This window comes from Ruegeria sp. AE4 (genome assembly GCF_056542185.1).
This window is the reverse complement of the sequence record NZ_JBQFZK010000008.1, coordinates 57,672-112,548: the sequence shown is the minus strand read 5'-3', so window position 1 is coordinate 112,548 and position 54,877 is coordinate 57,672. Positions and strand designations below refer to the sequence as shown.

Genomic DNA, 54,877 nt, shown 5'->3' with positions numbered 1-54,877 from the left:
AGCGGAAGCTCGTAACTGCGATTGACCGCTTCTTTTGCCGCCGCCGCCGTCAGTGCCGATTTCTCGGCTATTTTTTGCGCCGCACCAACGGCTTCCTCGATCAGCTTCTTGGCCGGTACGACCCGGCTGACCAAACCAGCGCGCTCGGCTTCGTCCGCGTCCATAAACCGACCAGTCAGGTTCATGTCCATCGCCTTGGACTTGCCGACAAAGCGCGTCAAACGCTGGGTGCCGCCCAACCCGGCTATGACGCCAAGGTTGATTTCAGGCTGGCCGAATTTTGCAGTGTCCGCAGCAATGATGAAATCGCAAAGCATTGCCAACTCGCATCCCCCACCCAGAGCATAGCCCGCAACCGCGGCGATGATCGGTTTGCGAATCGCCAAAACCCGGTTGTTTGCATCAGCAAAAAGATTGGTGGTGTAGACATCGACAAAGCTCATCTCGGACATTTCCCTGATGTCCGCGCCTGCGGCAAAGGCCTTGTCCGATCCGGTGATGACGATGCAACGCACCTTGTCGTTGCTGTCTGCCTCTTCCAGCGCGGTACACAACTCACCCAGCAACTGGGAGTTCAGCGCATTCAACGCATCCGGTCTGTCGAGTTTGATTAGGGCGACGTGGTCTTCGATTTCGACGATGATCGTCTCAAAAGCCATGAGAAAAAAGCTTCCGGTTGTTCCGTTCAGTTACGAGTCCTTACCACGCGAATTCTCTGGATCAAGCTATCTTTGGCATTGCGCACAGTAGAAGGATGAGCGACCGGACTGGGTGATTCTCTGGATCAGACCAGTGCAACCTTCGGTGCGGCAGGGCTTTCCTTCGCGACCGTAGACATCAAAGCTGTGCTGAAAATATCCAAGTTCTCCATCAGCTTGGCGGAAATCCCGCAGGGATGATCCGCCTGCTTCGATCGCGTCCTGCAACACCCTCCGAATGATGGGAACCAGCGATGCGACACGTGCCGCAGATATTTGCCCTGCTTTGCGACGTGGCGACACCTTGCCGCGATAAAGCGCCTCGCAAACATAGATATTCCCCAATCCGGCAACGATTCCCTGATCCAGCAGAGCTGATTTGACAGGGGTATTCCTGCCTTTAAATGCTTCAATCAGGTGTTGCTCATGGAAATCATTACCCAAGGGCTCTGGTCCCAGAACCGCCAGAAGCTTGTGATCTTCGGCCGTGGCTGTGGGCAGTAGGTCCATCGCCCCGAACCGGCGTGGGTCGTTAAAGGTGATACGCGCCCCGTTGGCCATGTGAATAACAACATGGTCATGTTTCTCAACGGCAGGATGTTCGCGCAGGAAATGACCCAGTGGGTCCCCTGACACCGTCATTCGCCCCGACATCCCCAGATGTATCAACAAGGTCTCGCCACTGCTGAGATCGGCCAGGATGTATTTTGATCGCCGCCTTAACCGATCCACCCGCTGCCCGGTCAGCCGTTCTGCCATGCGTTCGGGAAATGGCCAGCGCAGATCCGGGCGGTTCACATCGGCGCGTTCTATCACTATGCCCTCCATCGCGGGAACAAGACCCCGTCTTACTGTCTCGACCTCGGGCAATTCTGGCATTACAGGGCTCCTATTCCAAAGGGCCGCATTGTACCCCGCTTCCAGAGCCCTATAACAGAAGCGAAATTCGACAAACGGCAAGGCTTATGTCCGACAACAGCGACAACACCACTCATTTCGGGTTCGAAACCGTACGCGAGGCTGACAAGGCCGGGCGCGTGCAGGGCGTGTTCAACTCGGTCGCCTCGAAATATGACGTGATGAACGACGTCATGTCGATGGGTATCCACCGGGTCTGGAAAGACGCGATGATGGACTGGCTGGCACCACGCCCCGGTCAGCGTTTGCTGGATGTTGCAGGCGGAACCGGTGACATTTCCTTTCGCTTTCTGAAACGTGCAGGCTATGGCCATGCCACGGTTCTTGATCTGACAGAACCCATGCTGATCGAAGGCCGGCAACGCGCAGAAGCCGACCAGATGGCCGACAGCCTGAACTGGGTGGTGGGCGATGCCATGGCCCTGCCATTCGAAGACAACACCTTTGACGTCTACACGATTTCTTTCGGCATCCGGAACGTGACCCGCCCGCAAGAGGCCCTGAACGAAGCCTTTCGCGTGCTGAAACCCGGTGGCCGCCTGATGGTACTGGAGTTCAGTCAGCTTCCCAATGACGGGCTGCAGAAGCTCTATGACCTCTACAGCTTCAATGTCATTCCACGCATGGGAAAGCTGATCGCGAATGATTACGACAGCTATCAGTATCTGGTGGAGTCGATCCGCAAGTTCCCCGATCAGGAAACCTTCCTGAACATGGTCCGAACTGCTGGCTTCGAAAACGCGAAATTCCGCAATCTCAGCATGGGTATCGCCGCGCTGCATTCCGGCTGGAAGATCTGACGCATGCGTGGTCCCCACAACATCATCCGCCTGATCCGTACAGGCGCAACGCTTGAGCGCACCGGTGCCATGAACGTGGTCCTCGACGCGTTCGAGGCGCCAAGGGCTATCCGGTTTCTTGCCCACGCTCTAGGCAAACCGTTTTGGTGGCTGGGTTACAAGGGCGACCCGGATATGCCGCCTGCAACACGTGCACTCACCGCTTTGGGCCCGGCCTACATCAAGTTTGGTCAGGTGCTTTCTACGCGCCCGGATGTAGTAGGCAATGAACTGGCTGTGCAACTTCGTGTTTTGCAGGACAAGCTGCCGCCGTTCTCGAAAGCCGTGGCTTTGGCCGAAGTGGAAAAGGAACTGGGGCAGCCTGTTGCCGAGATATTCTGCGATTTCAGTGAACCCATTGCAGCCGCGTCCATTGCTCAGGTCCACAAAGCCAAACTTGTTAGCACGGGCGAGGATGTCGCCGTCAAAGTTCTGCGCCCAGGGATTGAGCGCGCATTTCGCAAGGACGTGGACGCGTTTTACTTCGCCGCTCGCATAGTCGATTTGTTTGCGCCGGGTGCTCGCCGATTGCGTCCGATGGAGGTCATTGAACATTTCGATGGCGTTGTACGGGGTGAACTGGATCTGCGTCTGGAAAGCGCTGCTGCCTCGGAATATGCGGCCAACACAAAAGACGACAAAGGGTTCTGGCTGCCGCCTATATTGTGGTCACTGTCGGCACGGCGCGTGATGACACTCAGCTGGGCCGACGGTGTTCCATTGGGTGAAAATGACGCACTGGACGCCGCTGGCCACGATCGCCGCGATCTGGCTGAACGTGTGCTGCGCCTGTTCCTTCTTCACGCCCTGCGCGACGGCTATTTCCACGCCGATATGCATCAGGGCAACCTCAAGGTCGCCGCCAACGGTGATATCATCGCTTATGATTACGGTATCATGGGCCATATCGACGAATACACGCGCCGGGTCTATGCCGAGATTCTGTTCGGTTTCATCCGCCGCGACTACAAGCGCGTAGCCGAAGTGCATTTCGAAGCTGGTTACGTTCCTGCACACCAGGACGTCGATGAATTCGCCCGCGCCCTGCGTGCGGTTGGTGAGCCCATCTTCGGTATGGATGCCTCGCATATTTCGATGGGCCGTTTGCTAAGCTATCTGTTCGAAGTGACAGAGCGTTTTGGCATGGAAACCCGAACCGAGCTGATCCTTCTACAGCGCACGATGGTCGTGGTTGAAGGCGTTGCCCGGTCACTGGACGACCACATCAATATCTGGGAAGTTGCCCGCCCCGTGGTCGAAGATTACATCAAACAATCCATCGGCCCGCGCGCCGCGCTTCGTGACTTTGCCAAAACCGCTATGGTTCTGGCACGCTTTGGTCCGCGCCTGCCGACATTGGTCGAAAACGCGTTGATTGCACAGACGCACAAAGAAGAACCGGAAAACTCGGGTCTGTTGCCAAAAATCCTACCCGCCGCTCTCGGTGCGGTTGCCGGCGCAGCCATAGTTCTGTTGATCACTACACTCGGCTGATTGTGATCCGCAGGTTCATCTGGCTAAAAATATCCTCGGGGGGAATCGCGCCTTGCGCGATGGGGGGCAGACAGCCCCCCTTTGCCCAGACCCGGATCAGAGCCGCTCGATGGCAATGGCGATCCCCTGACCACCACCAATACACATGGTGATCAACCCTTTTGATCCGCCTGTGCGCTCCAGCTCATAAAGCGTCTTCATGGTAATGATGGCGCCCGTCGCACCGACAGGATGCCCCAGCGCAATCGCACCTCCATTCGGGTTCACCTTCGCTGCATTCAACCCAAGCTCCTGGTTGACGGCCAGCGCCTGCGCGGCAAATGCTTCGTTGCTTTCGATCACATCAAAGTCTTCCACTGACAAACCCGTCCTCCTGAGCAGGTTTTGCACAGCCGGTACCGGGCCAATACCCATGACTTCGGGGCGCACGCCAGCATGTGCATATCCGATCACGCGCGCTTTTGGCTTCAACCCGGCCTTTTCCGCCGCGTCTGCCGTTGCCAGCACCATCGCCGCCGCACCGTCGTTGATGCCCGAGGCATTGCCCGCCGTCACACGCCCATCTTTCTTGAACACTGGTCGCAACCCGGCCAGCGCATCGGCTGTCGTCGCTTTGGGATGCTCATCAACTTTGAAATCCACCATGTCGCGCTTGACCTTCACCTGAACGGGCACGATCTGGCTTTCGAAATATCCGGCTTCAATTGCGGCTGCCGCGCGGGTCTGGCTGGTCAGGGCGAAGTCGTCCATCTGTTCACGGCTGATCTGGTGTTCATCGGCAACGTTCTCGGCCGTCACACCCATGTGCCCTGTGCCAAAGGGGCAGTTCAACGCACCCAGCATCATGTCCAGCGAAGTGACATCACCCATTTTCGCGCCCCAGCGTGCCTGTGGAACAATGTAAGGGCTGCGCGACATGCTTTCTGCGCCACCTGCCACAGCGAAATCGGCATCGCCAAGCATCAAGGACTGCATCGCCGACACGATCGCCTGTGCGCCCGAGCCACACAGACGGTTTACATTCATCGCAGGGGTGCCATTCGGAATCCCAGCCTGCATCGCGGCAACACGCGACAGGTACATGTCCCGAGGCTCGGTATTGATGACGTGGCCAAATACAACATGCCCGATTTGCGCACCTTCTACCCCTGACCGTTCTAAGGCCGCTTCGGTGACCACCGTCGCCAGATCAATGGGTGCGGTTGACGCAAGTGCGCCACCGAAAGTTCCAATCGCGGTGCGCGCACCATCCAGCAATACGATGTCTGTCATGTCTTTCTCCTCTTGGAATCGTCGTCAGTATGCACATGCAGCATGATCCTGTCCTATAGGACGTGCCGTCACGGATGGAATTGACAAGCCGGGTCCCAACACGCATGGATTCCGTCATGACGGAGAATACAGACGATATCCTGAACCTTTTGCCTGCTCGCCTGAAAGAAGCACGCCGGGCCAAAGGACTGTCGCTGGAAGCAGTCGCAAACCTCAGTGGCGTATCCAGGTCCATGGTAAGCCAGATCGAACGCGGTGAAAGCAGCCCGACGATCTCGACCCTCTGGAACCTGACCCGTGCATTACAGGTGGATTTTGCCGGTCTTCTGGAAGGATCAAAAGCCAGTGATCAGATCGAGGTGCTGCGCGCGTCCGAAGTGCCCAGCATCGACAATATGGGGCAGAACTGTCGCATTCGCATCCTGTCCCCACCGGAAGAGGCCGGTGGTCATGAGGTTTATGATATCGAGTTCGACACAGGCGGGGCCTTGAACAGTCAGCCCCATGCGCGCGGCGCGCACGAACAGCTGACAGTGCTGGAAGGCACCGTCAAGGTTACATCGGGCAGTGCCGTGTCGGAACTGAGCCAAGGGGACACCGCCCGCTATGCCGCGGATATCGTGCATTCCATCTCGGCCAAAGAACCAGCGCGGGTGTTCTTGATCGTAAAGAACGCCTGATGTCAGCAAATTTCCGCCTTCACGGAAAATTTTCCTGTATATTGAAATTCCCCTATTTGGGAAATTCATCCGCTATGTTAGATATGCGACTCAGTTGAACGGAGGTCGCCATGGCAGATGCATTCCTGTCCCATATCACGGACACACTCGCACAAATCGAATCCGAGGGGCTGTATAAGCGCGAACGAATGATCACCTCGCCTCAGGGCGGTGAGATTACGGTGGGCGGCAAACGGGTGATCAACCTGTGCGCCAACAACTATCTGGGTCTTGCGGATCACCCCGCGCTGATCGAGGCCGCAACAAATGCGATGGGTCCGAAGGGTTTCGGCATGGCCTCGGTCCGGTTCATTTGTGGGACGCAGGATATTCACCGTGAACTGGAACAGCGGTTGGCCAAGTTCCTGAACAAGGACGATGCGATCCTGTTCGCGGCCTGTTTTGATGCCAATGGCGGGCTGTTCGAACCGTTGCTGGGGCCTGAAGATGCCATCATTTCGGACAGTCTGAACCACGCCTCTATCATTGACGGGGTGCGGCTGTGCAAAGCCAAGCGCTATCGCTATCTGAACAATGACATGAATGACCTTGAAGCGTGGCTGAAGCAGGCGCGCGAGGATGGCGCGCGTCATATCATGATCGCAACCGATGGCGTGTTCTCGATGGATGGCTATTTGGCCAACTTGCCGAAAATTCGCGAACTGGCTGATAAATACGATGCCATCGTCATGGTCGATGATTGCCATGCAACAGGCTTCATGGGGCCGCGCGGCGCCGGAACACCGGATCACTTTGGTGTTGATGTCGACATTCTGACAGGAACTTTGGGCAAGGCACTTGGGGGGGCAATCGGCGGCTACATCGCCGGGCCGCAGCCAGTGATCGACCTGCTGCGGCAGCGGGCGCGGCCCTATCTGTTCTCGAATTCGCTGCCGCCATCCATCGTCGCCGCAGGACTTGAGGCAATCCGCCTGGTCGAAGAAGGCGACATTCTACGCGCGCAGTTATTCGGAAACGCAAAGTACTGGCGTGCCGGTCTGGAAAAGCTTGGCTTTGACCTTTTGCCCGGTGAACATCCGATTATCCCTGTCATGCTGGGCGATGCAACGCTGGCACAAGAGATGGCCGCCAAGCTGTTTGACGAGGGCGTGTATGTCTCGGGCTTCTTCTTTCCTGTTGTTCCCCGCGGACAGGCGCGGATCAGAACGCAGATGAACGCCGCCCTGACACGAGACGAACTGGACCGCGCGCTGGCGGCCTTTGGCAAGGTTGGCAAGGAACTGGGGGTGATCTGATGCGACCCAACACGATGAAAGCGCTGGAAAAGTCGAAACCTGAAGAAGGGTTGTGGATGGTACAGGCCCCGGTCCCTGAAATCGGGCCTGATGAGGTACTGATCAAGATCAACAAGACCGGAATTTGCGGTACCGACATTCACATCTGGAACTGGGATGAGTGGGCCTCTCACACCGTTCCGGTTCCGATGATCACTGGTCATGAGTTCGCCGGAGAAATCGTCGAGATTGGGCGCAACGTCACTGGCCTGGACGTTGGGCAGCGCTGTTCCGGCGAAGGGCATCTGATCGGCACTGAAAGCCGTCAAAGCCGCGCAGGCAAATTTCACCTCGACCCCGGTACGCGCGGGATCGGGGTGAATGAACAGGGCGCGTTTGCGCAATACCTGAAATTGCCTGCCTTCAACGTTGTTCCCCTGCCGGACGATATCCCGGATGAGATCGGGGCAATCCTTGATCCGCTGGGCAATGCTGTACACACCGCGCTCAGCTTTGACCTTCTGGGCGAGGACGTCCTGATCACCGGCGCAGGACCCATCGGCATCATGGCCGCCGCCGTTGCCCGCCATGCAGGCGCCCGCAATGTTGTGATTACAGACATTAACGCCGAACGGTTGAAACTGGCGGAACATGTGGTGCCGTCGGTGCGGACCGTTGATGTTTCCAAACAAGATTTGCACGATGTCATCGCACAGCTTGGAATGAAAGAAGGCTTTGATGTGGGGCTTGAAATGTCCGGCTCACAAGCCGCGCTTGACCAGATGGTCGAGGCGCTTGTGATGGGTGGGAAAATCGCCCTGCTGGGGATACCGCCGGGGAAATCTCCGGTCGACTGGTCGCGTATCGTTTTCAAGGCGATCACAATCAAGGGTGTCTATGGTCGCGAGATGTTCGAGACCTGGTACAAGATGATCGCCATGCTGCAAAACGGTTTGGATGTGTCCCGCGTGATCACGCATCGCTTTGAGGTTGATGATTTTGCGGATGGATTTGCCGCGATGAAATCCGGCCTCTCTGGCAAGGTTGTCCTTGACTGGACCTAACCCGCTGGAAAGTTACGAACTCAACGCCTAGACAGGTGCAAGGATCGCACAAGGGAGGCATGAGATGGGCGCGAACAAAGACGATCGTCTGTTGCAAAGAGGTGTCGAAGACACTCTGGTCACTGATTTCGCCGAGACACATCGCAAAAGCTATGGAGATTTTCTGCAACTCAAAACACTGCTGAACCTGCAAAAGACCTTTCAGGACCCCGCGCAGCCGGACGAGATGCTGTTCATTATCATCCATCAGGTCAGCGAACTGTGGCTGAAACTGATGCACCACCAACTGGTCGAGGTGCGTCGTTTTCTGCAACAGGATGAATTTGGCCCAGCCATGAAAAACCTCGACCGCATCAAGGCCATTCAACGGCAGTTGATTGCGGCCTGGGAAACCCTTCTGACCATGACGCCTGCCGACTATTTAACGTTTCGGCAGGCACTGGGCAGCTCGTCAGGGTTTCAGAGCTACGGGTATCGGCAGATTGAGTTCATTCTTGGCAACAAGGATGCGTCAACACTGAAGGTCCATGCGCATGACCCAGAGGTGATGGAGATGCTGAATGCCGCTCTGACCAAACCGTCGCTTTATGACGAAGTGTTGCACATGCTGGCCCGTCAAGGGTTCGACGTGCCCAAGGATCTGATTGAACGCGATTACGCCCAACCCTATTGCGGCGATTCGCGCGTGGTACAAATCTGGGTGGAGGTATTCCGCAACACTGAAAAATACTGGGATCTTTATGCTTTGGCCGAAAAACTGATGGATGTGGAAAGCCTGTTTCAACGCTGGCGCTTTGATCATGCCACCGCAGTTGAGCGCGTGATCGGGATGCAACCCGGCACTGGTGGCTCAAGCGGCGTGGCCTTTTTGCGAAAGGCGCTAGAGCTGCGGTTTTTCCACGACCTTTACGACGTGCGCACCGAATTGATGTACAGCGGGCAGACCTAAGACATGTTGTATCGAGGATTTTCGCAATCCGAGCTGGAGCGGGAGTACTCCCCCAGCACAATGATCGGCGGCGACCTAAGCCCGTATCTTGCCAGCTATAAGGCGCTAAGCGCTCAGGCGCGGGCCGACTATCCGGTACGGGAAAACCTGGCTTATGGTGACAGCCCCGTACAAGTCCTTGATTTCTTTCCCGCTCGCGATGACAAGGCACCCCTGCACGTCTTCATTCACGGCGGGTACTGGCAGGCGCTCAGCCAGAATGAATCGTCTCTGATGGCACCAGGTCTGGTAGAACACGGGCAAGCTTTTGCGACTGTAAACTACACGCTGGCACCCGATGCCCGGGTTGGCGACATGATCGACGAATGCCGTGACGCGTTGTTGTGGCTGGCGGCCAAGGCGGGGGAGTTGGGGTTCGATCCGTCGCGGATCACCCTGTCAGGTCACAGTGCAGGCGCGCATCTGGCGGCGATGGTGATGGCAACCTCATCAGATGCCCTTGCCAAAGCGGGGCTCCGGGTGCGGGATGTGATTCTGATCAGCGGAATATACGACCTGGAACCGATCAGCCTGATGTCGGTGAACGATCCACTGCAATTGACGCCGGTCGAGGTCAACGATCTGTCACCCATCCGCAATCTGCCCCGGCCCGGTCCTCGATACCATGTTTCGGTAGCCGAACGGGATACAGGTGAGTTCATTCGCCAAAGCCGCGACTATGCTGAAAGGCTGCGAAAGGCCGGACACTCTGTCAGCTTTATGCTCGCGCAAGGAATGCATCATTTCGATATCATCATGCATTCAGATGCGTTTCTGCCCCAGACAAAATAAGCGCTTCGGTAAAAGAAAACAGCGGCCTAAGGGGGCCGCTGTTTTTCGTTTTCATCCTTTGCCGGGCTAGTCCAGCGTGCGGGTGACTTCTTCGCGCTCGAAGATTTCGATCACGTCGCCTGCGCGGATATCGTCGTAGTTTTCGAACGCCATACCGCATTCCTGACCCGACTGAACCTCGGCCACTTCGTCCTTGAAACGCTTCAGCGTCTTCAGCGTGCCTTCGTGAATCACCACGTTGTCGCGCAGCAAGCGGACACCGGCAGAACGACGCGCCACGCCTTCGGTGACCAGACAGCCAGCAACCTTGCCAACGCCAGTAACCTTGAAGACTTCGCGAATCTCGGCGTAGCCAATGAACTTCTCGCGAATTTCGGCGCTCAACAGGCCGGATGCGGCTGCTTTTACGTCGTCTACGAGGTCATAGATCACCGAGTAATAGCGAATCTCGACGCCCTTCTGGTTTGCGGTATTCCGTGCCGAGGCATTTGCCCGAACGTTGAAGCCAAAGATCGGAGCTCCAGACGCTTCGGCCAGACCGACATCCGTTTCGGTAATGGCACCAACACCCGAATGCAGAACGCGCACGCGTACTTCTTCGTTGCCGATCTTCTCCATCGCCTGAACGATGGCTTCCGCCGAACCCTGAACATCTGCTTTCATCAGAATAGGCAGCTCGGTGACGTTTTCGTCTTCCTTGGCCTTCTGCATCAACTGCTCAAGGGTCGTTGCGGCACCGGCGGCGGCGCGTTTGTCCTTAGCGGCCTGTTCACGGTAGGCGGCGATCTCACGGGCCTGTGCTTCGGTTTCGGTCACGTTCAGAACATCGCCTGCTTCAGGCGTACCATTCAGACCAAGAACCTCAACGGGAACCGACGGGCCAGCCTCCTTGACGCGCTCACCCTTGTCGTTGATCAGCGCGCGGACTTTACCATACTGCTCACCCACGACAAAGATATCGCCCTGACGCAATGTACCGTTCTGAACCAGAACCGTTGCGACCGGGCCGCGGCCCACGTCCAGCTGTGCCTCGATCACGGCACCTTGGGCAGCGCGATCAGGGTTGGCTTTCAGTTCCAGAATCTCGGCCTGCAATGCGATGGCTTCCAGCAACTCGTCCAGACCCTGACCGGTGATGGCAGACACTTCTACGTCCTGAACCTCACCCGACATTTTCTCGACGATCACTTCGTGTTGCAGCAGATCGGTGCGCACCTTGTCCGGATTTGCATCATGCTTGTCGATCTTGTTGATCGCAACGATCATCGGCACCTTGGCTGCCTTCGCGTGATTGATCGCCTCAATTGTCTGGGGCATGACCGCGTCATCGGCAGCGACAACCAGAACCACGATATCCGTCACTTGGGCACCACGCGAGCGCATCGAGGTGAAAGCCGCGTGGCCGGGTGTATCCAGGAAGGTCAGCGTCGAGCCACCATCCGTTTTCACCTGATAGGCGCCGATATGCTGGGTAATGCCACCGGCCTCACCAGCCACAACTCGGGCATCACGGATTGCATCCAGCAGCGAAGTTTTCCCGTGGTCGACATGACCCATAATGGTGATGACGGGTGGACGGGGCTTCAGATCGTCCTCGCTGTCTTCGATCTCTTTGATGACGTCTTCGACATCCGAATCAGAGACGCGCGTGACCTTATGGCCGAATTCTTCAATGATAAGCTCGGCAGTATCGGCATCGATGGTCTGGTTCTGCGTGACCATCATACCCATCTGCATCAGCGATTTGACCACGTCAGCCACACGCTCGGCCATACGGTTGGCCAGTTCCGAGACCATGATTGCCTCAGGCAGTTGTACGTCGCGGATCACCTTTTCCCGCTCGACCGAACCGCCCATGGCTTTCTGACGGGCGCGTTCCTGCTTGCGCTTCATCGCTGCCATCGACCGCTGGCGGCTGCCTTCGTCACCGGTGGCCTGACCCAATGTCAGCTTACCCGAACGACGGTTGTCTTCACGACCCTTGCCACGACCGCGCTGTTCGCGTTCGCGATCCTGCTTGCGAGGTGCGGCAGCAGGCGCAGGTTTGCTGGCCGGGCTGCGTGCAGCTTTGGCTTCTTCAGGGGCCGGCGAAGCGGCAGCAGCAACAGCGGCACGCTTGGCTTCTTCTTCAGCCTCCACGCGCTTGCGCTCTTCATCTTCGGCTTTCTGACGCGCGCGCTCTTCGGCTTCACGCTGCTCGCGCTCTTTCGCTTCCTGTTCCGCACGGCGGCGCACGCGCTCTTCTTCGCGTGCCTTTTCAGCGGCTTCGCGTTCAGCGGCCTCTTCGACCTCGCGGGCCTTGGCAGCCTGCAAAGCCTTCATACGGCGCGCCATTTCCGCGTCGGAAATACCTGCGGGACGACGCGACGGATCACCCGAAGGGGCGGCACCGCCACCCGGCTTTGCCGCGCCCGGCTTGGGGACCACCACGCGCTTGCGTTTGGTTTCCACCACGACATTCTTGGTGCGTCCGTGGCTGAAACTCTGTTTCACATTTCCGGGGCGTGCCCCGCCACGAAGACCCAATGTCTTTTTGCCGTCACTATCGCTCATAAAGCTTCTTACCCTTCCGCGCGGCCCTTGCCGCCGTCATCCGTTTCGCGCAAGCCACGCAGGCGCTGCGCTTCCTCTACAACACGTTTGGCGAGTCCGCCAGAGGCCAAGGCCGCATGAATCACCGTTTGGCGCCCAAATGCCTGCCCTAATTCGTCTGCCGTCAGCCAACCGATGTATTTTCCGAAGTGCGGCGTACTGAGCTTCGACTTGCCGCGCCCCGATCCATCAGTGGCCTGAATCAGCACCTGAGCCTCTTCCCGGTCCAGCCACGACTTGACCTTTTCATACCCGGCAACCGCGTCGCCGGACTTGCGCGCCAGACTGAGCAACTCAATCACACGGCGCGCGATCTGCTTTTCAACTTCTGTCGCGAGGTTCTGAGGCACAGTCACCTGTGCCTTGAACCCCCGCGCAAACAGTTTCTTACCAATGGCCTTGTCCAGCGCAGCACGATCCGCCGCCACATAAACGCCCCGTCCCGGCAACTTTGCCGCGACATCCGGAAAGACCTGACCGTCCGGGCCCGTCACAAAGCGGATCAAGCCATATTTAGGCTGAACCTCGCCTGTGGCGATGCACTTGCGTTCGGGTCCGTCAGACCGATCCTTATGGACGCCACCGCGACCCATACGCGCCACCCGAGACCTGAGATCAGGCCTCGACCTCCTCGTCTGCTGCGTCGCCGTCGATGTCTTCTTCCGCCTGCTCCAACTCGGCCGGATCAACCCAACCCAACAGGATACGCGCAGTCATGACCATGTCTTGTGCTTCTTCGAGCGTGACGCCAAAGGGCTCCAGCACGCCATCATCCTTGACGCGTTCACCGTCGACCGTGGTCCAGCCACCGGCCAGTTCCCAGTCTGCACAGGTTGCGAAATCTTCCAGCGTCTTCACATCGTCCTTGGCCAGCGCCTCTACCATCTGGGGGGTCAGGCCTTCGAATTCAATGAGGCTGTCCTCGGCACCCAGTGCGCGCGCCGCATCCAGAGCGGCTTTGGCCTGGGCTTCCAGGAACTCGCGCGCCCGGGTCTGAAGTTCCTGCGCAGTGCCTTCGTCGACGCCGTCAATGACCAGAAGTTCATCAATCTCGACATAGGCAACTTCTTCGAGGTTGGTGAAGCCTTCGGAAACCAGCAATTGCGCAAAGAACTCGTCCAGATCCAGACTGTCCATGAACAGTTTGGTACGAGATTCGAATTCCTTCTGACGACGCGCCGATTCTTCAGCTTCGGTCATGATGTCGATATCCAGCCCGGTCAGCTGGCTTGCCAGACGCACGTTCTGACCGCGACGACCGATTGCAAGAGACAACTGCTCTTCCGGAACGACAACCTCGATCTTGCCTGCTTCTTCGTCCAGAACAACCTTCGAAACCTCGGCAGGTTGCAGCGCGTTCACCAGGAAGGTCGGTTGGTCTTCGTTCCACGGGATGATGTCAATCTTCTCTCCCTGCAGTTCGTTCACAACGGCCTGCACGCGGCTGCCGCGCATACCAACGCAGGCGCCAACAGGGTCGATCGAGCCGTCATACGAGATCACGGCGATTTTGGCGCGTGAACCGGGGTCACGGGCCACGGCCTTGACCTCGATGATACCGTCATAGATTTCCGGCACTTCCATCTTGAACAGCTCGGCCATGAATTCTGGTGCGGTACGCGACAGGAAGATCTGGTGGCCACGCACTTCGCGGCGGACTTCCTTGATATACGCGCGCACACGATCATTCGGACGATAGCTTTCGCGACCGATCTTGTCATTGCGGCGCAGAACAGCCTCGGCACCGCCGAGATCGACGATAACATTGCCGAATTCCTCGCGCTTGACGGCACCGTTGATGATGGTGCCCGCACGATCCTTGAATTCTTCATACTGACGATCCCGCTCGGCTTCGCGGACCTTTTGCAGGATCACTTGCTTGGCCGACTGCGCCGCGATCCGACCCATTTCGACCGGCGGCACTTCTTCAACGAAAACGTCACCGACCTGCGGATCTTCCATGTACTGCTTGGCTTGTTCGACGGTGAACTCGGCCTGATAGTTCTCAAGCTCCTCATCCTCGACCACGGTGCGCACACGGGTGAAGGTCGCCTTGCCGGTCTTGCGGTCGATGGACACGCGGATGTCCATCTCGGCGCCGTAGCGACTCTTGGCGGCGCGGGCGAGCGATTCCTCCATCGCTTCGACAACCAGACCGGGGTCGATCATCTTTTCGCGGGCCACGGCCTCGGCAGTCTGCAGCAGCTCCAGCTGGTTGGCTGAGGTAATTGCCATCAGTTCGTCTCCTCTTCGGACCCTTCGGTCTCAATCTCGTCGAAAGCGTTTTCGTTCAGGGCACCGGCGTCCTTGCGCTGGCGCAGCATTTCCTTGATCAGGTCATCGGTCAGGACCAGCTTGGCATCACTCAGCCAGTCGAATTGCAGGCCGATGGTGATCGTCTCGGACCCTTCGGGGATATTGATCAGAACCTCTTCCCCTTCAATCCCGGCCAGTTCCCCTTTGAACCGGCGGCGGCCATCGATCAGTTCAGAAGTTTCGATCTTGGCCTCATACCCCTCGAAAGTCTCGAAATCCTTGAGGCGGGTCAGGGGGCGGTCGATACCGGGGCTGGACACCTCAAGCGTATAGGCGTCAAGGATCGGGTCCTCGACATCCAGGGTGGCGCTGACCGCATTCGAAATCTCGGCGCAGTCATCCACTTCGATGCCGCCTTCGGGTTTGTCAGCCATGATTTGCAGCGTGGTCTGCTTACCACTCATCAGCCGGACACGGACCAGCTCATACCCCAGATCTTCGATCACCGGGGTGATGATCTCGGCAAGTCGCCGGTCGATGGCAGCTTTGGCTATCAGGTCGTTTGTCATCAGGTTCTCTACCCTGTCAGTCGGGCACAAAAAAACGGGCGCGCGGCCCGTCGAATTTTCCGGTGGAGCCTTGGACCGGAAGTCCAACGCACCGCTGTTGAAACTGCATATACGCAGGATGATCCGAGTCTGCAACCCCCGACAGAAGTGTCACCCGAAATTACACGATCCACCACCGTTCAGCGATACGACCGTCGTCCAGAACCGTGCGTCCGGCAATCTGCCGCGGCAATCCCACCGCCCCAGAGACGGCCAGTGCCATATCGGTCTCGGAAGGATAGTAGCGAAGACCGCGCGTACCGCGGATCTCTGACGAATCGGGGAAGGCGGCGACATCGACATAGCCATCACGCAATGCCTCGGCGCGGACACGGGCATCGGGAATAACGATCACTTCGAATGCATCGACCCAACCGGCCTGACCGTCCTTGTAATGCCCCAAAACACGGCGACCCAGGAAATGCCGCCCGTCTTCGGCGCGTTCGACACGGTAGCAACCCGTGCCATTGGCGTTGTGTAGCGGCGTGACGCCTTCGCCATTGCGGGCAATGATAAAACGACTGTCCGCCAAAAGGAATGGAAGGCCCGGATTTGCCTCGGCCAGTTCCAGCCGCAAACGGTTGGCAGTCAATGCCTCGGTATGCCCGACCTCGGCCAATACGGCCGCAACATCTGCGATGTCCAAAAACGCGCCGTCGTGGAACACCGCATCGTTGCGCAGATCAAAGCTCCAGACCCTCGCATCGGCGTCGGTTTGCCAGCCCGTCGCAAGCTCGCCCCGCAAAGTGCCATCCGGGGCGATCTCGGTCAGCGTGTCGAAAACCGCACCGCGCGCCACCTGCTCAAGACTGTCGTCGCGCGGTACGGCCAATCGCAGCGTGCCGCCTTTCTCAGGTTTGTCCGCCAGGGACGCGCCTGTCGCGGCAAGCAGCGCGGCGGCGGCACCCGAGGCAAACAAGGCACGGCGGTCGATGCGTGTCATGCCAAACCCTCCGCTACGCGATCCATGATCCGGATGAGTTCTGCGCTGATCCCGGGTTCAGAAAGCGCATGACCGGCCTGACGTACCATCTTGATCTCGGCATTCGGCCAGCGTTCGCTCAGCGACCAGGCGGCCTGCGGCGGGCAAATCATGTCGTATCGCCCCTGCACGATGTGACCCGGGATATGAGCAATCCGGTCCATTTGATTTAGGATCTGCCCATCCGTTTCCAGGAACGCCTTATTGTAGAAATAGTGATTCTCGAGCCGGGCAAATGTACGGGCGTATTCGCCGGGGCTTTCGCCCACTGATCCGTTCGTGTGGATCGACGCCAGCGCATTTTCCCAGTGCGACCATGCCCGCGCATACAGGGTCTCGGTCGCGCGGTCCCCCGAGAACAGGCGTTTATTGTAGGCGGTGATGGTGTCCTTCAGCTCCACCTCGGGCAACAGTGAGGTAAATTTCTGCCACTGTTCCGGCCAGAAACGTCCCGCTCCGCCGCCATAAAACCAGTCAAGTTCAGCGTCAGTTGCCAGGAACACACCGCGCAGCACCAATCGGCTGACCCGGTCTGGATGCGACTGCGCGTAGATCAACGCAAGGGTCGCGCCCCAGCTGCCGCCAAAAGCAATCCATTCATCAATCTCGAACAGGTCGCGCAACCGTTCAATATCGGCCACCAAATGCCATGTCGTGTTATTTTCAACCGAAGCCGTGGGGCGAGACCGGCCACACCCACGCTGATCAAATAGAATCACCCTGTAGGCCTGTGGATCAAAATAACGCCGCATTGCGGGGCTGCAGCCACCGCCTGGGCCGCCATGCAGGATCACCACCGGTATGCCTTCGGGGTTGCCGCATTGTTCCACATAGATACGGTGCCCGTCGCCCATATCGACCATACGCTGGTCGAACGGATCGATCGGCGGGTACAGATATTGAACTGCGCGCTTTTGGTCCGGGTACTTGTCCATTATGGCCCTATATAGTCCTTAAGCGTAAAAGAGCATACGGAGACAGGAATGCAAGCGCATCCGAACACGGTGGATCCATCCGAGATCGCAAAATTCGAAGCGATGGCGGCGGAATGGTGGGACCCTCATGGGAAATTCAAACCGTTGCACATGCTGAATCCTTGCCGTTTGGATTATATCACACAGCAGATTGCCGGTGAATTCGACCGCGATCTGAAAGCGCGAAATCCGTTCGAAGGGCTGCGCCTGCTGGATATCGGTTGTGGCGGTGGTCTGCTAAGCGAACCCATGGCACGTCTGGGGGCCGAGGTCGTCGGGGCCGATGCCGCCGGAGGCAACCTGCCTGTTGCGCGTATCCATGCCGAGCAATCCGGTTTGGAGATCGACTATCGCCACACCACAGCCGAAGACATGGCCGCCGCAGGTGAGCAGTTCGACGTGGTCCTGAACATGGAAGTGGTCGAGCATGTGGCCGACCCGGAGGGCTTCCTGACCGCCTCGCAAAAATTGCTCAAGCCGGGCGGGCTGCTGATCTGCTCAACCATCAACCGCAACCCGAAATCCTATGCCATGGCCATTTTCGGGGCCGAGGTCGTCATGCGCTGGCTGCCGCGCGGCACGCATGAGTGGAACAAGTTCATCACCCCTGATGAGTTGTTCGACCTGCTGCGTCAGGCCGGGATGGACCCGGTGGACCGCAAGGGGTTCGTCTTCAACCCGATCCTCTGGAGCTGGTCGATCTCGGACCGGGACTTAAGCGTGAACTATGTGACGGCGAGTGTGAAACCGGGCTGAGGGTTATTCCCCTTCCAGCTGTTTTCTCAGATCGCGCAGCACTGGCAGTGTCGACCGAACACGGTCGTCCCCCAACTCTCCGACCACGCGGTTGATCAACGGAGCAATCGAGGAAATCGCCTGATCCCGCGCGCGTTTACCGGCGGGGCTGATCGCGACCATCTTGCGGCGGGCATCGTCCCAGTCGGGGCGGATGTGGATGTATCCGGCCCATTCCAGCTTGGCCAAGGTGTTGGTCATCGCCCCTCGGGTCACGTGGAACGTGTTGGCCAGCTGCGCCGGGCTACGCTCATCCGCGACAAAAGCCAAGTGGTTCAGAACCGAGAAATGCGAGATTTCCATGCCCTTGGGCAGCACCCGGCTAAGCCGGTTCCGCAATAGCTGATCGGCGGTCAGGATCTCGCTGAACAGCGTGACCGCAAGGGCATTGGTGTCGTCTGTCATTGTTCCGTTCTGTCAGGGTCCGTCGAAGGAACGGCGGTGGTGCAGTGAAGGGACACGTCGCCGTGCCTCAGTCACAGAACTATCATCCAAATCGAAAATGTGAATGCCTGGATCGGTCCCTGCGTCGATCAGCACCTTTCCCCACGGGTCGACGACCATGCTGTGACCGTGAGTATAGCGTGTTTTACCGCCGGTTTTTGGATGTTCCCCTGTTTGGGCCGGGGCCAGCACCCAGCACCCGGTTTCGATTGCACGTGCGCGCAGCAAGGCTTCCCAATGCGCGGCACCTGTGACCGGCGAGAACGCGGCCGGGACGGTCAGAATGCGCGCGCCCGCCTGCGCCAGTGCCGCGTGCAAATATGGAAAGCGGATATCGTAACAGATGGTCAGACCAACCTTGCCGAAATCCGTATCTGCGATAACCGCTTTTTCGCCTGGGCGGTAATTCTTTGATTCGCGGAACGTCTCGGTCTCGGTGACCTGCACATCGAACATATGGATTTTGTCATACCGCGCCACGATCTGACCTTGCGGTCCGATCATAAAGCAACGATTGGCAAAACGACCGTCATTGTCATGAGTCTTGAGCCCCAACGAGCCGATCAGAAGCCATACACCCAGATCAGCAGCCTGTTCGCGCAGGCCCGTCAAAGTGATGTCATCTTCTTCATGTTGTAAAACCGCGCGCTGCCGTGTGGTGCTGGTCGAAACGCAATTCGTAACCTCTGGCGTCAGAACAAAGCGGGCGCCCTGTTCTGCCGCTTCGGCCATCATGCCTCGGACCATCCCGAGGTTTTCTGCCGGATCGTCCGACGAGGTGATTTGCAGCAGCGCGGTTTTCATCAGGCCGCAAGCAGACGGTCAAGCTTGCCCTGACGCTCCAACTCGTACAAATCATCGCAACCGCCGACATGCGTAGCGCCGATGAAAATCTGGGGGACCGTGCGTTTGCCTCCGGCACGTTGAATCATTTCAGGTTTGCGTTTGGGGTGCATCAGCACGTCGATCTCCTTGAACTCGACACCTTTCTGCTTCAGCAGGCGTTTGGCTGCATGACAATACCCGCACAGTGGCGATGTATAGATCTCTACCGACTTCATTTTCCGTTCCCTTCGGATTTCGCGCAATCTTGGGCGAATTAGGCATCCTTGGCAACGCGCGCCAGAGCCAACACGAAAATATGATTTGTCCCCGCCGCCTGACAGGCACGAGTGCATGCGGCCAGTGTTGCCCCGGATGTCATCACATCGTCCACCAGCAAAATGTCCCGGCCAGTAAGATGGCGGGCTTTTCGGGGGTGAAGGCATATCGCGTCGCCCAAAATCTGTGCCCGCTCGGCAGCTGTTTTGCCGTCCAGCACCGGCGTCTTTTTTTTGCGAATCAACAGATCGGGTACACATTCCAATCCTGTCTCGCGCGCCAGGTTCTGCGCCAACAGTGCTGACTGGTTGTATCGCCTTTTCAGCAACCGAGACCAATGCAAAGGAACCGGAACAATCACCATATCCGGTCGCAACAATGGGCGCCCTGCCTGCACCATCCACTGCGCGGCAGGGCGGGCCAGTTCGGGCCGATCACCATGTTTCAACGCCAGGATCAGTGACCGCGCCTTGCCGTCATACAAAAGCGCTGCGCGTCCTGCCCTCCAGGGGCGCGCGGTCTTCAGGCAATCATCGCACTCGGTCCGAAACTCGTCCTGCCCCCCGATCAGGGGCAGACCGCAACTTTCACAGACCGTGCCGCCAATGAATGGCGTTTCCCGCCAGCATGGGCCACACAGGCCAAAATCGGACTCGGTCAGGTCGCCGCACCCCATGCAACGTGTTGGATAAATCAGCGCAAGTGCGGTTTGAATCCGTTGCGCGATGCGATACTTGCCAGCTATGAAACTGCCCGAACCCACTGCACCCTCACTTTTTGACCGTGCCGCCATTCTGCGTCATCGCAGCCGCGTGCAGGATGACGCCCTTTTTCTGCACCGCGCCGCGATGGACGAGGTTCAGGATCGGCTCTCCATGGTTAACAAAACCTTTACGGCGGCAGCGATCGTGACCGCATACCCGCAGCTTTGGACGGACGCGTTTCCCGAAGCCTCGATCATAGCGGACAACGATGTGCTGGCACTGCAACCCGGCGCCCATGACCTTGTTATCCACGCCATGACACTGCACTGCGCAAACGATCCGGTGGGTCAGTTAATCCAATGCCACCGCGCGCTGAAACCCGACGGGTTGTTGCTGGTTGTTTGTCTGGGCGGCGAAACGTTGCACGAATTGCGCGCGGCGTTGGGTCAGGCCGAGATTGACGTTACCGGTGGCCTCAGCCCCCGCATCGCCCCGATGGCCGGGTTGCGAGACTTCGGCGGTTTGTTGCAGCGGGCAGGTCTGGCCTTGCCAGTCGCAGACTCGGTGCCGCTCACGGCTGAGTACCGTGACATCTGGCACCTGATGCACGATCTGCGGCATATGGGTGAGGCCAATGCGTTATCCGGGCGACTGAAACACCCGACCAACCGCGCAGTATTTGAGGCCGCGCAAAACATTTACGCGTCTCATTTCACCACAGTATCGGGACGTCTGGCAGCCACGTTCGAACTGATCTGCCTGACAGGATGGGCCCCCCACGACAGTCAACCAAAGCCACTGCGTCCCGGGTCGGCGCAAACACGTTTGGCTGACGCCTTGCGCACGGACGAGGGCAAACTGCCCGATTGACGCGCGACCGAATCCCCTTATTTCAGGCCCTAACGCAAGAAATTCAGGAAGCTTCATATGTTTGATGCCACTCGACCCGCTCATGCTCCTACGGATCATCCCAAGATCAGGATGGGGCGCGTCGGCATATTGCTGGCCAATCTGGGCACGCCGGACGACTACACATATTGGCCGATGCGCCGATATCTGAATGAGTTTTTGTCGGACCAGCGTGTCATCGATTATCCAAAGTGGAAATGGCAACCGATTCTACAGGCGATCATCCTGACCAAGCGACCTTTCAGTTCTGGCGAGGCATACAAATCGATCTGGAACCAGGAAAAAGGCGAAAGTCCGCTGATGACCATCACCAAGGACCAGACCGCCAAGCTGAGCCAGACGATGCAGGCACGATACGGTGATCAGGTCATGGTCGATTTCTGTATGCGTTACGGCAACCCGTCGACCAAATCCAAAGTGCGCGCGATGGTAGCCGCAGGGTGCGATCGCATCTTGTTTTTTCCGCTTTACCCTCAATACGCTGGCGCAACGACGGCCACCGCCAACGACCAGTTCTTTCGCGCACTGATGGACGAAGCCTGGCAGCCCGCGACGCGAACCGTTCCGGCCTATTTCGATGAACCCATCTATATCGATGCGCTGGCACAGTCTGTTGAACGCGCATACGAGGCTATGGAGACAAAGCCCGACATTCTTGTCTGCTCATATCACGGGATGCCCGAGCGGTATCTTCAGCAGGGCGATCCCTATCACTGCCAATGCGCTAAAACGACGAGGCTGTTAAAGGAGCGGCTGGGCTGGACAGATGATCAATTGGTATCGACCTTCCAGTCGCGCTTCGGCCCCGAAGAATGGTTGAAACCTTACACGGTGGATCACGTGGCCGACCTGGCGAAGCAAGGCAAAAAGAACATTGCAGTTATTGCCCCGGCGTTTTCTGCTGACTGCATCGAAACGCTTGAAGAGATTAACGAAGAAATCAAAGAGAGCTTCGAAGAAGCAGGCGGGGAGGCGTTTACCTATATTCCATGCCTTAACGATGACGACGCCCATATCGCGGCACTTGGAAAGGTGATCGAAGACAATCTGTGCGGGTGGCTGGCGTAAAGCGTTTACAGAACGCAACCCGCATTTCCTATGAGAACGTTAGGCTCGGCTTGATACTGGCCTGTCAGTATCCCCCGGCGCGCAACAGGCTTGAAGACCTGTTGGAATTAAAAAAGGCGGTGGATTGCTCCACCGCCTTTTTCATGAATTCCGTGTCGGATTAGCTTGCAGCAACAGCAGCAGCAACAACGACCAGCAGGATCAGCGGCAGCAGAATGCCCTGCGACGAACCCTGAGTTTCTTCAACAACAACTGGTGCTTCAACAACCGGCTCTTCCAGGTTGCCAGCATATGCAGTCGAAGCTGCTGCAGTCAGAGCTGCGGCGAGAACGAGTTTCTTCATATTAACCTCCAGAATTTGCACGGCTCCAATATCCAGAGCCGCACATCTAAGACTTACCTCGTAGTTTTTTCTAATCAGCATTAGAGCGGGAATGCAATTGCAACTTGACCGGTGAGCGGGTTCGTACACGAAAATGTCGTCAAATTAGCAACACTTGCGTGCCAACCTTCGCCATCGAAAACAGCTCGGCGATGTCTTCGTTGAAAAGGCCGATGCAGCCGTTCGAAGATCTGCGGCCGATTTTGCGTGTATCGTGCGTCCCGTGAATGCGATAATACTTCCAGCTCAGGTATAAAGCGTGTGTTCCCAATGGGTTATCAGGACCCGGAGGAATGTAGTCCGGCCATTCCGGATTTCTCTTCTTCATCGACGGCGTCGGAGACCAGCTTGGGCCTTCGACCTTGCGGATCACACTGGTGCGCCCGCGCCGGGTGAGTTCTTCGGTAAGCGGAACCGACGACGGGTACAACTTATAGACTGTTTGGTCATCCGACCAGTAATGCAGCGCTCTTGAGACGGTGTCGACCAATATGGCGCCATTTCTGGTGTTCGAGAAATACGGTTGCCAATCCAATGCCCGGAACCCGGATACGTTGCGGCGAACCGCCGGTTCGGTTTCGGGTGCAGGGCGCAGCGGGTCGCCCGGGATATATTGCGCCAGTGCCGGTGTAGCCAGAGTGGCGGTAGCCCCTGCCAGAAACCCCCTGCGGGTGGGCGAATGAATGCGCTTCTTGACCATGACGACGGGTCCTGTGTTTAGGTGAGGTCTGAAATCAGAGGCATTCTATTGCCAGAATGCTTCAGTCGCAAACCAAACCGGCAGAATCACGCAAGTTGTGGCCATTGCGCGTTTGCTCAGAACAAGCAGGCGCGCTATGCCCTGTTGAGATACAATAATCAGGTCGAACATGACGCGCATCGTTTCTTTACTGTTGATTTGCTTTGTCGCGCTTGCGGCATGTACCAACACTGGCTCAACCACTCTGGGATCTGATGGTCGCCCATTGCCGACTGTGTACAAGATCCGCGGCAATCCGGAAAAGCTGCAGTTCCGCATGCTTGATTCGGTCAATGCTTTGCGTCAGGCTCAGGGGTTGCAGCCCGTACAGCTGAACGCGCAGCTGAACGCAGCGGCAGCGACACATTCGAAGGATATGTCGCGGCAGAACCGGCCCTGGCATTTTGGGTCAGACGGTTCATCACCAATCGACCGGGCAGCGCGTGTCGGCTATTTCGGAACGTTCCTGGGGGAAGCCATTTCCGAAACCTACGAGACCGAGACGGAAACACTTGCCGCATGGATGCAGGAACCTGGACCAAGGTCTGTCATCATGGACGCCAAAGCCACCCAAATGGGATTCGCCTGGCATCAGGAAGGCGGTGGTAAAATCTGGTGGACGCTGGAAATGGGAACCGGTGGTTGATCCGGTCAAATGAAAAGAAAAAAGCCCCCGGTTTTCGGGGGCTTTTTTTGTTAATCAGGCGGCTTGCATAGACTGCGCCTCAGTCAGGATCGCATAGAGCTTTACCGGATCAGGGTTCGCCCGGAGCTTGGTGCAAACCGAAGTATCCCGCAATGTGCGAGACACCAGCGCCAGAGCTTTGAGGTGATCAACACCCGCCTCTTCCGGTGCAAACAGCGCGAAGGCGATGTCCACAGGCTGGCGATCAACTGAACCGAAATCGATGGGCTTCTCAAGCATGACAAAAACACCTGAAACCGAATCAAGATCGGGCAGGCGCGCATGCGGCAGCGCCACACCATGGCCGACACCGGTCGGTCCAAGGCTTTCCCGCTCCAGCAGGAAATCAACTGCTTCCTGAGGATTGATGCCCAGCGTCGCCGCGGCGACGTCACCGATTTCCTGAAACAGCCGCTTCTTGCTGGAAGCCGCGGACAATACACGCACCGCTTCGGGCTTCAGTATGCTCGAAAGCTCCATGATCACGCTCCATGGCACGCACCCGCATCAGCGGGTGCAGCCCCGTATCCTTGCCTGTTACGGATCAATCCAGCCGATATTACCGTCTTCGCGACGATAAACGACATTCAATCCGTCCTTGTTTTCATTTCTGAACACCAGTACTGGCGCACCGGCAAGTTCCATTTGCATAACGGCCTCTCCAACGCTCAAAGATGGGATTTTTGTTTCCATCTCAGCCACAATCATTGGCTGAAGCGATTCGGGTTCTTCGACCGACTCCGATTCATTAGAAGCGAGGATATAAGAGGACGCCCCAAAGAGTTCAACCGGTTCGGCCCGATCCTTGTGGTGGTCCTTCAGGCGGCGCTTGTAACGACGCAACTGTTTTTCCATTTTATCACAGCATGCCTCAAATGCCGCGTAGATCTCGGTTGCATGGGCCTTGGCCTGCGCCGTCAGGCCAGTGGACAGGTGCACCGTTGTTTCGCATACATATTCATGCGCCGAACGGGAAAAGACGACGTTGGCATCCGTAGGCCGCTGCGCATACTTGCCCACGACCTCATTCAGTTCGGTCTGCACGTGTGTCTGCAACGCCGCACCGATGTCGATCTGTTTTCCGCTGATTTGGTAACGCATGTGATCTCCTTCACAATTCACACCCATTCTGACGCCGCAAACGCGGCGAGCTTGTTTTTATCGGGTGGGGGGTAGAGACATTTTCCGCGGTTGCCTTGTTTCCAGCCCTTCGAAGAAGGGACATCGAGATCCAGACTGGAACCGGGTAAATGCCATAAGCCAATTGAGGCAAGAGACGAGGGAAGAGTCAATCAAAACAGATGTGTATATACGCGATTTCCGCCATGCAATTGGCACAACTCCGCGCAAGGTTATGAAATGCGGAAATTCTCGCCCAGATAGACGCGGCGCACATTCTCGTTTTCGACAACCTCATCAGGTGTGCCGGACATCAAAACCTGACCGTCATGCAGGATATAGGCCCGGTCGACAATTTCCAGCGTTTCCCGGACGTTGTGATCGGTGATCAGCACACCAATACCGCGTTTTTTCAAATCCGCGACCAGATGGCGAATATCCCCGACACTAATCGGGTCAACGCCTGCAAACGGTTCATCCAGCAGCAGGTATTTGGGGTCTGCGGCCAAACAGCGCGCGATCTCAACACGGCGGCGCTCGCCGCCTGACAACGCCAGAGCCGGGGCCCGGCGCAAGTGTTCGATCGAGAAGTCAGACAACAGCTCTTCCAAACGCTCTTTGCGCTTATGCGCATGAGAGACCGTGATATCCAGAACGGCAGCAATGTTGTCCTCGACGCTCATGCCGCGAAAGATCGACATCTCCTGCGGCAAATAGCCGATCCCCATCCGTGCCCGCCGGTACATCGGCAAAGTAGTCACATTCTGGCCGTCGATCGTGACTTTTCCCGCCTCTGGGAACACAAGGCCCGCAACTGAATAGAACGTTGTGGTTTTACCAGACCCGTTCGGCCCCAGCAGCGCCACCACTTCGGACCGACCCAACGTCATCGAAACATCGCGGATCACCGTCTTTTTTTTGTAGGACTTCCGCAGCTTCTCGATGCGCAGCCCGGAACTGCCCTCGGTCAGTTTCAGATCGGGACGCGCCATCAGTTGTTTCCCTGCTGCAAGATCGTTTTGACCCGCCCGGTCATTGTCGCAGTGCCCGATGTCAGGTTGGCGTTCATCTGATCGCCACTGATGATGCTGGGGCCCTGTGTCAGAAGGACATTGCCCTTCATGACAATCTCACCCGAGCCGATCTTGTATTCAGCCCAGTCGCCTTCCGCTGCATCCGGCGGGCTGACCAGAACCACATTCTCGGTGGCCTCCATTCGCTCGATCGCCGAGCGTTCCTGATTGTAGATAACCAGCACGCGTTCGGCTGTCAGTCGCATTTCACCCTGTACGACGATGACATTCCCGATGAACTCGGCCGATCCGTCCTCTTGATTGACGTTCAGGGTTTCCGATGTCACCTCGACCGGCAGGCTCGGATCGGCATTCGCGGACCCAAAAGCCACCTGCGCCTCTTGCGCAGTCACGGGCGCGGCGCCCGCGATCAAGGCGAGGCACAAAGGAACAAATCGAAAATCGAACACAAGTTATCTTTCTGCTTTTTCAGGCTCGTATACCAGCTTCACACCATCTGTAAAAACAATATGGACCAGCCCGTCCGTTTTTTCAGTGCCAAAGGTCATACGCCCCGCGGAAAAGTTACCGATCGGACCGGTTCCGTTCACCTGCCCCGGCGTATCGCCCCGGACTTCGTCCAACGAGGTATTGAGCAGATCCGTCGTGACCTTGAGCCCATCCGCCGTGGTGATGACCACGTCACCAACAAAGGTTGCTGTTCCACTATCCGGACGGATCAGGCCGGAATTCGAATCCAGCGTAATTGTGCCGCCATTGAGCAGCCCAAAGCGGCCGCGAAACTCGGAAGCGGTCGGAACCGACGCCTCGGTGCCCTGCGTGGCTTGCACCGCCTCGATGTGCACGGTCTCTCCCTTGCGGGTCGTTCCGCGGTAATCCGGCCGCGTTACCACCTGTTGTGCCAGTCTCTCATCAATGTCTTTCTGCGCGAAAGGCACGGAAACGTTTGTTTCGATACTGCGGGACAGCAGGAATACCGTGGACAACATCACAATAGCCGCAAGCGGCAACAGCACCTTCAGGAACTGCACCATGCGGGAATACCTGTCCACTTCAGCCTCCCTCAGCCCAGACCGACGCGCAGGCAGTCGTGGATATGAAGCAGCCCCAAAGCCTGACCTGATGTCGCCTCGTCAACCACGAAGAGCGAGGTGATCTTACGGTCATTCATGATTGCTACCGCTTCTTCCGCCAACGCATCCGGGGATATGGTTGTGGGGTTGGGGGTCATGACCTGCTCGGTCGTTTTGTTCAGCAGCCCATCCATGTGGCGCCGCAAGTCACCGTCTGTAATGATCCCTGCCAATTGACCCTGCGGGTCTGTTACGCCAGCAACACCAAACCCCTTCTGGCTGATTTCGATCAGCGCATCGCTCATCGGAGTATGTGCCGCAATCAGAGGCAGGGCCTCTCCGACATGCATCAGATCCTGTACTGTGCTCAGCCGAGCACCCAGTTTGCCGCCGGGATGGAAGGCACGGAAATCCTCGGGCCGGAAATCGCGGTATTTCATGAGGGCAATCGCCAGTGCATCCCCCATGGCAAGGGTCAGCGTTGTGGAGATCGACGGCACCATACCAAAACCGCAGGCCTCGCCCATCGACGGGATCAGAAGATGTACGTCGGCCTGTTTCATCAATGTGCTGTCAGGTTTGCTGGACAATCCAATCAGCGGAATGCCAAAGCGGCGCGTAAAGGCCAGCAGATTGGCAAGTTCCGGTGCCTCGCCCGAATTCGAAATCGCCAAAACCACATCACCCTTGGAGACCATGCCAAGATCACCATGGCTGGCCTCGGCCGGATGCACGAAATAGGCAGGCGTTCCGGTGCTGGCCAGCGTGGCCGCAATCTTGTGACCTATGTGGCCTGACTTGCCGATACCGCTGATTATGATGCGCCCGGTGGCCTGAAGGATCAGCTGCACGGCTTCAGCAAAATGCGCGTCCAGACTGTCGGCAAGTACGTCCAGCGCGCGGGCTTCGTCAGTCACCACCTGACGGGCGGTTTTCAGGAATGCTTCGGTATCGGTCATGAGTGCGCAAAAATATCCGTTTCGGGCCAACCGGCGAGGTCCAGTTTCGCACGCATCGGTAGGAAGTCAAAACAGGCCTGCGCCATTTCAGTCCGATCCTCGCGAGCCAGCCGAATGTTCAGCGCATCGCGCAGCTGATGCAGATAAAGAACGTCAGACGCAGCATAATCCAATTGAGCGTCCGTTAATGAGGTTGCGCCCCAGTCGCTCATCTGTTGCTGTTTGGAAATATCGACACCGATAAGTTCCTGACACAGGTTCTTGAGCCCATGCCGGTCGGTATAGGTCCGCACCAGGCGGCTGGCAATCTTGGTGCAATAAACCGGCGCGGCCAGAGCACCAAATGTATGGTACATAGCGGCGATGTCGAAGCGCCCGAAATGGAACAGCTTCAGAATGTCAGGGTTTTCCAGCATGGCACATAGGTTCGGCGCCTCAGTCTGGCCTTTTTCCACCTGCACGATATGGCTGTTGCCGTCACCACCCGACATCTGAATCACGCACAAGCGGTCCCGATGTGGGTTCAGACCCATGGTTTCACAGTCAATGGCCACAACAGGGCCCAGATCCAGCCCGTCCGGCAGGTCGTTTTTGTACAAATGGTTCGCCACCCGACTATTCCTTTGTGCGGTATCGCCTCCGAGATAGGCGGTTTGGTCCATAAACTCAACGCCGTCCAAAAGTCACGGGCAAATCCCCGCAACAAGATTGACAATATCCTCATGGGGGGGATAGGGATACATCATGACAAATGTACCCCGCGAGTCGCATCCGCATATCACGGCAAGGCTGAAACGGGCCCACGGGCATCTGGCAAAGGTCATTGCCATGCTTGAAGGTCAGGCGCCCTGTTCTGACATCGCCCAACAGCTGTTTGCCGTTGAAAAAGCGGTCACCAACGCCAAGCGCGCCTTGATCCATGATCACATCGACCATTGCCTGTCTTCCGATGGCGATAGCGGCGGGATCGAGGATTTCAAAGCCATTACGAAATACCTCTGAACCATGCTGAGCATTCTAAAAAACCGGACCTACCGCCACCTGTTTGCTGCCCAGATCGTCGCCCTGACCGGAACCGGGCTGGCCACAGTCGCGCTTGGGCTGCTGGCCTTTGATCTGGCCGGAGACGCTGCTGGCCTTGTGCTGGGCACCGCGCTAACGATCAAGATGGTGGCCTATGTCACCGTGGCCCCCCTGGCCGCTGCATTTGCCGAGCGGCTGGACCGTCGGAAAATGCTGGTTCTTCTGGACCTGATCCGCGCCGCAGTCGCTGTATGCCTGCCTTTCGTGACCGAGGTCTGGCAAATCTATGTGCTGATCTTCGTGCTACAATCCGCCTCGGCGGGCTTTACGCCCGCCTTTCAGGCAACGATCCCGGACGTGTTGCCGGACGAAAACGAATATACCCGCGCTTTGTCACTGTCACGTCTTGCCTACGACATGGAAAGCCTGCTGAGCCCGATGTTTGCCGCGGCTCTTCTGTTGCTGGTCAGCTTCAACAGCCTGTTCTGGGGCACAGCGCTGGGATTTGTTGCTTCGGCATTGCTGGTGGTCTCGGTCGTCCTGCCCTCGCCCAAGCCCAGCAAACCACGCGGAATCTATGACCGCACGACACGCGGAATTCGCATCTATCTGAAAACGCCCCGGCTGAGGGGGCTGCTTGCGCTTAATTGGAGCGCCGCAGCGCTGAGTTCGATGGTAATCGTCAACACAGTGGTCATCGTGCGGGCCACCCTTGGCCTGTCAGAAAGCGCCGTGGCCATTGCACTGGCCGGATTTGGCGGCGGGTCGATGCTGGCGGCGTTTACTCTGCCCCGACTGCTGAATCGGATTGAGGATCGCAAGGTTATGCTGTCCGGAGCCATTCTTGCGTCGGGCGCTATGGCCGTCGCCTCGGTTCTGACCGCGACGATCCCGCTTACGCTGGGTGTCCTTGCCGTTTTTTGGGCTTTTACTGGCTTTGGATATTCTACAACCCTTACGCCTTCGGGTCGTTTGTTGACCCGTTCCGCCCATCCCGAAGACCGCCCCGCTGTCTTTGCTGCACAGTTTACTCTGTCACACGGCTGCTGGCTGGTGCTGTATCCGCTGGCTGGGTGGATAATGACCGTTTATGGGCCGACTGTTGCGCTCGGCAGTATGTCTATTCTGTCCGTGGCAGGCGTGATTGTGGCAGTCAGCCTTTGGCCGCGTGACGATCAGGAACCGGTTGTTCACACTCACCCCGATCTGCCAGCCGATCATCCGCATCTGGCCGGGGCGGGCCCGCACGCGCACCCGATCATAATCGACGACCTGCACCCACGCATACCGCGTGAGCCTTGAGAAAGGATGTCCATCTGATCTAAACCCGGACTTACCGCAAACCGGAGCCCCAATGGACCAGCTTGACCGCCGTATCATCGCCGCCCTGCAAGCCAATGCACGTGCCTCGACCACGCAGATCGCGGCCTCGCTGGGTGTGGCCCGCACGACTGTGCATGAACGGATCAATCGTCTGGAACATCGCGGCGTAATCACCGGATACACCGTGCGCCTTGGGTCCACGGAAGACACGCCCAAAGTGCAGGTCATCGTCATGCTGGAAGTGCAGCAGAAGGAAACCAACCGGATCCTTAAACGGCTCGAGGCTTATCCCGAGGTCAAACTATGCCTGTCGATCAATGGTGAATTCGATCTGATGCTGACCGCAGATGCCCCGAGGCTGGAGGATCTGGACATTCTGGTGGACGATCTGGCGAAGATCCCCGGCGTCCTGCGCACCAATACAAGCGTTGTTTTCGGGCGCAGGATCGACCGAAACTGAGGCTGCGATAACTCTCTGTAAACCGATCGGCGGCTAGCTTGGCCGGGAACACCAGAATCCCGGACCGGCAGAATGCCAATTCGCAGAATACCAATTGCTTTCATGATACTGCATGTGCTGTTGGCGCAGGTGGGTTCTGCCATGCACGCAGCACCGACAGGCGGGCTTTGTGATCAGGCCGCGCGCCGTGCGGCACTGTCCGAAGATGTTCCGCTGGACGTGCTGCGCGCCATAACTCGCGTTGAAACCGGGCGAACAGTCGACGGGCTGTTGCAGCCCTGGCCCTGGACAATAAATGCCGAAGGTCAGGGGTATTGGTTCAAGTCCGAGGCCGAGGCCAAGGCCTATGTTTTCAAAATTTTCAAAGCGGGCTCTCGCAGCTTTGACGTCGGGTGTTTCCAGGTCAATTATCGCTGGCATGGTAAGGCCTTCCGCTCGATCGATGCGATGTTTGAGCCGGATGCGAACGCAACCTACGCCGCCCGCTTCCTGAAAGACCTTTATTTCGAACTTGGTTCGTGGCCTGCTGCGGCCGGGGCGTATCATTCCCGCACGAATGCTCTGGCCGAGGCTTATCGTGGTCGGTTCCAGACAGTGATGGCTCAATTGGACAACCCGCCCTCGCACGGGTTTTCTGGCAAGTCACGCGATCCGTTCACAAGGGCCGGAACGCCCTTGATTCCGGTGCTAGTGGCTTCACCCGCCACCACTGCCTTGGGCTCTCTGGTCCCGACCAATAGCACAGCAACTGCTTTCATCCCTTTCAATTAGGAAACCTGCGTGCCCCAGATTGACATCCGGTCCCTGTTTTCGCCCACTGTCCTGTTGGCACTGGCGCTGATGACCGTCATCGTCATGATGATCCTGCCCATGCCTGCCTGGGTGCTGGATGTGGGGCTAGCCGCCTCTTTCGCGCTGGCCATCCTGATTTTCACTCTGACGCTGTTCATCGAACGTCCGCTGGATTTCTCGTCCTTCCCAACGATCCTGCTGGCATCGCTGATGCTGCGCCTGTCGCTGAACGTCTCGTCGACCAAACTGATCATCGGTCAGGGGCATACTGGACCCAACGCAGCTGGTGACGTGATTGAAGGGTTCGCCAATTTCGTCATGGGCGGCAGCATCTTTCTGGGTCTTGTGGTTTTCGGCGTACTGCTGATCGTGAATTTCATGGTCATCACCAAAGGGGCCGCCCGTATGGCCGAGGTCGGCGCGCGCTTTGCCTTGGACGGGATGCCGGGCAAGCAGCTTGCCATCGACAGCGACATGTCAGCCGGGGCCATCGACCATCAGCAAGCCAAGGAACGGCGGGAACGCGAACAGCAGGAAACGACATTCTTCGGCTCGCTCGACGGTGCGTCGAAATTTGTCAAAGGTGATGCCGTTGCTGGCCTTCTGATCACTCTTTTGAACCTTGTTATGGGTTTGGTCATGGGGGTGATCGTGCACGGAATGCCGGTGGCTTCGGCGTTCGAGACTTATGCAATCCTGACCGTCGGTGATGGTCTGGTCTCGCAGATCCCCGCGGTTATCATCTCGATTGCCTCTGCATTGCTGCTGGCGCGCGGCGGAACACAGGGTGCCACCGACAATGCCATTTTCTCCCAACTTGGGCGTCATCCGGCTGCGCTGTCTACCGTGGCGGTTCTTATGGTCCTGTTTGCGCTGGTGCCCGGCCTGCCTTTCCTGCCGTTCATCCTCGGTGCAGCTGTACTTGGTTATGCGGCCTACAGAATTCGGAAAAAGCAGAAAGAAACAGATCCGTCATTGCATTCGCAGGCGACCGAAACCGAGGTGTCGGTCTCGCAGGCTATTGGTGATATTCTGGACCTGGATGACGTGCACCTTGAATTCGCACCCGATCTGGTAAGCTTGGTTTTGAATCCCGGAACTGGGTTGGATGCCCGCATTGCCAATATGCGCAACTACGTGGCGTCTACCTTCGGATTGATCCTGCCCGAAATTCGCCTGACTGATCGAGCCGACCTGCCAACCGGAACCTACGTGATCAAGGTTCAGGGGGTCGAACAGGCGCGCGGCGTTCTGAACCCCGATCTGGTTCTGGCTCTGGTTCAGGACGGGTTCGATCTGTTGCCCGAAGGCAATGACGTGACCGAGCCGGTTTACGGCGCGCCTGCCCGCTGGATCCTGCCCAAACATCAGGAGGACGCAGCGCTGAACGGGGCCACTATCGTCTCACCGCCCGAGATCCTGGCCACGCATCTGCTAGAGATTATCAAGCAGAACTTCTCGCGCTTGCTGACGTTGAAATCCCTGCGCCGCCTGCTGACCGAAATGACCCGCCTGAGCGACCCAGTTCGGGCTGAGGCAAACCGCAAGTTGCTGGATGAATTGATCCCCGACAAAGTGCCAATGGACACATTGCACGCCGTTCTGCGACTGCTTCTGGAGGAACGGGTTTCGATCCGGAACATGGCCCTGATCCTTGAAAGCGTTGCCGAAGCACGGCTGACAACCACCCAGCCTGAAGGCATCTGCGAATTGGTGCGCCAGCGTCTCGGATTTCAACTGGTCGCCGATATGAAGCGTGAGGATGGCTCGATCCCGCTGATCCAACTGGCCCCCGAGTGGGAGGAAACGTTCACCACCTATCAGGTCGACGCGCCCAGCGCCGGACTGGATGTCGCGCTACCACCGAACCTGTTTAACAAGCTGGCCGACGGCATGGTCAGCAGTATCGCCAGATCTGCTGATAACGGTTTGTTTCCTGCTGTCGTGACCTCGACCCGGCGACGCCGGTTGTTGCGTACGATCATGCATGCGCGCGGCGTTCCAAACCCGGTCCTTTCTTTTGAGGAAATCGGGTTGGAAGCCAAACCCGCGCTGGTAGGAACTGTTCCCGCGTGATCGCTCTGCCGCCAGAATTGTTGACGCAGCTGGCCGAACCGCTCTGGCAGGCCTTTGCGGTTTTTCTGCGCGTCTCTGCTTTGGTTTCGCTGCTGCCTGCTTTCGGCGAGCGCAGCATTCCAACACGGATGAAACTGGGGATATCCGTCGCCTTTACCCTGATCATTTTTCCGGCAACCCAACCATTGGACCTGTCTCTCAACCTGTGGACGCTGGGGCGGTTGGTTGGGACAGAAATCCTGATTGGGCTGGCGCTTGGAACCGGGCTGCGGCTGTTTGTTTTGGCGCTGCAAACCGCCGGATCCATTGCCGCGCAATCCACGTCATTGTCGCAATTGCTGGGTGCGGCGGCCACTGATCCTGTTCCGGCAATGGGATACCTGCTAACGATCGCGGGGCTAACGCTTGCCGTCATCATGGGCTTGCACGTACGGGCCGCGCAATTCCTGATCCAGAGTTATGCCCTATTCCCCATGGGGTTGGTGCCAAGCTCGGCAGATTTGTCCTATTGGGGTGTGCGACAAATCTCACGCAGCTTTGGGTTGGCCTTCTCGCTGGCAACGCCATTCGTCATCGCCTCGTTGATCTACAATCTTGCACTTGGGGTTATCAACCGGGCCATGCCGCAATTGATGGTCGCCTTCGTGGGCGCGCCAGCAATAACATTTGCCGGGCTGTTTCTGCTGTTTACGGGCGCACCATTGATCCTCTCTGTTTGGTCTGACGCGCTGATTGCCTTCTTCATGAACCCGATCGGAGGCCAGCGATGAGCGGTGCCGATGACGACAACGACAAGTCATACGAGCCGACGCCGCAAAAGCTCCAGAAAGCCCGTGAAAAGGGTGAAGTTCCCAAGTCCAACGACTTGTCGGTTGTTGCGGCATATACCGGACTGCTGATCGCATTGTTGGCGGCAGGGCAGTACGCCGTCGCGCAATTGGGAACTCTGTTCATGGTCCTGATCGACCAATCCGACCAGATCGCGAACCTTCTGAAAATGGGACCTGCGACAGCGACGGTTGCCGGAATTCTGAGTGGCGCGGTGACACCCATTGCCGTGCTTTTCTGCCTGCCCGCGGTGGCCGTTCTGCTAAACCTGATTGCCCAACGCACGCTGGTGTTCGCCCCCAGCAAACTGAATCCAAAGCTTTCGCGGATTTCCCTTGTTTCGAATGCCAAAAACAAGTTCGGGCGCGGTGGCTTGTTCGAGTTCGCCAAGAGCGCAACCAAACTGGCGATTTACAGCCTGTGCCTCGCACTTTTCATCAAGTCGAATCTGGCCGAAATTCTGTCTGCCAGCGCGGCCCCGGCAAAGTCATCCATACTGCTGATGATGAACCTGTTGTTTCGCTTCCTGTTCATTGTGGTTGCCATCGCACTCGGCATCGGCGTTATCGACTTTCTGTGGCAATACGCCGAGCACATGCGCAAGAACCGCATGTCGCGCAAAGAGATCCAGGATGAAACAAAGGACGCCGAAGGCGACCCCTATGTAAAGCAACACCGCCGTCAACGTGCACAGGAGATCGCCTCGAGCCAGATGATGGCAGATGTTCCGGGCGCGGATGTTGTTATCGTAAACCCCACCCATTTTGCCGTTGCACTGAAGTGGTCCAGGGCTACTGGCAGCGCACCTGTTTGTGTCGCCAAAGGTGTGGATGCAGTAGCCGCTTCCATCCGTTCCGCTGCGGCTCAGGCTGGCGTTCCGATCCGCTCGGATCCCCCGACGGCGCGCGCGCTTCACGCAACTGTCGACATCGGGCAGGAGATCGCCGAAGAACATTTCCGCCCCGTTGCCGCTGCAATCAGGTTCGCCGAAGCGATGCGGAAACGTGCAAAGGAGCAGATCCGATGAAGGACACTCAGTTAAGCGGGCTGGACAAAATAGCCGACGTCGCTTTCCAGAAGCAATTTCAGACACTCCGCCCAATCCTCGAGGCCGAGGCCAGAATTCAGAACCAATTGGCGAAACTGGATCATCAGCTTGACCAGGTGCGCAAAGCCAGCGGTTGGACAGAAGGATATCAGATATCCGGGGCCGACATTCTTTGGAATGGCTGGGAATCTGCCACGCGCCGCGCGTTGAACATGCGACTTGCCCAAACGCGCGCTCAGAAACTGGCCGGTCTGGAGGCGCTCAGAATTGCATTTGGCCGCAAACAAGCCGTCGCAACCCTGCGGGAGCAGCAGCTAAAAAGCCATCGGCAGGCCGTTGCTCGAAAGCAAACCCGTTAATGCTGACCGGATCCGTGCCGTGAAGCGACCTTCGTCAGGTATCTTGACGGTTCACGCTCATGATCAGCACTTTTGAAACATCTTCACCCAGCTCTTTTTTCGCCACTTCCAACAAGGACTTACGCAAGACATCCAGATTCCGGGATTCTGTGAACGTCCCATCAAATCCCCCGGTATTTGCGTGATCAAACAGAACCTGAAGAAAGCCATCCCGCAACTTGGGCTCAATGGAATAAAAAGTTTCTTCAATTGCTGTGTTCGCCTCAAGGCTGAGGGACAAAGTGACCATCGCTTCGATTTCGTCATCCCCAACCACCGGAACGACAAAATGCTTGGTCAACTTTAGATACCCATAGGCTGGCTTTTTTTCCTTGGACTTTTCAGACTTCTCGTGACCGGCCTTCTCTTCTTTTGCCACTTCTTTTTCGGCGGCTGTTTTGTCGGGCTTGCCCGAAGGTGACAGAAACAGCCCGGCACCGACACCCGCACCCAGGCCGACAATCAGGAGAACGACTGGAACCAGTTTTGCAATCACGGTCGCACCTCAGAATGGCAAGAGTGAATCAAGAACTTGCTGGCCGTATCGGGGTTGCTGGACATCCGTAATCTGACCTCTTCCACCATAAGACACCCGCGCAGAGGCGATCTTGTCGTAGGTAACTTCGTTTTGACGCGAGATATCCTGAGGGCGGACATACCCGGCCACCAAAAGCTCGCGCAGTTCAAAATTGACCCGCAACTCCTGCGAGCCGGAAATCGAAAGAACCCCGTTCGGCAGAACATCCAAAACCGTCGCGGCGACACGCAGGGTGAGTTTCTCGTTTCGCCTCACAGATCCCCGCCCGGAACTTGTGGAATCCGCTTCGATGGACACGGCTTCATCCAGCGATGCCCCGTCAGGTAAGTGTTTTTGCACGCGCTGGGGCAAACCAAAGAGGCCAGGAACCTCAAGGTTTTCCGAGCCTGATCTGGACCGTCTGGTGTTGTTTGATATCTCAGCTTTTTCATCCAACTCGATGACTACAGTCAGAATGTCACCTTTCTTGATCGCCCGCTGATCGCCCAGCAAGGATTGCTGCCCTCCGCTCCAAAGAGATGAGCGGTCAACGGTGCGTTGTGGTTGCGTGTGCAAAGGCAGACCCGGCCACAGCATGGCAACCTGCTCGGGAGATTCTTCGTTTGGTGTAAAACTCGGGGGCTTGCCAAGATGATCCAGACGACCACACGCGGCCAAAGACAAAGCTATGAGAAGGAGAGTTTTCGACAGTCCGGTCATTACTTAACCTCGACTTGGCCATCCGCGCGGATTTGGCCGGTTACAGTTGTTCTGGACGACAGGTTCATGACCCGGATGCGATCCCCAGCAGCGCCACGCCCCAAGGCGCGGCCTTCCGCGGTTATCGACAAGGCTTGGCGGTCGAATATCAGGACGACCAGATCGTTGCGGTCAACGATGGCGGGGGGGCCTACATCAACTTCTCGGACCGGCCTGCCGGGATACAGTGCCACCCGCGCCTCTTGCCCGATCAGAAAATCAGGGTCAGTCACCGCACCTAGGACATCCGTCGGGCTTGTTTTCAAGTCAGTTGCAGAAATGATTTCTTTGGCCCGGATCGTGCGGGTTGGAACCACAATGTCAGCCTGTGCTGTGATTGGAGCCAGTAGTGCCAAACATATGCCGATCCCTCGCATCATCGCACCTGCGTTGTCGCGCTCATCATTTGATCCACAGCCGAGATGACTTTGGCATTCATCTCATAGCCGCGCTGCGCCTCGATAAGTTCGGTTACCTCGCGCACTGCGTCGACCGAGCTGTCTTCCAGATAACCCTGCCGCAATGTGCCCAGCCCATCACTTCCCGGAGTTCCCAGCACCGGGGCACCCGACGCCTCGGTCTCCTTGAACAGATTGCTGCCAATGGCTTCCAGCCCCTTGGCGTTCGAAAAGCTGGCAAGGACAAACTCACCCAGCAACTGCCCCTCGGGAGAGTCGTCGAAATAAGCATAGACCTCACCCGCGGCATTGATCGAAATTGACCGTGCGTCGTCGGGAACGGTGAGTTCCGGCGAAACCGCATAACCGTCGGAGGTGACAATGAGACCCTCTGCCGACCGCTTGAGGCTGCCGTCACGCGTATACGCGGACTGACCGCTGGGCAGCGTAACTTCCAGATATCCGCGCCCCTCGATCGCCACGTCAAGATCACTGCCGGTGGCTGACAAAGCACCTTGTTCCAGTTGCACGGTAACAGCTGCGGGCCGCACGCCCAGACCAAGTTGAATACCTGTCGGCAATACTGTTCCGTCCGAGGCGTTTACAGTTCCGGCGCGCGCCATCTGTTGATAATGCAGATCGGCAAATTCGGCCCGGCGGGCGTTGTAGCCAGTGGTGTTCATGTTTGCCAGGTTGTTCGAAATCGTCTCGACCCGCATCTGTTGCGCGGTCATTCCGGTGGCGGCAATTTTCAGGGCTCGCATGTCAAACTCTCCTTTTACCGTTCAGCGCATCAGCGCCTTGAGCGCCCCGCGCACGCGTTCGTCTTCGCTGTCAAGAAAGCTTTGCCCCAGCTCATAGGCGCGCTGGATTTCCACCAAGCGGGTCACCTGCTGAATGGCGTTGACGTTTGAACCTTCGAGAAAGCGTTGCCAAACAACGGGTTCATCAACTGGATCTATCGCACCGTTGGCACGAAACCGCGTATTTCCTTCGCGTATTAGCTCCTGCGGATCAGCGACATTGAATACGCCCAACTGGCCCAGAAACTGGCCGTTGACACTCAACGTTCCATCACTGCCAACATCAATCGAAGCTGCATCGGGCGGGATAAAGACCGGGGCACCGTTGGCATCCAGAACGCGTGCGCCATCCATCGCAACCAGATCGCCTTCGGCGTTTGGCGAGAAGCCGCCCGCACGCGTCAACCGGTTGCCATCCGGGGTTTCAACCATGAAAAACCCCTCCCCTTCGAGGGCGAAATCAAACTGCCCTCCGGTTTCCGTAAGCACGCCTTGTTGCAGTGACGTGTTGCGCGCCTCGGCCCGGCTCATGGAGAGGGACGGATTGTTCGGCATGTCCCGAATGTATTCCGAAAACACCAGCCCCTGCTGGCGATATCCGGTCGTGTTGGCATTTGCGATGTTATTCGCCACCAGCCGCATTTCACTCATCAGCCCGGACTGACGTGACAAGGTGACGTAAGCCGTGTCCATCAGCGGCCTCCTGCAATCAAAGGAACAAGCGTTCCGGTAAAAAACGTAACAAGGGTCTGAGTCATGAACCCCATCGAAATCCAGAACACGACGACAATGGCGATCAACTTGGGAACGAAAGTCAGGGTCATCTCTTGAATCGAGGTCAGCGCCTGGAACAGACCGACAACCAGGCCAGAAACCAGAGCCACGGCAAGGATCGGGACGGATGTGATGACCGCAACCCATAACGCCTGACGAACGATGTCATAAAAAAGCCCCTCGCTGAGCATCGGGTCAGACCGGCATTCTTAGGATTTCCTGATAGGCTTCGACCACTTTGTTGCGGACGATCACTGCGGTTTCTACCGCCAGTTCGGTCTGGGCCAGCGCCTGAACCAGTGCATGGGGATCAGCCTGACCGACCATCGCAGACTGAGACATTTGTTCGCTGTGTCTGAGCGTGGCTGCAAAGTCCTGAAAGGTCGCCCTCAATCCTTGTGCCACCCCGCCATGATCGGGATCGGCCTGTGTGGCAGAGCGTGCGCCAGCATAATTCTGCGCGGCGTTCAGTGATCGGATATCCATTCTGGCTGTCCTTATTTTCTGAGCAATTCCATCAGCGACGACGACATCTGCCGCGTCTGATCAAACATCTTCAGGTTGGCCTCATAACTGCGCTGGGCTTCCCGGGCGTCCGCGATTTCAATCATCAAATCGACGTTGGAGCCCTGGAAGTGGCCACTTTCATCTGCCAAGGGATGACCGGGGTCGTAGATGCGGGCCAGCGAACGCTGGTCAAGCGTCACACGGCCAGCCTGCACCATGTCCCCACCGTTTTTCTGCACGGTTTCAAACGGTACGGTTTTGCGTCGATAGCCGGGCGTGTCCGCGTTCGAGATGTTTTCGGACACATGCCGCAACCGCGCGGATTGCGCGCGCAAAGCACTGGCTGACGCAGCAAGGGAATGGGAAAAATCGCTCATACCTGCCGCCCCTTATCCGCGACCCAAACTGGTGCGCAGAATGTCCATTGAGGATTTGTAGATCGCCAGCGCTCGGTCGTGCTGTCGTTTGACCTCGACCGATTTAAGCATCTCTTCCTCAAGCGACACACCATTGCCATTGGGATCACCTGATGGGACAGCTTCAACCTCAGCCCAGTTTTGCGCACCGATACTGCCATGCAGATGGCCCGGCCGCGTGGCGTCCATGGTCACGTCATGCCCGGTGGTTTCGAAAGCTTTCTGAAAGGCCTCGATATCGCGCGGCTGATAGCCCGGCGTATCGGCATTCGCCATGTTGCGTGCAATGACCGCCTGCCGTTGCCCGGCATGGGTTGCCATTGCGTACGCTGTCTTAAAGACGTTCAGGTCATAGAACATCGGGGCTTCTCCCTCGATCAATTTCAATCAAGGCTTAACCCCGATTCCTTTAGAAACCGTTTTCAGAACTCAGTTGGAGCCTCCACGATGTCTGATCTCGACCCGGTACTTCTGAAACACGAACTCGACAGGATGACCGCAGTCCGTCACGTGGGGCTGGTCACCGGCGTCGCGCAGGGTCTGATCGAAATCGGTGGTTTGAACACGCATGCCCGGGTCGGGGATTTGCTGACATTGCGGCGGCGCGTCGGGTCCGATCTTGTGGGCGAGGTGCTTCATGTCGGTTCTGGCCATATTAAAATGCTCCCCAATGCGGCCCCCGATGGGGTCAGCCTGGGGGATCGCGTCTACCTTGACCCATCACCAGATTTTGCACCGGGATTGCACTGGCTTGGACGGGTAATCGACCCCTTTGGCAGGCCCTTGGATGGAAAACCGCTGCTGAGCGGATCGCAGACGCGCGATATCATGCAGGCCCCTCCACCAGCCGTGACACGCAAACCTTTGGGGCAGAGGATGGTCACCGGCTTGTCGGTTCTCAACACTGTGTTGCCCGTCGTACGCGGGCAGCGGGTGGGGTTGTTTGCCGGGTCGGGTGTCGGTAAATCGACCCTGCTTTCCACTCTGGCCCGGTCTATGCAGTCCGATGTCGTCGTAGTCGCTCTGATTGGCGAGCGCGGACGCGAGGTGAATGAATTTGTCGCGCAGGCCATTGGCCCCGAAGCCATGAAGCGCACAATCGTGGTGGCCGCCACCTCTGACCAGTCGGCATTGGCGCGCAGGCGGTGTGCCTGGTCGGCCATGTCGACGGCCGAGTATCTGCGGGATCTGGGTCTGAACATTCTTTTTCTGGCTGATTCCGTGACCCGCTTCGCTGAGGCGCATCGTGAAATCGCTGTTTCTATGGGGGAATCCCCGTCTTTGCGGGGATATCCACCCTCTGTCACCCCCCTGATTGCCAGTCTTTGCGAACGCGCAGGTCCCGGAACGCAGGAACAGGGGGATATTACTGCGGTATTCAGCGTTTTGGTGGCCGGTTCGGACATGGATGAACCCATCGCTGACATTCTGCGCGGCGTTTTGGACGGGCACATTGTACTCAGCCGCGACATCGCCGAACGGGGGCGTTTCCCGGCCATTGACGTCAGCAGATCTGTGTCGCGGAGCCTGCCGGGAGCCGCATCCGAGGCCGAGAACCAGATGATCACAGAAACCCGAAAACTCGTGGGCAGTTACGAGCAGTCCGAAGTGATGATCAAGGCCGGGCTATACGCCGAAGGGTCTGATCTGCTGCTGGATCAGGCCGTTCGCGTTCACGAGGAATTGGACGCCTTTTTTGCCAAACCGGAAGCTGAGGGAATCGAAAACAGCTTTAACCGCTTGTCATTGATACTGCGTCGTGCATCGATCAGCTTGCCACGCTAGGCAGAATTCCAAACAGTTTTAAGTATTAAGGCCACCTTAAGACCTGCGCTGCTAGGCAAAAAGTCGGGTGATAATATAGGTGGTGGAGATGGGTGCGCAGACCAATGCGGCGCCAATCATCATCAAGAAGAAGCGTGTGTCGGGTGGTGATGGTCACCACGGCGGTGCGTGGAAAGTTGCATATGCCGACTTTGTCACGGCCATGATGGCCTTCTTCATGTTGATGTGGCTGCTGAACGCGACAACTGAACAGCAACGCAAAGGGTTGGCGGATTACTTCGCCCCGACAATCCCTCTGAGCCCCGAATCCGGCGGCGGAGACGGTGCTTTTGGCGGCGACAGTATGTTGTCGGAAAAGACATTGCTGCGGAATGGTGCCGGGGCCAGCACCAAACACGCAACTGAATCCCGTCAGGCACGCGGGTCAACCGGTTTGGATGCCATCGGTGGTGGCAAAGGTGACACCGAAGACTTCTCGACGCTTGAAGCTCAGCTTTTGGGGCGAACCGGTGAAAGCGAGGTGTCGGATAAGCTTCTCAGGCATATCGTGACACGCGTCACCGACGAAGGATTCGTTGTTGAGCTATTCGATACGGACACCCAGCCACTGTTCGACCCCGGTTCCGGGAAACCAACCGGGATCTTGCGGGCGCTTGCTTTGATCATAGCGCGTTCTTCGGATCTCGTGACCAACCCGATTGCTGTCAAAGGCCATGTCAGCGCATCTCCTGTTGTGCAGGTTCGCAATACCACCTGGGATCTGTCCACTGCCCGGGCGCAATCAGTCCGCCAGCTGTTACAGGACAAAGGCGTAGCGGCAAGCCGGATGGATCGCGTCACAGGTCATGCTGACCGAAAACTCTTCACCGACAATCCGATGGCGGTTCGGAACAACAGAATCGAAGTGATATTTCTGCGGCGACCCTAAAGGATAGAACGCATTTTACCTGTTAGCGCGCTGTTAAGGGGCAGCGCGTTACCTGTTGCATCGAAGCTTGACGCAACAGAAGGGCGCGCCAATGACAATTTCCTCTTCGCTGAATGCCGGTGTGGCGGCGTTGAAGGCCAACGCCAACAGGTTGGCAACGATTTCCGACAACATCGCAAACTCTTCGACCTACGGATACAAACGAGTGGAAACTGACTTTCATTCGATGGTCACGTCTGGCCAGGGTGGCAGTTACTCGGCAGGGGGCGTGCGCACGACCAGCCAGCGCATGATTGATCAGCGCGGATCACTGGTGACCACCAGCAACTCTACCGATCTTGCAGTGCGCGGACGCGGCATGTTGCCGGTACGATCCAGCTCGCAGGTCGGCGCAAATTCGAACGAGATGTTGCTGACGACCACAGGTTCCTTCCGGACTAACGACGAAGGATATCTGGTGACCGAATCCGGCCTTGTTCTTTTGGGATGGCGTGCTGCGGCAGACGGGTCCATCCCGCCCGTTCCACGCGACACGCCCGCCGCGCTTGAACCAATTCAGTTGAGCGTCAACCAGTTGTCCGGTGCCCCGACAACAAAGATGAACCTGCGTATGAACCTTCCCGCAACGGCAACAGATGCGGGTGCGCCGGGCGACACACAGCCTTTATCGGTCGAGTATTTCGACAATCTCGGGAAATCCGAAAGTATTGATATTCAGCTGATCCCGACCGTTCCCGCAACTGGCAGCAGCAATGAATGGACCATGGTTCTGCGCGATTCAGCATCCGGTGGCGCGATTATCGGGGAGTACACTTTGACCTTTACCGATAATCGAACGGCTGGTGGTACGCTGGCCAGCGTCACTCCTGTATCCGGTGGCGCTTACGATCCAGTAACCGGCAGTGTCATGGTCAATGTCGCTGGCGGCCCGATGGAGGTCAATATCGGACTGATCGGCGATTCCGATGGCATTACTCAGCTATCCGATACATTTGCTCCGGTTTCAATCACGCGCGATGGATCTGCCGTTGGTACGATGACCAGCGTTCAGGTCGATGAAAGTGGCTATGTCTATGCATTCTACGATACCGGTGTCAGCCGCCGAATGTTCCAGATCCCGCTGGCCGATGTTCCCAATCCCAACGGCCTGACAGCGCTGGACAGTCAAACCTACGCGCCTTCCCGCGAAAGCGGCACGTTCTTTCTGTGGAACGCGGGCGAAGGCCCAACCGGTGATATCGTTTCCTTCGCACGCGAAGAATCCACCACGGATGTGGCAACCGAGCTGACATCTCTGATCCAGACACAACGCGCCTATTCATCCAGTGCCACGGTGATCCAGACGGTGGACGAGATGCTTCAGGAAACGACCAACTTGAAGCGCTGATCCAGGCGCTGACCAAAGGAAAGGAGCGGCCTCATGAATATGTCGACGGCACTCAATAACGCATTGGGTGGGCTGACAGCGGCCAGTCGCGGGGCGGCTGTGGTCTCGGGGAATATCGCGAATGCCCTGACACCGGGCTATGCGCGCAGGTCCCTTGAACTGGCGACAAGTCCCATATCTGGCAATGGCGTGCGTGCGGTTGGGGTAATCCGGCATCAGGACCCGGTTCTGACGGCCAACAGACGGTCGTCAGACGCCGAGCTTGCCTTTCAATCCTCCATTTCGGATTTCCGCTCACGGTTCGAAAACCTTGTAGGAACAGCAGACAGCACGCCATCCCTTGCCAGCCGTATGTCTGCCTTGGAAAACAGCTTCATTACCGCAGCCAGTCTACCCGACTCGATCGAAAGACTTGATCAAGTGGCGCGCGCGGCGCGCGACCTTACGGCAGAGCTTAACGCGGCTTCTGAGGGTGTGCGACAGGCACGCTCGGACGCGGACCGCAAGATAGGCGATCAGATCGAAAGCCTGAACCTGGTTCTGAAAGACATCGAAGTTCTGAACGCAAAGATTCCGGCCATTCAAAATTCCGGCGGCGATATCGGGGCCTTGCTGGATCAACGGCAAGTCCTGATCGATCAGGTCAATACTTTGATCCCGGTCAACGTTGTGCCACGTGCCAACGATCAGGTATCGCTCTATTCAGACGGCGGGTTGATACTTCTTGAAGGTAAGGCGTCCGAGTTCACCTTTTCCACGACCGGTGAGACGAAACCCCACATGACGGTTGCAAATGGTCTCCTGTCCGGATTGGCTATGAACGGCAACCCGGTACGCACCAGCGGGGACACTGCGCAAATCCGTGGCGGCGCGTTGATGGCCCAGTTTTCAATTCGCGATGAATTGGCGGTTGAGGCGCAGCTGCAGCTTGATACCGTTGCCCGCGATCTTATCGAACGATTTGAAACGCCGGGCTTGGATCCCACGGCACTTGCGACAGATCCCGGTCTGTTCACAGACAACGGAAATCGGTTCGACCCGACAACCTTTGTCGGGCTGTCATCGCGCATTTCGATGAATTCGGTTGCGGACCCCGACAACGGCGGGAACAGCTGGAAGCTCCGCGCCGGGCTGGGTGCCGCAACGCCGGGCGATCCCGGACAAGCGTCGCAACTGCGTGCTTTCGGTTCCATTCTGAATGATGCGCGCACCGTACCTGGCGGGCTGTTTGGCACTGGAAACATGCGCGCCGCCGAGTTGACCGAGGCGCTTATGTCGAAAGCCGGGGCGCAATCTCACGCTGCAGAGCAGCGGAAGGTTTTTGCCAGCAACAGCCAACAACAAATGTCACAGATTGAGGCCGAACAAGGCGTCGATACGGATCAGGAATTACAGCGCCTCATGCAGATCGAGCAGACATACGCAGCAAACGCGCGTGTCATCTCGGTCGTCGATGAGCTTATGGAAACGCTTCTGAGGTTATTAGCATGAACTTGACTGCTATCGGCGATCTGGCGCGCGGTATGACCCTTCGCACCCGCGCCACTGAAATCAAAACACAGATTGAAACCCTCTCTTACGAGATGTCCACCGGCAAAGTGCAGGATATATCTGGTCGGCTTGGCGGAAATTACTCTCAGATCCTGGATCTGGATCGCTCGCTTGCCAGGCTCGACGCCTTTGGCATCGCCACAGCCGAAGCGGCCCTGTTCACGGATGCCATGCAGTTGAGCCTGAAGACATTTGGAGATTCGGTTGGCGAAATGACCGCGTCTCTGTTGACCTACGGAACGGCCAATCAGCCGGTAAATCATGCGCAGGCGTCAGATCATGCCAGGAATGAGCTCGACACGATGGTATCGGCGCTCAACACGCGAGTTGGTGGGCGCAGTCTGTTTTCGGGTACAGCCACGGATGTCTCGCCACTGCCCTCGACTGACACGCTGTTGGCTGCGTTGAAGACACAACTGACGGGGGCTGTGACCGTCGCCGACATACGCTTGGCTGCCGACACATGGTTCAACAGCCCTGCCGGGTTTGACGCCATGATTTATCAGGGCGCGAGCACCACACTCTCTCCTATGCAGATCTCGGAAAATGAAAGCGTTACGCTGCCACTCACGGCAACCGACCCGGCATTCAAGGCGGCCCTAAGGGATGTTGCAATAGCGGCATTAGCCACCGACAATACGTTGGCTCTTTCTTCCGACCAGCGCACCGCCCTGTTCACCCAGCTGGGCGTCGATCTGGCCAACGCACAGGATGCCACGGTAAACCTGCGGGCCCAGGTCGGCAGCGCCGAGGCCCGCATCGAACAGGCCGCCACGCGAAATTCGATGGCCCGAACCAGTCTGGAATTCAGCCGGAACGAACTGATCGCGGCCGATCCTTATGAAACAGCGGCGAAATTGCAAACGGTGCAGTTTCAGTTGGAAAGTCTCTATTCGGTAACCGTTCGCAATGCGAACCTTTCGCTGGTGAATTTCCTGAGATGAGGGCGCTGATACTTCTCCTGATCCTTGTTCCCGGTATAGCCTGGGCGGGGGCGATCCGCCTCAAGGACCTCGTGGATTTCGATGGTGTCAGAGGCAATGATCTTGTGGGTTATGGCCTGGTTGTCGGTTTGAACGGAACCGGTGACGGATTGCGCAACTCTCCTTTCACCGAAGAGATCATGTCCAACATCCTGGAGCGTTTGGGTGTCAACGTAACGGGCGAGGATTTCCGGCCCAAGAATGTGGCAGCGGTTTTGGTGACAGCCAGTCTGCCGCCTTTCGCCAGAGTCGGCGGCCAAATTGATGTAACGGTTTCGGCGATAGGCGATTCAAACAGTCTGTTGGGTGGGACACTGGTTATGACCCCGCTAAACGCAGCAGACGGGCAAATCTATGCGGTTGCACAAGGCACAATCCTTGCAGGTGGCGTTTCCGCTGAAGGAGAGGCTGCGTCGATCGTGCGTGGGGTACCAACCTCGGGTGTGATCCCGTCCGGCGCGCGTGTTGAGCGTGAAATTGAGTTCGACTTGTCAACTTTAACCCAAATGCGCCTTGCGTTGAGAGAACCCGATTTCACCACGGCCGCGCGTATCGAATTCGCCATAAACACCGAGTTCAACAGAGCTGTGGCAATCATGCGCGATTCAGGCACGGTTGAACTCAACATTGCTGCAACTCAGGCAGTGTCGACGGCCCATGCCATTGGGCGTATCGAGAATATTCTGGTCGAGCCGGAAGCAAAGGCGCGTGTGGTGGTCGATCAGCGCTCTGGCACCATCGTAATGGGGCAGGAAGTCCGGATATCGCGTGTGGCTGTCTCTCAGGGTAATCTGACCCTGACAGTTCAGGAAGCACCGATTGCCGTGCAACCCAATCCGTTTGCCAGGGGCGAAACAGTGGTCGTTCCGCGCACTATTGCAGGGATCGAAGAGGAAGAAGGAACCGGCCTTGCCGAAATCCCCGAAGCTACGACCCTGTCCGAGGTTGTCGCAGGCCTGAATGCGCTGGGGGTATCGCCCCAGGATATGATCGATATCTTGAAAACCATCAAAGCGGCGGGCGCCTTGCACGCAGAATTTGTTGTCAGGTAGCCGATATCTTTGGTCCTACGGGCGTGCCACAAACACGCCCGTGACGTTAAGGCCTATTTCGATTTCCAGCTGTCCAGCCAGCGCTGAAATCTGTTTCGGCGTTCTTCAATCGCGTCACCGGCCGCATAAAAGCCGTCTTCCACATTCTCGATCATCGGATCAATTCGGGCCTTTCGGAACCTGCGCCAGCGCACCCAAACCGCCCAGACCAGCGCGGCGAAAATTGTCAGGAAAATGATGTTGAACCAGGGAATGACCTGCACATCCGGCCCTTCCACATGTTTGATGAAAATGGCGTTGGGAAAGATCGACATGAACTCGTTTCGCCATCCGTAATGGGTCACGACCACCCATTTCGGGTTTTCCTTGGTCGATTTCGCATCATTGGCTTCGGTGTAAAGGTTCGCCGTGTCGAACTTGAAGTAGGGTGGCCACCCCCACCCGGTGTCTTCGTTTCGGTACACGATCGGCTTGCCATTTTCGCGCACGGCCTGAATGAATTGCACATCCCGGTTGGACAGGCTGGTGGATTGGTCTTCGGGTTCGGACCAGAAAATCCGTGTCCAGTCGTTCAGATCCTGCCGCTCTTCGTAGGTGTTTACGATACGCACAACATCATGTTGCGGCAGCGAGTATTGCAGGACCGCCGCGATCGTTCCCCAGAAGATGATGATGAACGCCCATTTCACATAGGCCATGCCTAAACCCTCACATGTAATTCACGATGTAGATCAGCGCGCCAATCGCCACCCATGGCACAATATAGACACCCAGGATCAGTTTGCGCCGGAACGAATTGTCATACACATGCAATCCGCGTTCGACAAAAGCGTCCTTGTTGCCCGTCTTGCCCTTCTCATCCCACCAGCTTTCCAGTTTGCGACGGCGTATCCCGCGCGAGTAGAAAGACAGCGCGGCATAGGCGATCGTCTGGATCACCAACAAGATCAGCAAAAGGCGCAATAACCCGAACATTTCAGCCTTTCCTTACCGAACCCCACGGACCGACCCGCGCGATTATGTCATCGCTGACCCGGTCTTCGCCGCTCATATCCGGCTCATGGCCGAACAGCGCGGCACGGGCCCCTTGCTTGTCCACCTGATACTCGCGCGCGAGGAAGTCGGCAACATAGGCTTTCTTGCTCTCGGGCCATCTGGAATAGGTGCTATAGAACAGCTCTTTGTGGCAAATGAACATCTGGCGCGGGTCCAGCGGGGCCAGTTCGGCCAGCAGCATGTTCACCAGATCACGGTTCGGCGTGTCAGCGGCGCGCAAAGTGTAGAAATAAGCCGGATGATCCGACGTGATACGCGGCCACGGCCCCCCGTCGCTTGCCCAGCGCAACAGTTGCGCAAGGCCGTGATAGGCTTCGGGCAAGCCATCCGAGTGATTGCGCGCCAACCGCCGCATATCGCTTCGGTCCAGCCCGGTCAGGTCGACATCCGCATCCGCCGCCGCATCGACAGTCAGGAAATCCATCTTCTGCTGCAGGATTGCGGCGGCGTCTACACCGCGCGCCTTGACGATGGGTTCGACCAGATCATTGTAATCCAGAAACTTTGCAACCTGGTTCCGCTGCGACGGGTCAAAAACGTATTTGATCGGCAAATCGTCAGGCTTGTCACCCATACAGATCGCCGCCGGGTGATCCAGGTCCGGGAACAGGTACAGCCCGCCGAAATGCGCCGTCCAGAAGTTGCGTTGCTCAAAATCCGTGTGGCGCAGATGGACGGGGTTGCGCGTAACGTCGCCGGTCTCCTTGGCGGTCTCGATCATCCTGGCGATCAGCACATCGTCGAACCAGGCGTCCTCGGCGGTTTTGAACTGTTCGACCATGCCCGCCAGCTGCTGCGCCTTACGCAAGGTGCCGCCTGCGGTGTCGGCCTCAATCTCGATCTTGCGCAGATTGAACAGATCGTGGGGACTGCTGAGTTTGAAGACCGAGTTCACCAACTCTCCGGCCACGGCATCGGTGGCGGTCAGGGCAAACAGCTGCGCCTCGTTCATCTCGATGAACTCGCGCAGGATATCGCGCGAGGTCGAGAACTTGACGTTCAGCAAAGGCGCGCGTTTCTGCTCGGTCGTCAGCAGGATGAACTGTCGGTTGACCCCATTGGGGTTGAGGTAGAGCGGGTCGTCCAGCTCAATCCCCACTTCCGGCGAATAGCCCGAGATATCGACATGGAAATCCCTCAGCGCCGTGGTCTTGCCCGCCAGATGCTGCAGCGCGCGGTTATACCGCTCGACTAAGGCCGGGCTGGAGATGTGGACGAGGTTGCCGAACATCAGGCCTTTTTCGATAAGGCGGATCATTGGCGCTCTTTCTGTTGGGTAATCGTTTCTTCGATGTTCCAGAGAAATTCTTCCTGTTGAGCCATTCGGACCAAATTATGTTTCGAAAACATGTCACTATTGCCGGAACGTCGACGGCTGATCGAAAGCGTTGCCAGACAAAACAAGAGACTCAAGACCAGTATTGCCCACACTCCAACAATTCCGGACATAATAGAAACAAGAACAATGAATATGGAAACTGCCCACATGCTTAGAAAGTAGTCTAAGCTCTCTACACCTCCCGTCAAAACGATTGATACCACTACTGGGACAAAAGGGATGATTGTGAAAAACAAAGCCACAGTAATCAATACTGCGCGAAGCCTAAGTCGATTTAGTTTTTCTGAACCTGTTTTTCCTGTCCACCAGCCAACAAGGCAGGACACCACCATGCTGGAAACGACGAACATAAAAACTTCCAGACCGCCGGTCACACCTTCCCCTCCAGATACCGCCGCTTGGCCTCTTCCATCCGGCCCATCTCGCGGACGGCGTTTTCGATTGCGACCTCATCGCTCTTGTCGGCATAGCGGAACTCGCTGTCGGCGTAGCGGTTGATTTCCTGCATAACCATCTCGACCGTGATCGGCTGGCGCAGATCCTCGATCATGGCCTTCTTGGTGTCGTAGTCGCGGAACAGGAACAGGTCGGGGTTCTCCATCCATTCGTCGGGCAGTTCGAAATCCATCGCGCGGACCTTGACCGCGTCGGTGATGTTCTTGATCGCGCGGCCGGTGAACCGCTCATCCGCCTGCTGGATCGCCTTGAGGTATGTGCCCAGCTTGGCGATCGTGTCCATTTCGCCGATCTTGCCAGACACCCGGTCATAGACCTGCAGCAAAGCGTCCTCATGCGGGCGGGAATGGCTTTCGAAACTGGCGGCGACGGCCTTTTTGATTTCCTGCGCGGCATAGGCCTCGTGTTCGCCCAGCGGAATGTCGTGGTTGCGGCCCATCAACAGGTGCAGGATGTCGATGTAATCCTCGCGCGTCTGCGGCCCATCGACCAGGAACCGCGCGCCCGCCCGCTGGCGCAGGGCGTCGTCCACATTCTCAGGGTAGTTCGAGAACATACCAAAGGTGCAGTTGCCGCGCACGACGGTGTTGGCACCGGCAAAGCTCTCCATCAGTACGGCGGTGATCTCCAACTGCCCGGCTGACGACTGCCGGTCACCGCGCTTACCCGCCAGCTGGTCGATATCGTCGATGGTGCCAAAGCCGATGACCGAGGGGTCGATGATCGTGTTGATAAACGCCTTGGCGTTCTGGCCGGATTTGCCCTGATAGCTGTCGATATTGTCGGTGCTCAGGTTCTGATAGCGGAACGGATAGCCTGCGTTCTGGCAATACTCGTTGATCAGCCCGGCCATCATCTGGATCAGCGTGGTCTTACCGGTGCCCGGCTTTCCGTCACCCATGAAGGTAAAGATGAACCCGCCAAGTTCCGCAAACGGGTTCAGGCGGCGGTCGAAATCATAGGCCATCACCATCTTGGCCAGCTTCATCGCCTGATATTTGGCGATATGGTTGCCGACCACTTCGTTCGGCTTCTTGAACGTCATGGTCAAGGTGGTGGATTTGGCCTTGGAGGCCGGCTCGAACCCCCGGATCGTCAGATCGTCGGCCTCGATATGCCAGGCTGCGTTCTGGAACGGGGCCAGGTAACCTGCGGACCCTGCGCGCAGGGCTGACTTCTCCATCAGTTGCTCGGCATAGGCACTGGTGGCGGCGATCAGGTGGGCATCGTCCGAGGCGTATTTGGCCAGCGTCTGGTCCAGTTCCCACAACGCGCCGTGCAGGGCAAGTTGGCCGTTGTCTGTCAGGACCTCTTCGATCTCACCAATATCAACCGTGGTCTCACCCAGATGCGAGGACAACAGATAGGCCAGCGCATTGCCGAACGTGTGCATCGTGATCAGCGCTTCGGCTGTCAGAACCTCCGAAAACTCGGTCTTCCGCGCGGCGGGCAGATCCCCGGCAAGGTTTGCGCGTTTCAGATCCGCAAGCGGGGTCTGTTCCGCATAAGTGTCGGCCACGGCCAAAGCGATTGCGATGGCGCGGCGGATCGCCTGTTGTGCAGTTGCCTGCGGCGGCGAAACCAAGGCGTCACCATCGTCCGAGGCTTCGATCCTCTCAACCAGATGCACCCCGTCTGCGCGCACGGTCCGGCGTGTCACCAACCCCGGTGTCGTCGAGCGAAACCGCCGACCAGTCGAAACACCTGGTGAGCGTTCAACGGTAGATTCCACGGCTTTGGCGATCCGCGGCGCGTGTTCGAACCCGTTCAGCAAAGCGGTCGCTGCCGGATAATGCTTGCGAATGTCGTCTTCGCGCAATTCCATCTGATCTGACGTCAAACTCATCTAACAAACCGCCCTTGCTTCATCTTTTCAAAAATACTCTCGCCGAAGGCGAAAATTAGTACCTCAATACCTGCCCGGCATTGCTGACGACGAACTTGCGCACATCTGCAAACCCCGGCGGGTTACGTTCGGCCAGCACCTGAAACGGGCGCTGTGGCAGGATGATCGACCGTTGGGTGCGGGTGGCGCCGGTTTCGGCCCCCTGCCCGCCGAAAGGATCCAGCGCAAAGACCTCGCGCTCGACAGTTGAAAACCAGCCCGCGCGCTCCTCGATGACCTCTTCGCTGTGCAGCTCTTCGGTTGTCCAGGCCAGCGCCCAATCCTGCCCTTGCGGAGATTGCGCATCCTCCAACACCTGCCGCAAAGGGCCGGATTGTTCGGTATAGGCCGAGGAATACATCGGCCCCACATGGATTCGACGAAGGTGTTTGGGATGCAGGTCATCGAAATCTTGATCAAAGCCCTTGGCGATGGTCACCAATTTCAGACCGCCCAGCGATTGCGCCATCAGATGTGCCTGCACCTCGGGCCAGCGGCGTTGGTCCTTGGGCAGGGCGGTTTTGCCTGTGTCCTCCAGCTGCATCAGATAGATGACGGGCAGGTTGACCTGACTGTCATAGACCGCCCAGTGGATCAAGAACTTGCGCCGCTCGCCCTCATTCCCGATCCAGTGACATTCGGGATCGTTGCGGGCCCAGAACAACTGACCCTTAAGCAACTCTTCGTAATAAAGCCTTTGCGACAGCGCAAATTGCAGCTTGGTTGGAATTTCCCGGTCGCCAATGATCGTGCGGACCATGTCGGTTTTCAGGTCATCTTCCGAGGGCATATTCGCCAAATGCACCTGCGCCTGTTGCGCGTCATTGGCCATGGTCAGCAACTCGGCAGCCACCGGAAACCCGCTGTCGCGCTTGTCCATGGCGAGGCTGCCAAAGAACCGCCCCGTATCGCGCCCAACCAGCAGGTATTTCATGCTAAGCGCGCGAAAGGTGTAGAGCAGCCCCGAGAGGTAGCGCGACACGATCCGCACCTCTTGCTTGCTAATCGCGCCCTCGGCCTCCATCGTCGCCGCCACGCGCAACAGGTGGACGGTGATCACCTCGAATTTGCGGAAATACCGGCGCGAGGCGAAAGTGTCGGTCAGGCCAACATGGTCTTTGGTGGGGTTACTCATTGGCAGATTTATTACACCCGTTTGTGCGGCATTGCTGAAACCGCCAAGGCAAAAGAAGAACTTCCGAGATTAGAGGTTGAACCACCTCATCCCCCATACAAATTCTTATCATGCTTCTCGACAATCGAGGCAAACCGGCGGGCAAAGCGTTCATCCGCCTTGGCCTTTTTCTCCAGCACATCGCGAGCAAAGACCATGTGGTCCTCGTGTGCCTCAAGCATGTCGGCCATCTTCTGGTTGGTCGCGGTGCCGATGGCGGCCATCGCCGTCTGCGCCTCTTGGTCCGTCTGCACACCGATCTCGTTGATGCGGTGGGCCACGTCCTGCTGCTGCGCGGTTTTCAGCGATTTGGTCAGGGCGTCATACAGCACCACGCGCTGCTGCGTGTCTGTCTGCAGCTTGTTGATCAGCACCATCTGCGTCGCCGCCTGGTTCTGCAGTGAATCGACCCAGGTCTTACCCTTTTCGATATAACGCTCCAGCGTCTGAGACTTGGCCAACTTGACCTGCTCTTCCTGAACCTTGGCGTTGTATTGCTTGTTCAGCTCGGCCAGCTGAGTTTCCAGCTGGGTGCGCGCGGCGGCGTCCTGTTCGACACTGATCTTGTTTTCCAGCGTGATAATCGCCGGGTCCATGCCCTGGATCTCGGCCCGCAGTGCTTCCAGTTCGGCCACGGTTGCCTCGCGATCGTCCAGCGTGCCTGTCAGGTTATCCTCGACCTTTACGCGTTGCTCTTCCAGCACAGTCAGCTGCCC

63 protein-coding genes (2 of these 63 only partly in view) are annotated in these 54,877 nt (G+C 57.5%); 25 read left to right on the top strand and 38 right to left on the bottom strand.

Going from position 1 to position 54,877, the window contains the following annotated elements; translation table 11 throughout:
- Positions 1-659, bottom strand: partial view of an enoyl-CoA hydratase gene (locus tag ACR0EK_RS12065; protein ID WP_267363125.1) — the 5' portion only. Its footprint begins 118 nt before the window's first position; 659 of the gene's 777 nt are visible here — the first part of the coding sequence; the start codon lies at positions 657-659; its stop codon lies off the left edge, out of view.
- Between the two features lie 66 nt (positions 660-725).
- Complete coding sequence (gene mutM, locus ACR0EK_RS12060; protein WP_480773995.1) at positions 726-1,577, bottom strand: bifunctional DNA-formamidopyrimidine glycosylase/DNA-(apurinic or apyrimidinic site) lyase; 852 nt, start codon at positions 1,575-1,577, stop codon at positions 726-728.
- Between the two features lie 86 nt (positions 1,578-1,663).
- Here mutM and ubiE point away from each other — a divergent pair, with 86 nt between their 5' ends.
- Positions 1,664-2,416, top strand: a complete 753-nt coding sequence (ubiE, locus tag ACR0EK_RS12055) for a bifunctional demethylmenaquinone methyltransferase/2-methoxy-6-polyprenyl-1,4-benzoquinol methylase UbiE (RefSeq protein ID WP_480900015.1) — start codon at positions 1,664-1,666, stop codon at positions 2,414-2,416.
- Positions 2,417-2,419: 3 nt separating this feature from the next.
- Complete coding sequence (ubiB, locus tag ACR0EK_RS12050) at positions 2,420-3,949, top strand: 2-polyprenylphenol 6-hydroxylase (RefSeq protein ID WP_480900017.1); 1,530 nt, start codon at positions 2,420-2,422, stop codon at positions 3,947-3,949.
- A 96-nt stretch (positions 3,950-4,045) separates the two neighbouring features.
- Here the strand turns inward: ubiB and ACR0EK_RS12045 are convergent, their stop codons facing one another.
- Positions 4,046-5,221: an acetyl-CoA C-acyltransferase family protein gene (locus ACR0EK_RS12045; protein WP_480488107.1), complete on the bottom strand. Its 1,176-nt coding sequence runs from the start codon at positions 5,219-5,221 to the stop codon at positions 4,046-4,048.
- Between the two features lie 116 nt (positions 5,222-5,337).
- Between ACR0EK_RS12045 and ACR0EK_RS12040 the strand changes: the two genes are divergently transcribed.
- The 5 genes from ACR0EK_RS12040 (at position 5,338) to ACR0EK_RS12020 (ending at position 10,019) form a co-directional block, all read left to right on the top strand.
- Positions 5,338-5,901: a helix-turn-helix domain-containing protein gene (locus ACR0EK_RS12040; RefSeq protein WP_209507187.1), complete on the top strand. Its 564-nt coding sequence runs from the start codon at positions 5,338-5,340 to the stop codon at positions 5,899-5,901.
- Positions 5,902-6,011: 110 nt separating this feature from the next.
- Positions 6,012-7,196 carry a glycine C-acetyltransferase gene (locus ACR0EK_RS12035; RefSeq protein WP_480832896.1) on the top strand — a complete coding sequence of 395 codons (1,185 nt, stop codon included), beginning with the start codon at positions 6,012-6,014 and terminating at the stop codon, positions 7,194-7,196.
- Positions 7,197-7,210: 14 nt separating this feature from the next.
- Positions 7,211-8,239 carry an L-threonine 3-dehydrogenase gene (tdh, locus tag ACR0EK_RS12030; protein ID WP_480870617.1) on the top strand — a complete coding sequence of 343 codons (1,029 nt, stop codon included), beginning with the start codon at positions 7,211-7,213 and terminating at the stop codon, positions 8,237-8,239.
- A 64-nt stretch (positions 8,240-8,303) separates the two neighbouring features.
- Positions 8,304-9,188 (top strand): tryptophan 2,3-dioxygenase, encoded by an 885-nt coding sequence (locus ACR0EK_RS12025; RefSeq protein WP_480483938.1) that lies wholly within the window; start codon positions 8,304-8,306, stop codon positions 9,186-9,188.
- A 3-nt stretch (positions 9,189-9,191) separates the two neighbouring features.
- Entirely contained in the window at positions 9,192-10,019 is an 828-nt protein-coding gene (locus tag ACR0EK_RS12020) for an alpha/beta hydrolase (RefSeq protein WP_480539400.1), read from the top strand.
- A 66-nt stretch (positions 10,020-10,085) separates the two neighbouring features.
- Here ACR0EK_RS12020 and infB read toward each other — a convergent pair whose 3' ends face one another.
- The 6 genes from infB to pip all read right to left on the bottom strand — a co-directional run bounded on the left by infB (position 10,086) and on the right by pip (position 17,392).
- Positions 10,086-12,572, bottom strand: a complete 2,487-nt coding sequence (infB, locus tag ACR0EK_RS12015; RefSeq protein WP_480900023.1) for a translation initiation factor IF-2 — start codon at positions 12,570-12,572, stop codon at positions 10,086-10,088.
- 8 nt (positions 12,573-12,580) lie between these two features.
- Positions 12,581-13,204: an RNA-binding protein gene (locus tag ACR0EK_RS12010; protein ID WP_480488113.1), complete on the bottom strand. Its 624-nt coding sequence runs from the start codon at positions 13,202-13,204 to the stop codon at positions 12,581-12,583.
- A 22-nt stretch (positions 13,205-13,226) separates the two neighbouring features.
- Entirely contained in the window at positions 13,227-14,846 is a 1,620-nt protein-coding gene (nusA, locus tag ACR0EK_RS12005; protein WP_480488115.1) for a transcription termination factor NusA, read from the bottom strand.
- Entirely contained in the window at positions 14,846-15,436 is a 591-nt protein-coding gene (gene rimP / locus ACR0EK_RS12000; protein ID WP_267363111.1) for a ribosome maturation factor RimP, read from the bottom strand. Before rimP ends, nusA begins: the two co-directional genes overlap by 1 nt.
- 160 nt (positions 15,437-15,596) lie before the next feature.
- Positions 15,597-16,418, bottom strand: coding sequence for an ABC transporter substrate-binding protein (locus ACR0EK_RS11995; protein WP_480773989.1), 822 nt, complete (start codon positions 16,416-16,418; stop codon positions 15,597-15,599).
- Positions 16,415-17,392 carry a prolyl aminopeptidase gene (pip, locus tag ACR0EK_RS11990; RefSeq protein WP_480773988.1) on the bottom strand — a complete coding sequence of 326 codons (978 nt, stop codon included), beginning with the start codon at positions 17,390-17,392 and terminating at the stop codon, positions 16,415-16,417. Before pip ends, ACR0EK_RS11995 begins: the two co-directional genes overlap by 4 nt.
- A gap of 48 nt (positions 17,393-17,440) precedes the next feature.
- Between pip and ubiG the strand changes: the two genes are divergently transcribed.
- Complete coding sequence (ubiG, locus tag ACR0EK_RS11985; protein WP_480773987.1) at positions 17,441-18,187, top strand: bifunctional 2-polyprenyl-6-hydroxyphenol methylase/3-demethylubiquinol 3-O-methyltransferase UbiG; 747 nt, start codon at positions 17,441-17,443, stop codon at positions 18,185-18,187.
- 3 nt (positions 18,188-18,190) lie between these two features.
- Here ubiG and ACR0EK_RS11980 read toward each other — a convergent pair whose 3' ends face one another.
- Genes ACR0EK_RS11980 through ACR0EK_RS11965 form a run of 4 tightly spaced genes read right to left on the bottom strand, consistent with a single transcriptional unit; the run spans position 18,191 to position 20,534 of the window.
- On the bottom strand, positions 18,191-18,631 hold the full coding sequence (locus tag ACR0EK_RS11980; protein WP_267363106.1) for a MarR family winged helix-turn-helix transcriptional regulator: 441 nt from the start codon (positions 18,629-18,631) through the stop codon (positions 18,191-18,193).
- A 12-nt stretch (positions 18,632-18,643) separates the two neighbouring features.
- Positions 18,644-19,474, bottom strand: a complete 831-nt coding sequence (locus ACR0EK_RS11975; RefSeq protein WP_480773986.1) for a carbon-nitrogen hydrolase family protein — start codon at positions 19,472-19,474, stop codon at positions 18,644-18,646.
- Positions 19,474-19,731: a glutaredoxin 3 gene (gene grxC / locus ACR0EK_RS11970; RefSeq protein WP_480483930.1), complete on the bottom strand. Its 258-nt coding sequence runs from the start codon at positions 19,729-19,731 to the stop codon at positions 19,474-19,476. Before grxC ends, ACR0EK_RS11975 begins: the two co-directional genes overlap by 1 nt.
- Positions 19,732-19,769: 38 nt before the next feature.
- Positions 19,770-20,534 carry a double zinc ribbon domain-containing protein gene (locus tag ACR0EK_RS11965; RefSeq protein ID WP_480900027.1) on the bottom strand — a complete coding sequence of 255 codons (765 nt, stop codon included), beginning with the start codon at positions 20,532-20,534 and terminating at the stop codon, positions 19,770-19,772.
- Here ACR0EK_RS11965 and ACR0EK_RS11960 point away from each other — a divergent pair.
- Both ACR0EK_RS11960 and hemH read left to right on the top strand, forming a co-directional pair.
- Complete coding sequence (locus tag ACR0EK_RS11960; RefSeq protein ID WP_480900029.1) at positions 20,515-21,345, top strand: methyltransferase domain-containing protein; 831 nt, start codon at positions 20,515-20,517, stop codon at positions 21,343-21,345. The two genes, ACR0EK_RS11965 and ACR0EK_RS11960, sit on opposite strands and share 20 nt — an antisense overlap.
- A gap of 57 nt (positions 21,346-21,402) precedes the next feature.
- Entirely contained in the window at positions 21,403-22,452 is a 1,050-nt protein-coding gene (hemH, locus tag ACR0EK_RS11955) for a ferrochelatase (protein WP_480900031.1), read from the top strand.
- Between the two features lie 160 nt (positions 22,453-22,612).
- Here hemH and ACR0EK_RS11950 read toward each other — a convergent pair whose 3' ends face one another.
- Complete coding sequence (locus ACR0EK_RS11950; RefSeq protein ID WP_117870963.1) at positions 22,613-22,795, bottom strand: hypothetical protein; 183 nt, start codon at positions 22,793-22,795, stop codon at positions 22,613-22,615.
- A gap of 139 nt (positions 22,796-22,934) precedes the next feature.
- Positions 22,935-23,534, bottom strand: coding sequence for a L,D-transpeptidase (locus ACR0EK_RS11945; protein ID WP_267363097.1), 600 nt, complete (start codon positions 23,532-23,534; stop codon positions 22,935-22,937).
- Positions 23,535-23,703: 169 nt separating this feature from the next.
- Here ACR0EK_RS11945 and dalA point away from each other — a divergent pair, with 169 nt between their 5' ends.
- Positions 23,704-24,219, top strand: coding sequence for a divisome-associated lipoprotein DalA (dalA, locus tag ACR0EK_RS11940; RefSeq protein WP_267363096.1), 516 nt, complete (start codon positions 23,704-23,706; stop codon positions 24,217-24,219).
- A gap of 54 nt (positions 24,220-24,273) precedes the next feature.
- On the opposite strand, the gene ACR0EK_RS11935 is transcribed toward dalA, so the two are convergent.
- From ACR0EK_RS11935 to ACR0EK_RS11905, 7 genes are all read right to left on the bottom strand, one after another.
- Entirely contained in the window at positions 24,274-24,738 is a 465-nt protein-coding gene (locus ACR0EK_RS11935) for a PTS sugar transporter subunit IIA (RefSeq protein ID WP_480967831.1), read from the bottom strand.
- Positions 24,739-24,795: 57 nt separating this feature from the next.
- Entirely contained in the window at positions 24,796-25,359 is a 564-nt protein-coding gene (hpf, locus tag ACR0EK_RS11930) for a ribosome hibernation-promoting factor, HPF/YfiA family (RefSeq protein ID WP_480483926.1), read from the bottom strand.
- 251 nt (positions 25,360-25,610) lie between these two features.
- Positions 25,611-26,369, bottom strand: a complete 759-nt coding sequence (gene lptB, locus ACR0EK_RS11925) for an LPS export ABC transporter ATP-binding protein (protein WP_480474775.1) — start codon at positions 26,367-26,369, stop codon at positions 25,611-25,613.
- Complete coding sequence (locus tag ACR0EK_RS11920; protein WP_480483925.1) at positions 26,369-26,860, bottom strand: LptA/OstA family protein; 492 nt, start codon at positions 26,858-26,860, stop codon at positions 26,369-26,371. The genes lptB and ACR0EK_RS11920 overlap by 1 nt, the downstream gene beginning before the upstream one ends.
- A 3-nt stretch (positions 26,861-26,863) precedes the next feature.
- The gene (gene lptC, locus ACR0EK_RS11915) at positions 26,864-27,463 is read right to left on the bottom strand and encodes an LPS export ABC transporter periplasmic protein LptC (protein ID WP_480900033.1); all 600 of its coding nucleotides are present in this window, start codon (positions 27,461-27,463) and stop codon (positions 26,864-26,866) included.
- A gap of 11 nt (positions 27,464-27,474) precedes the next feature.
- Entirely contained in the window at positions 27,475-28,443 is a 969-nt protein-coding gene (locus ACR0EK_RS11910; protein ID WP_480773983.1) for a KpsF/GutQ family sugar-phosphate isomerase, read from the bottom strand.
- Positions 28,440-29,054: a ribonuclease D gene (locus tag ACR0EK_RS11905; RefSeq protein ID WP_480832873.1), complete on the bottom strand. Its 615-nt coding sequence runs from the start codon at positions 29,052-29,054 to the stop codon at positions 28,440-28,442. The genes ACR0EK_RS11910 and ACR0EK_RS11905 overlap by 4 nt, the downstream gene beginning before the upstream one ends.
- 133 nt (positions 29,055-29,187) lie before the next feature.
- Between ACR0EK_RS11905 and ACR0EK_RS11900 the strand changes: the two genes are divergently transcribed.
- The 8 genes from ACR0EK_RS11900 (at position 29,188) to ACR0EK_RS11865 (ending at position 36,352) form a co-directional block, all read left to right on the top strand.
- A complete protein-coding gene (locus ACR0EK_RS11900; RefSeq protein WP_480546232.1) occupies positions 29,188-29,445 on the top strand; it encodes a metal-sensing transcriptional repressor in 258 nt (85 codons plus the stop codon).
- Between the two features lie 3 nt (positions 29,446-29,448).
- Complete coding sequence (locus ACR0EK_RS11895) at positions 29,449-30,768, top strand: MFS transporter (protein ID WP_480773982.1); 1,320 nt, start codon at positions 29,449-29,451, stop codon at positions 30,766-30,768.
- 52 nt (positions 30,769-30,820) lie between these two features.
- The gene (locus ACR0EK_RS11890) at positions 30,821-31,249 is read left to right on the top strand and encodes an Lrp/AsnC family transcriptional regulator (protein WP_267363085.1); all 429 of its coding nucleotides are present in this window, start codon (positions 30,821-30,823) and stop codon (positions 31,247-31,249) included.
- A 72-nt stretch (positions 31,250-31,321) separates the two neighbouring features.
- Positions 31,322-32,020 carry a transglycosylase SLT domain-containing protein gene (locus ACR0EK_RS11885; RefSeq protein ID WP_480773981.1) on the top strand — a complete coding sequence of 233 codons (699 nt, stop codon included), beginning with the start codon at positions 31,322-31,324 and terminating at the stop codon, positions 32,018-32,020.
- A 9-nt stretch (positions 32,021-32,029) separates the two neighbouring features.
- On the top strand, positions 32,030-34,117 hold the full coding sequence (gene flhA, locus ACR0EK_RS11880; RefSeq protein ID WP_480773980.1) for a flagellar biosynthesis protein FlhA: 2,088 nt from the start codon (positions 32,030-32,032) through the stop codon (positions 34,115-34,117).
- Positions 34,114-34,887: a flagellar biosynthetic protein FliR gene (locus tag ACR0EK_RS11875; RefSeq protein ID WP_267363081.1), complete on the top strand. Its 774-nt coding sequence runs from the start codon at positions 34,114-34,116 to the stop codon at positions 34,885-34,887. The genes flhA and ACR0EK_RS11875 overlap by 4 nt, the downstream gene beginning before the upstream one ends.
- The gene (locus ACR0EK_RS11870; protein WP_480900037.1) at positions 34,884-35,972 is read left to right on the top strand and encodes an EscU/YscU/HrcU family type III secretion system export apparatus switch protein; all 1,089 of its coding nucleotides are present in this window, start codon (positions 34,884-34,886) and stop codon (positions 35,970-35,972) included. Before ACR0EK_RS11875 ends, ACR0EK_RS11870 begins: the two co-directional genes overlap by 4 nt.
- Positions 35,969-36,352, top strand: a complete 384-nt coding sequence (locus ACR0EK_RS11865) for a hypothetical protein (RefSeq protein ID WP_480483918.1) — start codon at positions 35,969-35,971, stop codon at positions 36,350-36,352. The genes ACR0EK_RS11870 and ACR0EK_RS11865 overlap by 4 nt, the downstream gene beginning before the upstream one ends.
- Positions 36,353-36,386: 34 nt before the next feature.
- Here the strand turns inward: ACR0EK_RS11865 and ACR0EK_RS11860 are convergent, their stop codons facing one another.
- Genes ACR0EK_RS11860 through ACR0EK_RS11820 form a run of 9 tightly spaced genes read right to left on the bottom strand, consistent with a single transcriptional unit; the run spans position 36,387 to position 40,925 of the window.
- Entirely contained in the window at positions 36,387-36,887 is a 501-nt protein-coding gene (locus ACR0EK_RS11860; RefSeq protein ID WP_480483917.1) for a flagellar basal body-associated protein FliL, read from the bottom strand.
- 9 nt (positions 36,888-36,896) lie between these two features.
- On the bottom strand, positions 36,897-37,628 hold the full coding sequence (flgH, locus tag ACR0EK_RS11855; protein ID WP_480483916.1) for a flagellar basal body L-ring protein FlgH: 732 nt from the start codon (positions 37,626-37,628) through the stop codon (positions 36,897-36,899).
- On the bottom strand, positions 37,628-38,044 hold the full coding sequence (gene flgA, locus ACR0EK_RS11850) for a flagellar basal body P-ring formation chaperone FlgA (RefSeq protein ID WP_480483964.1): 417 nt from the start codon (positions 38,042-38,044) through the stop codon (positions 37,628-37,630). The genes flgH and flgA overlap by 1 nt, the downstream gene beginning before the upstream one ends.
- On the bottom strand, positions 38,044-38,829 hold the full coding sequence (flgG, locus tag ACR0EK_RS11845) for a flagellar basal-body rod protein FlgG (RefSeq protein ID WP_480483915.1): 786 nt from the start codon (positions 38,827-38,829) through the stop codon (positions 38,044-38,046). Before flgG ends, flgA begins: the two co-directional genes overlap by 1 nt.
- 21 nt (positions 38,830-38,850) lie before the next feature.
- Positions 38,851-39,561: a flagellar hook-basal body complex protein gene (locus ACR0EK_RS11840; protein ID WP_480967830.1), complete on the bottom strand. Its 711-nt coding sequence runs from the start codon at positions 39,559-39,561 to the stop codon at positions 38,851-38,853.
- On the bottom strand, positions 39,561-39,833 hold the full coding sequence (locus tag ACR0EK_RS11835) for a flagellar biosynthetic protein FliQ (RefSeq protein ID WP_480967829.1): 273 nt from the start codon (positions 39,831-39,833) through the stop codon (positions 39,561-39,563). The genes ACR0EK_RS11840 and ACR0EK_RS11835 overlap by 1 nt, the downstream gene beginning before the upstream one ends.
- 4 nt (positions 39,834-39,837) lie before the next feature.
- Positions 39,838-40,128, bottom strand: a complete 291-nt coding sequence (fliE, locus tag ACR0EK_RS11830) for a flagellar hook-basal body complex protein FliE (protein WP_480967828.1) — start codon at positions 40,126-40,128, stop codon at positions 39,838-39,840.
- Positions 40,129-40,139: 11 nt separating this feature from the next.
- The gene (flgC, locus tag ACR0EK_RS11825; RefSeq protein WP_480967827.1) at positions 40,140-40,526 is read right to left on the bottom strand and encodes a flagellar basal body rod protein FlgC; all 387 of its coding nucleotides are present in this window, start codon (positions 40,524-40,526) and stop codon (positions 40,140-40,142) included.
- A gap of 12 nt (positions 40,527-40,538) precedes the next feature.
- Complete coding sequence (locus ACR0EK_RS11820; RefSeq protein ID WP_480488145.1) at positions 40,539-40,925, bottom strand: FlgB family protein; 387 nt, start codon at positions 40,923-40,925, stop codon at positions 40,539-40,541.
- 87 nt (positions 40,926-41,012) lie between these two features.
- Here ACR0EK_RS11820 and ACR0EK_RS11815 point away from each other — a divergent pair, with 87 nt between their 5' ends.
- The 6 genes from ACR0EK_RS11815 to ACR0EK_RS11790 all read left to right on the top strand — a co-directional run bounded on the left by ACR0EK_RS11815 (position 41,013) and on the right by ACR0EK_RS11790 (position 48,251).
- Positions 41,013-42,350: a FliI/YscN family ATPase gene (locus tag ACR0EK_RS11815; protein WP_480507180.1), complete on the top strand. Its 1,338-nt coding sequence runs from the start codon at positions 41,013-41,015 to the stop codon at positions 42,348-42,350.
- A gap of 88 nt (positions 42,351-42,438) precedes the next feature.
- Positions 42,439-43,278 (top strand): flagellar motor protein MotB, encoded by an 840-nt coding sequence (locus tag ACR0EK_RS11810; protein WP_480967826.1) that lies wholly within the window; start codon positions 42,439-42,441, stop codon positions 43,276-43,278.
- Positions 43,279-43,369: 91 nt separating this feature from the next.
- Positions 43,370-44,665, top strand: coding sequence for a flagellar hook protein FlgE (locus tag ACR0EK_RS11805; protein WP_267366907.1), 1,296 nt, complete (start codon positions 43,370-43,372; stop codon positions 44,663-44,665).
- A gap of 33 nt (positions 44,666-44,698) precedes the next feature.
- The gene (gene flgK, locus ACR0EK_RS11800) at positions 44,699-46,156 is read left to right on the top strand and encodes a flagellar hook-associated protein FlgK (protein WP_480967825.1); all 1,458 of its coding nucleotides are present in this window, start codon (positions 44,699-44,701) and stop codon (positions 46,154-46,156) included.
- The gene (locus tag ACR0EK_RS11795; RefSeq protein WP_480773971.1) at positions 46,153-47,160 is read left to right on the top strand and encodes a flagellin; all 1,008 of its coding nucleotides are present in this window, start codon (positions 46,153-46,155) and stop codon (positions 47,158-47,160) included. Before flgK ends, ACR0EK_RS11795 begins: the two co-directional genes overlap by 4 nt.
- Positions 47,157-48,251 (top strand): flagellar basal body P-ring protein FlgI, encoded by a 1,095-nt coding sequence (locus ACR0EK_RS11790; protein WP_480488149.1) that lies wholly within the window; start codon positions 47,157-47,159, stop codon positions 48,249-48,251. Before ACR0EK_RS11795 ends, ACR0EK_RS11790 begins: the two co-directional genes overlap by 4 nt.
- Positions 48,252-48,304: 53 nt before the next feature.
- Here the strand turns inward: ACR0EK_RS11790 and ACR0EK_RS11785 are convergent, their stop codons facing one another.
- The 7 genes from ACR0EK_RS11785 to ACR0EK_RS11755 form a co-directional block, all read right to left on the bottom strand.
- Positions 48,305-48,949, bottom strand: coding sequence for a DUF1523 family protein (locus tag ACR0EK_RS11785; RefSeq protein ID WP_480488151.1), 645 nt, complete (start codon positions 48,947-48,949; stop codon positions 48,305-48,307).
- 10 nt (positions 48,950-48,959) lie between these two features.
- On the bottom strand, positions 48,960-49,226 hold the full coding sequence (locus ACR0EK_RS11780; protein ID WP_480488153.1) for a hypothetical protein: 267 nt from the start codon (positions 49,224-49,226) through the stop codon (positions 48,960-48,962).
- Position 49,227: 1 nt separating this feature from the next.
- Positions 49,228-50,565, bottom strand: coding sequence for a DUF6638 family protein (locus ACR0EK_RS11775; RefSeq protein ID WP_480900045.1), 1,338 nt, complete (start codon positions 50,563-50,565; stop codon positions 49,228-49,230).
- Complete coding sequence (locus ACR0EK_RS11770) at positions 50,562-51,020, bottom strand: hypothetical protein (RefSeq protein WP_480488156.1); 459 nt, start codon at positions 51,018-51,020, stop codon at positions 50,562-50,564. The genes ACR0EK_RS11775 and ACR0EK_RS11770 overlap by 4 nt, the downstream gene beginning before the upstream one ends.
- Positions 51,017-52,948: an AAA family ATPase gene (locus ACR0EK_RS11765; protein ID WP_480900046.1), complete on the bottom strand. Its 1,932-nt coding sequence runs from the start codon at positions 52,946-52,948 to the stop codon at positions 51,017-51,019. Before ACR0EK_RS11765 ends, ACR0EK_RS11770 begins: the two co-directional genes overlap by 4 nt.
- Positions 52,949-53,003: 55 nt before the next feature.
- A complete protein-coding gene (locus ACR0EK_RS11760) occupies positions 53,004-54,122 on the bottom strand; it encodes a hypothetical protein (RefSeq protein ID WP_480773968.1) in 1,119 nt (372 codons plus the stop codon).
- 86 nt (positions 54,123-54,208) lie between these two features.
- On the bottom strand, positions 54,209-54,877 hold the 3' portion of the coding sequence (locus tag ACR0EK_RS11755) for a coiled-coil domain-containing protein (protein ID WP_267365200.1). 411 nt of this gene lie beyond the right edge of the window; the window shows 669 of its 1,080 coding nt (coding positions 412-1,080); the start codon falls outside the window, past its right edge — the gene reads right to left on this strand; the stop codon is at positions 54,209-54,211.

Coding starts and splice junctions, on each gene's coding strand:
- flgC (WP_480967827.1), bottom strand. CDS start 40,526: ATGAGCGATTTTTCCCATTCCCTTGCTGCGTCAGCCAGTGCTTTGCGC.
- ACR0EK_RS12035 (WP_480832896.1), top strand. CDS start 6,012: ATGGCAGATGCATTCCTGTCCCATATCACGGACACACTCGCACAAATC.
- ACR0EK_RS11820 (WP_480488145.1), bottom strand. CDS start 40,925: ATGTTCTATGACCTGAACGTCTTTAAGACAGCGTACGCAATGGCAACC.
- ACR0EK_RS11870 (WP_480900037.1), top strand. CDS start 34,884: ATGAGCGGTGCCGATGACGACAACGACAAGTCATACGAGCCGACGCCG.
- ACR0EK_RS11835 (WP_480967829.1), bottom strand. CDS start 39,833: ATGCTCAGCGAGGGGCTTTTTTATGACATCGTTCGTCAGGCGTTATGG.
- ACR0EK_RS11935 (WP_480967831.1), bottom strand. CDS start 24,738: ATGGAGCTTTCGAGCATACTGAAGCCCGAAGCGGTGCGTGTATTGTCC.
- ACR0EK_RS11815 (WP_480507180.1), top strand. CDS start 41,013: ATGTCTGATCTCGACCCGGTACTTCTGAAACACGAACTCGACAGGATG.
- ACR0EK_RS11810 (WP_480967826.1), top strand. CDS start 42,439: ATGGGTGCGCAGACCAATGCGGCGCCAATCATCATCAAGAAGAAGCGT.
- rimP (WP_267363111.1), bottom strand. CDS start 15,436: ATGACAAACGACCTGATAGCCAAAGCTGCCATCGACCGGCGACTTGCC.
- ACR0EK_RS11775 (WP_480900045.1), bottom strand. CDS start 50,565: ATGATCCGCCTTATCGAAAAAGGCCTGATGTTCGGCAACCTCGTCCAC.
- ACR0EK_RS11865 (WP_480483918.1), top strand. CDS start 35,969: ATGAAGGACACTCAGTTAAGCGGGCTGGACAAAATAGCCGACGTCGCT.
- ACR0EK_RS11790 (WP_480488149.1), top strand. CDS start 47,157: ATGAGGGCGCTGATACTTCTCCTGATCCTTGTTCCCGGTATAGCCTGG.
- mutM (WP_480773995.1), bottom strand. CDS start 1,577: ATGCCAGAATTGCCCGAGGTCGAGACAGTAAGACGGGGTCTTGTTCCC.
- ubiB (WP_480900017.1), top strand. CDS start 2,420: ATGCGTGGTCCCCACAACATCATCCGCCTGATCCGTACAGGCGCAACG.
- ACR0EK_RS11890 (WP_267363085.1), top strand. CDS start 30,821: ATGGACCAGCTTGACCGCCGTATCATCGCCGCCCTGCAAGCCAATGCA.
- ACR0EK_RS11780 (WP_480488153.1), bottom strand. CDS start 49,226: ATGTTCGGGTTATTGCGCCTTTTGCTGATCTTGTTGGTGATCCAGACG.
- ACR0EK_RS11950 (WP_117870963.1), bottom strand. CDS start 22,795: ATGAAGAAACTCGTTCTCGCCGCAGCTCTGACTGCAGCAGCTTCGACT.
- hpf (WP_480483926.1), bottom strand. CDS start 25,359: ATGCGTTACCAAATCAGCGGAAAACAGATCGACATCGGTGCGGCGTTG.
- nusA (WP_480488115.1), bottom strand. CDS start 14,846: ATGGCAATTACCTCAGCCAACCAGCTGGAGCTGCTGCAGACTGCCGAG.
- pip (WP_480773988.1), bottom strand. CDS start 17,392: ATGGACAAGTACCCGGACCAAAAGCGCGCAGTTCAATATCTGTACCCG.
- ACR0EK_RS11840 (WP_480967830.1), bottom strand. CDS start 39,561: ATGGACACGGCTTACGTCACCTTGTCACGTCAGTCCGGGCTGATGAGT.
- infB (WP_480900023.1), bottom strand. CDS start 12,572: ATGAGCGATAGTGACGGCAAAAAGACATTGGGTCTTCGTGGCGGGGCA.
- ACR0EK_RS11785 (WP_480488151.1), bottom strand. CDS start 48,949: ATGGCCTATGTGAAATGGGCGTTCATCATCATCTTCTGGGGAACGATC.
- ACR0EK_RS11960 (WP_480900029.1), top strand. CDS start 20,515: ATGAAACTGCCCGAACCCACTGCACCCTCACTTTTTGACCGTGCCGCC.
- ACR0EK_RS11885 (WP_480773981.1), top strand. CDS start 31,322: ATGCCAATTCGCAGAATACCAATTGCTTTCATGATACTGCATGTGCTG.
- grxC (WP_480483930.1), bottom strand. CDS start 19,731: ATGAAGTCGGTAGAGATCTATACATCGCCACTGTGCGGGTATTGTCAT.
- ACR0EK_RS11895 (WP_480773982.1), top strand. CDS start 29,449: ATGCTGAGCATTCTAAAAAACCGGACCTACCGCCACCTGTTTGCTGCC.
- ACR0EK_RS11805 (WP_267366907.1), top strand. CDS start 43,370: ATGACAATTTCCTCTTCGCTGAATGCCGGTGTGGCGGCGTTGAAGGCC.
- dalA (WP_267363096.1), top strand. CDS start 23,704: ATGACGCGCATCGTTTCTTTACTGTTGATTTGCTTTGTCGCGCTTGCG.
- flgH (WP_480483916.1), bottom strand. CDS start 37,628: ATGACCGGACTGTCGAAAACTCTCCTTCTCATAGCTTTGTCTTTGGCC.
- hemH (WP_480900031.1), top strand. CDS start 21,403: ATGTTTGATGCCACTCGACCCGCTCATGCTCCTACGGATCATCCCAAG.
- ACR0EK_RS11995 (WP_480773989.1), bottom strand. CDS start 16,418: ATGACACGCATCGACCGCCGTGCCTTGTTTGCCTCGGGTGCCGCCGCC.
- ACR0EK_RS11945 (WP_267363097.1), bottom strand. CDS start 23,534: ATGGTCAAGAAGCGCATTCATTCGCCCACCCGCAGGGGGTTTCTGGCA.
- lptB (WP_480474775.1), bottom strand. CDS start 26,369: ATGGCGCGTCCCGATCTGAAACTGACCGAGGGCAGTTCCGGGCTGCGC.
- flgA (WP_480483964.1), bottom strand. CDS start 38,044: ATGCGAGGGATCGGCATATGTTTGGCACTACTGGCTCCAATCACAGCA.
- ACR0EK_RS11760 (WP_480773968.1), bottom strand. CDS start 54,122: ATGAGTAACCCCACCAAAGACCATGTTGGCCTGACCGACACTTTCGCC.
- ACR0EK_RS12040 (WP_209507187.1), top strand. CDS start 5,338: ATGACGGAGAATACAGACGATATCCTGAACCTTTTGCCTGCTCGCCTG.
- ACR0EK_RS12020 (WP_480539400.1), top strand. CDS start 9,192: ATGTTGTATCGAGGATTTTCGCAATCCGAGCTGGAGCGGGAGTACTCC.
- ACR0EK_RS11980 (WP_267363106.1), bottom strand. CDS start 18,631: ATGACAGACGACACCAATGCCCTTGCGGTCACGCTGTTCAGCGAGATC.
- flgK (WP_480967825.1), top strand. CDS start 44,699: ATGAATATGTCGACGGCACTCAATAACGCATTGGGTGGGCTGACAGCG.
- ACR0EK_RS11910 (WP_480773983.1), bottom strand. CDS start 28,443: ATGACCGATACCGAAGCATTCCTGAAAACCGCCCGTCAGGTGGTGACT.
- flgG (WP_480483915.1), bottom strand. CDS start 38,829: ATGCGAGCCCTGAAAATTGCCGCCACCGGAATGACCGCGCAACAGATG.
- fliE (WP_480967828.1), bottom strand. CDS start 40,128: ATGGATATCCGATCACTGAACGCCGCGCAGAATTATGCTGGCGCACGC.
- ACR0EK_RS12045 (WP_480488107.1), bottom strand. CDS start 5,221: ATGACAGACATCGTATTGCTGGATGGTGCGCGCACCGCGATTGGAACT.
- ACR0EK_RS11795 (WP_480773971.1), top strand. CDS start 46,153: ATGAACTTGACTGCTATCGGCGATCTGGCGCGCGGTATGACCCTTCGC.
- ACR0EK_RS12025 (WP_480483938.1), top strand. CDS start 8,304: ATGGGCGCGAACAAAGACGATCGTCTGTTGCAAAGAGGTGTCGAAGAC.
- ubiE (WP_480900015.1), top strand. CDS start 1,664: ATGTCCGACAACAGCGACAACACCACTCATTTCGGGTTCGAAACCGTA.
- ubiG (WP_480773987.1), top strand. CDS start 17,441: ATGCAAGCGCATCCGAACACGGTGGATCCATCCGAGATCGCAAAATTC.
- ACR0EK_RS12010 (WP_480488113.1), bottom strand. CDS start 13,204: ATGGGTCGCGGTGGCGTCCATAAGGATCGGTCTGACGGACCCGAACGC.
- ACR0EK_RS11765 (WP_480900046.1), bottom strand. CDS start 52,948: ATGAGTTTGACGTCAGATCAGATGGAATTGCGCGAAGACGACATTCGC.
- ACR0EK_RS11900 (WP_480546232.1), top strand. CDS start 29,188: ATGACAAATGTACCCCGCGAGTCGCATCCGCATATCACGGCAAGGCTG.
- ACR0EK_RS11975 (WP_480773986.1), bottom strand. CDS start 19,474: ATGAAAACCGCGCTGCTGCAAATCACCTCGTCGGACGATCCGGCAGAA.
- tdh (WP_480870617.1), top strand. CDS start 7,211: ATGAAAGCGCTGGAAAAGTCGAAACCTGAAGAAGGGTTGTGGATGGTA.